We start from the raw sequence: 57051 nt of genomic DNA on the forward strand, positions 1-57051 counted from the left end.
GAAAAGTACCCCGGGAGGGGAGTGAAATAGTTCCTGAAACTGTGTGTCTACAAGCCGTCAGAGCCTTTGGGTGATGGCGTGCCTTTTGAAGAATGAGCCTGCGAGTCAGCGGCGCGTCGCGAGGTTAACCCGCCTGTGGGGTAGTCGTAGGGAAACCGAGTCTTTGTTGGGCGGTTGAGTGGCGTGTCCTGGACCCGAAGCGGGGTGATCTACCCATGGCCAGTGTGAAGCAGCTGTAAGAGGTTGTGGAGGCGCGAACCCACGTAGGTTGAAAACTGCGGGGATGAGTTGTGGGTAGGGGTGAAAGGCTAATCAAACTCCGTGATAGCTGGTTCTCCCCGAAATGCATTTAGGTGCAGCGTTGCATGTTGAGCGTGGTGGAGGTAGAGCGACTGGTTGGTTGAGCGGGATTATGCGTCTTAGTGATACCTGCCAAACTCCGAATTCCATTGACGTGTTGTGTGGCAGTGAGACTGTGGGGGATAAGCTCCATTGGTCGAGAGGGAAACAGCCCAGATCGCCGGCTAAGGCCCCTAAGGGTGTGCTAAGTGGGAAAGGATGTGGGGTCGCGAAGACAGCCAGGAGGTTGGCTTAGAAGCAGCCATCCTTGAAAGAGTGCGTAATAGCTCACTGGTCGAGTGGTTCTGCGCCGAGAATGTAGTGGGGCTTAAGTACACCGCCGAAGCCGCGGCGCCATGGTTTGCATGGTGGGTAGGGGAGCGTCGTGCGTGTGGTGAAGCTGCCTGGTGATGGGTGGTGGAGTGCGTGCGAGTGAGAATGCAGGCATGAGTAACGATGAATCAGGTGAGAATCCTGGTGGCCGTATGACTAAGGGTTCCTGGGTGAAGTTTGTCTGCTCAGGGTGAGTCGGGTCCTAAGGCGAGGCCGTCGGGCGTAGTCGATGGGAAACGGGTTGATATTCCCGTACCGGTGCTGCCGCGTTCTTATGGTGAAGCGTTGATACTAACTGTGCCGCATCCCGGATCGACAGCCTTTCGGGGTTGTTGGTTTTTGCGGGGTGTGGTGTGGGGCCTGATGCGTGGTAGCCAAGTGATGGGGTGACGCAGTGTGGTAGCCACGCCTCCGGTTGGTTGTGGGGGTGTAAGCGTGTGGCCCGTGTGGTTGGTAAATCCGCCGCACATTGTGGGTGAGGCGTGATGCGTAGCCACCTTGTGGTGGTGATGGTGGTGATCCTGTGCTGTCGAGAAAAGCCTCTAAGCGAGTGGTGGTGTTGCCCGTACCCGAAACCGACGCTGGTAGTTGGGTTGAGTATACTAAGGCTTGCGGGTGAACTGTGGTTAAGGAATTCGGCAAATTGTCCCCGTAACTTTGGGAGATGGGGAGCCACCTTGGGTCGCCAACACGAGCGGTTGGTGGGCGTGGGGTGGTCGCAGAGGCTAGGGGAAAGCGACTGTTTACTAAAAACACAGGTCCGTGCGAAAACTTATGTTGATGTATACGGACTGACGCCTGCCCGGTGCTGGAAGGTTACGAGGAGCTGTGGGCCCATCCTTGTGGTGGGTGTAGCGGTGAATTTAAGCCCCAGTAAACGGCGGTGGTAACTATAACCATCCTAAGGTAGCGAAATTCCTTGTCGGGTAAGTTCCGACCTGCACGAATGGCGTAACGACTTTCCTGCTGTCTCGACCACAGGCCCGGTGAAATTGCAGTACGAGTAAAGATGCTCGTTTCGCGCGGCAGGACGAAAAGACCCCGGGACCTTTACTATAGCTTGGTATTGGGGTGTGGTTCGGTTTGTGTAGGATAGGTGGGAGACTGTGAAGCTGCGCCGCTAGGTGTGGTGGAGTTGTTGGTGAAATACCACTCTGGTCGTTCCGCGCCTCTTGAACCTTGGCCCATGATCTGGGTTGGGGACAGTGCCTGGTGGGTAGTTTAACTGGGGCGGTTGCCTCCTAAATGGTAACGGAGGCGCCCAAAGGTTCCCTCAGTCTGGTTGGTAATCAGGTGTTGAGTGTAAGTGTATAAGGGAGCTTGACTGTGAGAGTGACTGCTCGAGCAGGAACGAAAGTTGGGACTAGTGATCCGGCATCTCCTTGCGGTTGGGGTGTCGCTCAACGGATAAAAGGTACCCCGGGGATAACAGGCTGATCTTCCCCAAGAGTTCATATCGACGGGATGGTTTGGCACCTCGATGTCGGCTCGTCGCATCCTGGGGCTGGAGTTGGTCCCAAGGGTTGGGCTGTTCGCCCATTAAAGCGGCACGCGAGCTGGGTTTAGAACGTCGTGAGACAGTTCGGTCTCTATCCGCCGCGCGCGTGGAAACTTGTGGAAGGCTGTCCCTAGTACGAGAGGACCGGGATGGACGTACCTCTGGTGTGCCAGTCATTCTGCCATGGGTGTTGCTGGTTGGCTATGTGCGGGAGGGATAACCGCTGAAAGCATCTAAGCGGGAAGCCTGTTCCGAGATGAGGTTTCTTTTGAGGTGTCCTAGAGATGATGGGGTTGATAGGCCGGGGCTGGAAGCTCTGTGAAGGGGTGTTGAGGTGACCGGTACTAATTCACCGACTCGAAAACACTAGTCTCGTGTGGCTGTGTGTGTGTTGCTGGTGGGTGTCTTGCCGCAATCAATATGTGGTCGTGGGTTGTGTCTGCTGTGTGGTGTCTGGCGCAGCACCTGGTGGTGTTGTGTTGTGGTTTGTGTTGGTGGTTGATGGTGGTGGGGGTCCGCCCGGTTCCGTTCCGATCCCGGTAGCTAAGCCCATTCACGCTGATGGTACTGCACCTGGTGGGGTGTGGGAGAGTAGGTTACCGCCAACACTTCAACTTTGAATATGTGGGGTGTGGGGTGTGCCGCCCTCGCCGGTCTCCTTAGTGGGGGTTGGTCGGCGCGGCACACCCCACACCCCTTTTGCGTAACTATCTCCGCCCGTGATGGTGGGGCTATGTTTTGCGTAACCCACATGTCCTTCCGTTTGGGGCTGCTGGTTGGCGGCGGAGCGATCGTCGGGCGGGGCTTCGCGCTCCGGTAGGCTTGTCGCAGTACGCGTCCGTCGATCGAAGTTGGGGGTAGGGCAAGGCGATGAGTAACGAGCGTGGGGATCGCGACTTCTCGGGCGTCGCCAGGCAGAAACGTTCCGGCCACAAGCCGAAGCCCTCGTCGCGTAACCGGAAGCCCGGTAGGCCTTCTCGTCACGCCGGCCGCGGTGGGCGAACGCGAGGGTCCGACTCGAACGTGCGCTACGCCCCGCAGTCTGAGGCGTTCCGTGATCGGCGGGTGGAGCAGCGCAAGGCCGAGCCCGAGGTTCCCTCCGAGGTGAGCCTGGCTGATCTTGACCCGCTCGTTCGGCAGGATCTTCGCGTCCTGTCGAAGAAGAACGCCGACGACGTCGGGCTGCATATTGCCGCCGTGTCTCACTTCATCGACGAGGACCCTGAGCGCGCCCTGGTCCACGGGCGGGCTGCGAAGAACCGGGCGGGTCGGGTGTCTGTCGCCCGCGAGGCCAACGGTGTGGCCGCCTACCGGGCGGGGCAGTGGAAGGAAGCCCTCGCGGAGCTCCGCGCGGCCCGCCGCATGAGCGGCGGCCCGGGTGCCATGGCGGCGATGGCCGACTGCGAGCGTGCTCTCGCCCGGCCCCGCAAGGCCATCGACCTTCTTAGCTCCCCGGAGGCGGGTCAGCTCGACCGCGAGGGTGCGATCGAGCTCCGGATCGTCGTGGCCGGGGCGCACCACGACGTCGGCGAGCACGACGCCGCCCTCGAGGTGCTTGCCGCGGCGCGACCCGCGAAGGACGCAGCAGACGTCACCGGCCTCCGGCTCGCCTACGCGTACGCGGACGCCCTGCTCGCCGCCGGCAACCCCGTTGAGGCTCGGGAGTGGTTCCTCGCGGTTTCCGCGCACGACGAGGAGGGCTTCTTCGACGCCGCCGAGCGCATTGACGAGATCGACGCCGCGGGGGCTGAGTAGATGTCGGCCTTCGAGGGCTACGACGGCCTGCTTGTCGATCTCGACGGCACGGTGTGGCGCGGCGACGAGCTCATCCCTGGTGCGGATGAGGCCCTGTCCGCCGGTCCGTCCGCGGTGTTCGCGACGAACAACGCCTCGCGTTCGGCCTCCGCGGTGGCGGAGAAGCTCCGCGCCCTGGGTGTGCCGGCCGAGGCTGGCGACGTCGTGACCTCCTCGGCGGCCGCCGCGCGGCTCGTCGCCGAGAGCGTGCCGGAAGGCGCCGCGGTGCTCGTCTTGGGGACCGACGCGCTCGTCGACCTCGTGGCGGCGGAGGGCCTGCGCCCGGTCTCTAGCGCCGAGGACGAGCCCACGGTCGTCATCCAGGGCCACAGCCCAGAAACGGGTTGGCCCCAGCTCAGCGAGGCTGCGCTCGCGCTGCGCGCGGGCGCGAGGTTCGTGGCGACCAACCTGGATAGCTCGCTGCCCTCGGCCAGGGGCCTGCTCGTCGGCAACGGCTCGATGGTGCGCGCCGTCGCCAACGCCACCGGGTGGGAGCCGGAGTGCGCCGGCAAGCCCGAGCCGCACATGTACGAGATGGCGGTGTCCTCCCGCGGCTGGCGGCGCCCGCTCGTCGTCGGCGACCGGCTGGACACGGACATCGCCGCCGCGGCGCGGGCCGGCTATGACTCGCTGCACGTGCTCACGGGCGTCTCCCGTGCGGGGGATCTTCTCGCCGCCCGGGAGGCCGAGCGGCCGACGTTCATCGCCCCTGACTTCGGCGCCGCTTCCCGCGCGCCGCTCGAGGAGTTCCGCCCCCGGCCGGTCGAGGGCGTCGAGGCCTCCGACGACGAGGATGGCGGTCTCGTCGTTTCGGCCCGGGTCGGTGGCCACGAGGGGCTTCTTGGGCTCGTGCACGCCGCGTGGTCGCTTCCCGAGCCGCCGCGCGCCGTGCGCGGCGCGGACGACGACAGCCGCCGGGTGCTCGAGGGGTGGGGCCTGTGAGCGCGCCCGTGCCCCACGACTCACGGGGCCCCTCGGCAGACGAGATCCGCCGCTCGGTGGGCGAGGTCCTCGCCGAGGAGGGCCACGAGCTCGCCCGCGAGGCCGAGATCCTCGAGCGGGCCCACGAGCTGCTGCGCGGGGCGCTCGACGAGCCGCGCGGCGAGCACTAGCCCGCCGCCGGCGGCTGATTGTTGACGGACACGACTACTTTAGGGCGGTTTTCAACCATGGTGGCACGCAGGAGACTCGACGCGGAGCTCGTCAAGCGGCACCTGGCGCGCTCGCGGGAGCAGGCCAGCGAGCTCATCAAGGCCGGCGCGGTCACCGTCGACGGCTTCGCCGCGAAGAAGCCCGCCACCCAGGTCACCGGCGGGGCGTCCATCCGCGTCGCCGAGGGCGCCGTCGACGACTGGGCGTCGCGCGGGGCGCACAAGCTCCTCGGCGCGCTCGAGGCGTTCGAGCCGAAGGGCCTCGACGTGGCCGGGCGCCGCGCGCTCGACGCGGGCGCCTCGACCGGGGGATTCACCGACGTGCTGCTGCGCCGCGGCGTCGAGGAGGTCGTCGCCGTGGACGTCGGCTACGGCCAGCTGCTGTGGCGCCTGCAGAACGACGCTCGGGTGCTGGTGCGCGACCGGACCAATATCCGCTCTCTCACCACCGCCGACACCGAGGGCCCGGTGGACCTCATGGTCGGGGACCTGTCGTTCATCTCCCTCGAGCTGGTGCTGCCCGCGATCCGCGACTGCCTCACCCCGGGCGCCGACCTGCTTCCCATGGTCAAGCCCCAGTTCGAGGTGGGCCGCGAGCGGCTGGGCAGCGGCGGGGTCGTGCGCGATCCGGCGCTGCGCCGCGAGGCCGTGATGGGCGTCGTGGCGGCCGCCCGGAAGCTGGGCCTGAGCCTGCGCGGGGCGGTGGCCTCCCCGTTGCCGGGGCCGAGCGGGAACGTAGAATTTTTCCTGTGGCTCGTCAACGACGCCGGGGAGAGCGCCCCGGCCGACGACGTCGCCGGCGAGCTAGTCGACGTTGCCATTAAGGAGGGTCCGCAATGACGTCGGGTTCCCCTGGTTCGCGGGAGATTCTTCTGGTGCCGCACATGGGGCGGCGCTCCAACGCGCTCGCCGCGTCGCGGGCCGCGGAGATTCTCCTCGCCGCCGGGATCGGGGTGCGGGTGGTCGAGCACCGCGACCCGAGCCAGTTCGACGACGACCCGGTGCTGGGCGGGCTGGAGCGCTTCCCGCACACCCCGGCCGCGGCGGAGGGCGTCGAGCTCATCCTCGTGCTCGGCGGGGACGGCACGTTCCTGCGGGCCGCGGACCTCGCGCACGACGCGGACCTGCCCGTGCTGGGCATCAACCTCGGCCACGTCGGGTTCCTCGCCGAGTGGGAGGCCGCCTCGCTCGAGGAGGCGATGCGCCGCGTCGTGGAGCGCGACTACCGCGTCGAGGACCGCATGACCCTGGATGTGTCGATCTCGAACTCGGAGCTCGACTTCCACGCCAGCGGTTGGGCACTCAACGAGGTCTCCATCGAGAACCTCAACCGGCGCGGCGTGCTCGACGCGACCCTCGAGGTCGACGGCCGGCCGGTGAGCTCGTTTGGCTGCGACGGGATCCTCGTGTCCTCGCCGACGGGCTCGACGGCGTACGCGTTCTCCGCGGGCGGGCCGGTGCTCTGGCCGGAGCTTGACGCGCTGCTCGTCGTCCCGAACAACGCGCACGCGCTGTTCACCAAGCCGCTCGTGGTGAGCCCCTCGTCGGTGGTAGCCATCGAGTCGACGACGACGACCGCGCCGACGCTCGCGGTCATGGACGGCTTCCGACCGGTGGCGATGCCGCCCGGCTCCCGGGTCGAGGTCGTGCGCGGCTCCCGCCCGGTGCGCTGGGTGCGGCTCGACGACAAGCCGTTCACCGACCGGCTCGTCACCAAGCTGCGCCTGCCGGTCTCCGGGTGGCGCGGCCCCGCCGGCGAGCAGGGCGAGGAGAAGGCCTAGCGCCGCCCCGCCTCGGCCCGCCCCACCGGGCATTCGAACGTCCATTCGAAAGACGTCCGGCTCCGCGCTAGGCTTGGGGCCATGCTCAGCGAGATCACGATCGAGAACCTCGGGGTCATCCCGCGCGCGACCGCCGAGTTCAGCCCCGGACTGACGGTGGTGACCGGCGAGACCGGCGCCGGCAAGACGATGGTGGTCACGAGCCTGCGCCTGCTCGCCGGGGCGCGCTCGGACTCGTCTCGGATCCGGCAGGGCGCGGCGAAGGCGATCGTCGAGGGGCTCGTCGACGTCGAGGCCGCGGAGGAGGGCGCCCGCGCCGCGGCGCTCGACGCGGTCGACGAGGCCGGCGGGACGGTCGACTCCGGCGAGGTCGTCGTCTCCAGGGAGGTCAGCGCCCAGGGCCGCTCCAAGGCCCGGCTCGGCGGGCGGCTCGTGCCCGCCGCGGCGCTGGCGCGGTTCACCGAGCCGCTCGTCGCGATCCACGGCCAGAACGACCAGCTCCGGCTGCTCTCCGCGGAGCAGCAGCTCGCCGCGCTCGACCGCTTCGGTGCGGACATCCCGCCGCTGGCGGAGTCCTACCGGGAGGCGTTCCGCGAGTACTCGGCCCTCGCCAGGGACCTGAAGCGCCGCACCGCGAAGCGGCGCGAGCTCGCCCAGGAGGTCGACCGGCTCGACTACGCCATCGCCGAGATCGACGAGGTCGACCCGCAGCCGGGCGAGCTCGAGTCGCTCAGCGAGACGATCAAGCGGCTGCAGAGCGTCGACGGGCTACGCGAGGCGGTGACCACCGCGGTCGCCGCGATCGACGGGGCGGGCGCGCTCGAGGAGTTCGCCGGCGCGGAGGACGCCGAGGGCGCCGCCGACCTGCTGGGCCGGGCGCAGTCCGCGCTGCAGGGCACCGAGGACTCCGAGATCGACGGGATCGCCGCGCGGCTCTCCGAGCTCACCGCCGCGCTCACGGGCATCTCCGGGGAGCTCGGCCAGGTCCTCTCGCAGCTGCCCACCGACCCCGAGGCCCTCGAGGGCGCGCTGCAGCGCCAGAGCCAGCTGAAGTCCCTCACCCGCAAGTACGCCCCCGACATCGACGGGGTGATCGAGTGGCGGCGCAAGGCCGAGCGGCGCCGCTCCCAGATCGACATCAGCCCCGAGGCGATCGAGGAGCTCGAGCGGCGCCTCGCCGAGGCGAAGGAGAGGGTCGAGTCACGCGGGGTGAGCCTCAGGGAGGCCCGCCGGGAAGCCGCCTCGCGCCTCGAAGCCGAGGTCACCGAGGAGCTCCACGGGCTCGCGATGCCCAAGGCCTCAATCGTCGTCGCGATGCGCGAGTCGAAGCCCACCATCGACGGGCTCGACGAGGTCGAACTCGAGCTCAAGGCCACCGGCGGGGCCAGGCCCGCGCCGCTCGCGCAGGCCGCTTCCGGCGGCGAGCTCTCCCGCGTCATGCTCGCCGTCGAGGTCGTCCTCGCGAAGACGAGCTCCGGGGCGACGCTCGTCTTCGACGAGATCGACGCGGGCGTGGGCGGCCGCGCCGCCGGCGAGATCGGCCGCCGGCTCGCCCAGCTCGCGGAGCACAACCAGGTCATCGTCGTCACCCACCTGCCGCAGGTCGCCGCGTTCGGCGACCGGCACCTCGTCGTCACCAAGGAGGTCACCGACGAGTCGGTCACCTCCGGGGTGCGCGCCCTGGACGGCGAGGAGCGCGTCTCCGAGCTCGCGCGCATGCTCGCCGGGCTCGACGACACCGAGACCGGCCGGGCGCACGCCCGCGAGCTCCTCGAGCGCGCCCGCGCAGATGCCGCCCCGCGCGCCTCAACCACCGCGGCCGCCGGGTAGGGGACAATGGCGCGCATGAGTCTGTTCTCCCGCAAAGAAGAGCTGCCCGGCCTCAGCGCACCCATCAGGGACTTAAGCCGGGCGACTCGCGCGAGCAAGGCGGTCCAGAAGGTCGCCGCGGGCGACATCGTCGTCATCGCTGAGCCGAATATCTCCCGCGGTACCGCCCAGCTGCTCGTCGACCTGGAGCCCGCCGCCGTGGTCAACACGGCGCAGTTCTCGACCGGGAGCGTGCCGCTCTTCGGGCCGCAGATGCTCCTCGACGCCGGCATCACCCTCGTCGAGGACGCCGGCGTCGACGTTCTCGAGCACCTCCGCGACGGCAAGACCGCGAGGCTCACCGACTCCGGGGAGCTCTTCCACGGGGAGACGCTGCTCGGCTCGGGCCGGGTGCTCACCCAGGCGGGCGTGGAGTTCGACTTCTCGGAGGCGGAGCGCAACCTCGTCGAGCGCGTCGAGGCCTACTTCGGCAACACCGTCGAGTTCCTCCGCTCCGAGGCGCCGCTGCTCATCGACGGGCTCGGCGTCCCGGAGACCGGGCTCGACGCCACCGGCGAGGCGGCGCTCGTCATCGCCCCGGGCCCCGAGCAGGGCCGGGTGCTTAAAGACCTGCGGGGCTTCATCAAGGCGCGCAGCCCGATGATCGTCGCCATCGACGAGGCCGCCGACCTCGTCGTCGAGCAGGGCTACACCCCAGATGTCGCGCTGGGCGACCCGACCCGCATCCAGGCCGCGACGCTGCGCGCGGCGCGCCGCGTGGTGCTGCCGGCCGCGCCCGACGGGCACGCCGCCGGCCTCGAGCGGATCCAGGACCTCGGGGTGGGGGCGATGACGTTCCCCGCCGCGACCGAGTCGACGACGGACCTGGGACTGTTGCTCGCGCACTTCCACGGAGCGGACCTCATCGTCAACGCCTCCGAGCCGCTCACGCTCGACGCGATCATCGGGGAGCGCGCCGGCCTCGGCGAGCCGCTGCAGTCGCCGGCGGCGCTTCTCACCCGGCTGCGCGTCGCCGATAAGCTCGTCGGGGTCGCCGCGGCCGCCGAGATCGGCACCCGCCGCGAGGGCGCGGGCGGCGCGTGGCTGCTCGCGATCCTGGGCGTGCTCGCCGCGATCGTCTCCGTCGTGCTCGTCGCCGGGTTCGGCGGCGGCGACGGCTTCGCGGAGAACCTCGAGCAGACCTTCGGCAACCTCGTCTAAACCGATTCCGCCTCGCAGAGGAGGCGGGGTCGGGTGACCCCAAGGAGGAACCAAGCACATGTCAGGACATGCGAAGGGCGGCATGCTCGTCGCCGGCCTCGGCTTCGGCGTGGCCGCCGGGGTGGCCGCGGGCGCGCTCGTCATCGCCCCGAACCTGCCCGACGGCTCGGCCCAGGAGATCAACCAGGTGCGCGCCGAGCGCGACGACGCCGAGGAGCGCGCCCAGTCCAACGAGGCGCAGGCGAAGGCCGCCGACGGGGTGGCCGCCGGGCTCGCGGAGGCGGCGCTCGGCGGGCAGCTCGACGACGTCGGCGTCGTCGTGTTCGCCGCCGCGAGCGCGAACCCGGAGGACCTCTCCGAGGTGGAGCGGCTCCTGGAGGCCGCCGGCGCCGGCCCGGTGAGCGTCATCGAGCTGACCGACCGGTTCTTCTCCTCGGAGGGCGCCGACGAGCTCAAGTCGCTGGTGAGCAACACGCTGCCCGCCGGCGCGCAGCTCAGCGAGGACAACCTCTCGCCGGGCACCCACGCAGGTGAGGCGCTCGCCGCCGCGCTCATCGACGGCGAGGACTCCGACGCGGTGAGCGACGAGGACCGCGAGCTGCTCCTCGACACGCTCGCGGACGCGGGCTTCTTAAGCTACGAGGGCGCCGAGCCCGCGGCGGCCGCGGTGTTCGTCGGCGGCGACTCCGACGGCGCGGGTAACGCCGCGTTCGGCGCGGGGCTCGCCGCGGAGTTCATGACCGCCGTCGCCGGGGAGGCCGACGGCGCGGTGCTCGCGGCCCGCCCGGGCAGCGCCGCCGACGCCGGGGCGATCGGCCGGGTGCGCTCCGCGGGCGTCGACGGGCTCTCCACGGTCGACTCGCTCGACCGGGGCTGGGGCCGCGTCGCGACCGTGCTGGCGCTCGCCGAGGCGCTCGACGGCACCACCGGCGACTACGGCGCCGCGAAGGGCGCGGACGCGCCCGTCCCGCGGGCCAACTAGCCCCGCCGCGGGAGGCCCCGGATCGCCGCCGCGGCGCGGCCCGGGGCGAGGTCGAGACGACGAAGGGAGCGCGACAAGCGTGAGCCACACGTTCGAGGTCACCAGCTCGAGGATCCTGCTCGAGGCGCCGATCATCGCGGTGCGCAGCGACGAGGTCACCATGCCCGGCGGCGGGAGCGCGACCCGCGAGGTCGTCGAGCACTTCGGCGCCACCGCCATCGCCGCGGTCGACGACGACGGGCGGGTCGCGATGGTGCGCCAGTACCGCCACACCGTCGGCCGGCGGCTCTGGGAGCTGCCCGCGGGCCTGCTCGACGTCGCGGGCGAGGACCCGCTCGACTGCGCGCGCCGCGAGCTCGTCGAGGAAGCCGGCCTTAAGGCGGAGAGCTGGGGGCTGTTGCTCGACCTCGTGCCCTCCCCGGGCTACGGCGCGGAGACGATCCGCGTGTTCCTCGCCAGGGGGCTGCGCCCCACCGAGCGGCCCGAGGCCGCCGAGGAGGAGGCTGACATGGAGCTCGAGTTCTGGGACCTCGACGAGGCGGTCAACGCCGCACTCGACGGCCGGGTGGTCAACTCGATTGCCGTGGCGGGCCTGTTCGCCGCCCGCGAGGTCCTTTCCGGCCGGCGCGAGCCGCGCAGCACCGACGAGCCCTTCGACCTGCGCCCCGAGGCGCTCGCCCGGCGGCGCCGGGCCGCCGGCGTCGAGCCGGACATGAAGCGGATCGACCACCCGTGACCTCCCCGGCGGAGGCCTCCAAGCGCTGGCTGACGATGCTCGCCGTGGAGCGGGGCTTAAGCCGCAACACGGTGAGCAACTACCGCCGCGAGGCGGAGCGCTACTCCGCGTGGCTGAAGGAGGCGGGCATAGGCTCGCTCGACGAGGTCACCGCCCGCCACGTCGAGCGCTACGTCCTCGACCTGCGCCGCGGCGACGGCGATCGCCCGGGCCTGTCGGCCGCGTCGGCGAACCGGGCGCTTTCCGCGGTGCGGGGCCTGCACCGATTCGCCGCCGCGGAGGGGCTCGCGGCGCGCGACCCCGCCGCCGACGTGCGGCCGAGCCAGCCCGCCCGCCGCCTGCCGGAGACGCTCAGCATCGACGAGGTCGAGCGGCTGCTCGCCGCGGCCGACCCCGACGAGGGCGCGGAGGGGCTGCGCGACCGCGCGCTTCTCGAGCTGCTCTACGCCACCGGCATGCGGGTGAGCGAGGCGGTGGGCTTGAGCGTCGACGACGTCGCGGAGCTCTCCGGGGAGCTGCCGTTTCTCCAGGTGACGGGCAAGGGCGACAAGCAGCGCCTCGTGCCCGTCGGCTCGCAGGCGCTCGCCGCGCTCGAGGCGTACCTCGTGCGCGGACGCCCGGCGCTAGCGAAGGGCCGCGGCCCGGCGCTGTTTCTCAACCTGCGCGGCGGGCCGCTGTCGCGGCAGAGCGCCTGGTCGGTGATCAAGCAGCGCGCGGCTAAGGCCGGCATCGAGCGGGAGGTCTCCCCGCACACGCTGCGCCACAGCTTCGCGACCCACCTTCTTGAGGGGGGAGCCGACGTGCGCGTCGTGCAGGAGCTCTTAGGCCACGCGTCGGTGGCGACGACGCAGCTCTACACGCACGTCACCGCGGAGAGCATGCGCGAGGCGTGGCGAATGGCGCACCCGCGCGCCTAGCGCGCGTCCGGGCCGCGGGCCGGGGCCTCGGCCCGCGGCGGAGGGCGGGCCGGTAGCCTGGCGGTGGCCGGCTGTTGGCTATTTTTTTACATCACGTGCACGCGAGCGAAGGGAAGTGGCCGTGAGCGAAGGGCAGTTGTTCGACTCCAGCGGTCTCGAGGTGGGGCTCACCGGCAGGCCCCGCCGGGAGATCCCCGAGCCCCGCCCGCTCGAGAAGCACGGTCCGGCGACGATTATCGCGATGTGCAACCAGAAGGGCGGGGTGGGCAAGACCACCTCGACGATCAACCTGGGGGCGTGCCTCGCGGACTACGGGCGGCGGGTGCTCATGGTCGACCTCGACCCGCAGGGCGCGCTCTCGGCTGGGCTGGGGATCCAGCACGACGAGCTCGACGTCACGGTCTACAACCTGCTGGTCGGCGACGACGTCGACGTCCGGGAAGTCCGCCACCGCACCGCGATCAAGGATTTGGACTTGATTCCGGCGAATATCGACCTGTCGGCCGCGGAGATCCAGATGGTCAACGAGGTGGGCCGCGAGCAGACCCTGGCCCGGGCGCTGCGCCCGGTGATGGGGGAGTACGACTACATCATCATCGACTGCCAGCCCTCGCTGGGGCTGCTCACGGTCAACGCGCTGGCCTGTGCGCAGGGGGTGCTCATCCCCATGGAGTGCGAGTTCTTCTCGCTGCGCGGCCTGGCGCTTCTCACCGACACGGTGGAGAAGGTCCGCGACCGGCTGAACTTCAACCTCGAGATCCTGGGCATCTTGGTGACGATGTTCGACCGGCGCACCTCGCACAGCCGGGAGGTGATGTCGCGGGTCATCGAGGTCTTCGGGGACACGGTCTTCGACTCGGTGATCACGCGCACGGTGCGCTTCCCGGAGACGTCCGTGGCGGGCGAGCCGATCACGACGTGGGCGCCGCGCTCGCAGGGCGCGGAGCAGTACCGGCAGTTCGCCCGCGAGGTCGTCGAGCGCGTCGAGGGGGACTAGCGCCGCCGTGGCGGAACCTACGAACGCCGCCGCGGGCGAGGGTGGTTTCCGCGTCGCGCTGGCGAACTTCACCGGCCCGTTCGACCTGCTTCTGCAGCTCATCGGGCAGCGCAAGATGGACATCACCGAGGTCGCGCTCGCCGAGGTGACCGACGAGTTCATCGCCTACACCAAGGAGCTCTCCCGGGAGGCTCGGCTCGAGGAGACCACCGAGTTCCTCCTCGTCGCCGCCACACTCGTGGACTTAAAGGCCGCCAGGCTCCTGCCGCGCGGGGAGGTCGACGACGAGGACGACCTCGAGCTGCTCTCCAGGCGGGACCTGCTTTTTGCGAGACTTCTGCAGTACCGCGCCTACCAGCAGGTCGCCGCGACATTCGCGCGCTGGCAGCGCGCCGCCCGGCGCGCCTACCCGCGCCAGGTGGCCTTAGAGGAGCGGTTCGTCGACCTCGTGCCGCCGGTGCGGCTTGGCCACGACAAGGACTCGTTCGCGCGGCTCGCGGCGGCGTCGCTGCGCCGCGACCCGCCCGACGAGGTCGAGACGGATCACGTGCACCGCCCTGCGGTCTCCGTGCCGGAGCAGGCCGGCCGGCTGCTTTCGGGGCTGAAGGCCGCGGGGCCGGGCTCGTGGCTGAGCTTCGGGGAGCTGTGCGCCGACTGCGCGGCGTCGATGGAGGTGGTGGGCCGGTTCCTCGCGCTGCTCGAGCTCTACAAGGCCCGCGCCGTGGAGGCCGAGCAGCCCGAGCCGCTCGGCGCGCTCGACGTGAGCTGGACCGGGCTGGATGTCGACCCCGCGGTCGTCGCGGCGGCGAACTGGGACTAGGCGAGGGGTTCCTATACTGGCCGGCATGGCTGCGATCATCGACGTCTCCCAGCTGCCCCGGCTGCGCCGGCGCGCGACGCTCCTGCACGCGACGATGGGCGGGCACGCCCCCACCGTCGGGATCCCCGGCGCGCTGCCCGCCGACTTGGAGGGCGACTTCTCCGACCCGGAGAGCCCCCTGCCGCACACGGTGCCCGCCGACCCGAAGGCCCCCTTCGAGGCGCGCGGCATCTCTAGCGACACGCCGGTGATCATCTACGACGAGCAGGGCGGCGTGCCCGCGGCGCGCGTGTGGTGGCTCGCGAAGGTCGCGGGCCTGACCAACGCCGCGGTCCTCGACGGGGGCCTTCGGGCGTGGCTCGACTCGGGCCGCGAGACCGGCGAGCTCGCCGATCTCTCGAGCGTGGGGAAGCCGGGCTCGATCGACGCGGCGCCCGAGTGGGAGCGCCTCGTCGACGCCCAGGGTGTGAAGTCCGCGCTGGGGGAGTACAACCACGTCGTCGTCGACGTGCGCCCGCCGGCGGTGTTCCGCGGCGACGGCCCGGCCCACCCGGCGCTGCGCTCCGGGCACATCCCCGGCTCGGTGAACCTGCCGCTCGGCGAGTTCTACTCGAAGCCCGGGTACTTCAAGGGCTTCGACGAGCTGCGCGACACGCTCGAGCCGGTCGCGGGCCCGGCCGGGGCGATCGTTTTCACGTGCGGCTCAGGCGTGTCGGCGTGCGTGGGCGCGCTCGCGGCGAACGTCGCGGGCTATGGCGACGTGCAGGTCTACGAGGGCTCGTGGAGCGAGTGGGGGCACCGCTCGCAGGACGAGGCGGAGTTCCCCGTCGAGACCGGGCCCGCGGCGTGACGGAGCCGGTCTCCAGGCTGCGCAGCGCGATCGAGTCGATCCTCCTCGTCGTCGACGAGCCCGCCCCCGTCGAGGCGATCGCCCGGGCGCTCGACGCGCCCGAGGGCGACGTGCGCGCGGAGCTCGACGCGATCGGGGAGGAGCTCCGCGCGCGCGGCAGCGGGGCGGTGTTGCGCGGCGGCGAGGAGGGCTACCGGCTCTACACGAGCCCCGACAACGCCGAGGCCGTCGAGGCGTTCCTCGTCTCCGGCTCGCGCTCGAGGCTCTCGCGCGCCGCGCTGGAGACCCTCGCGGTGGTCGCCTACCGGCAGCCCGCGACCCGCGCGCAGGTCGCCGCGGTGCGCGGCGTCAACGTCGACGGGGTGATGCGCACCCTCAACCAGCGCGGCCTCATCCGCGAGACCGAGGAGCCCGAGGGCCACGCCCGCCGCTACGAGACGACCGCGCTGTTCCTCGAGCAGCTGGGCATCTCCTCGCTCGAGGAGCTGCCCGACCTCGCGCCGCTTTTGCCCGACGTCGACCTCATCGACGAGGAGGACGAGTAGCGGCGCGTAGTTGGGGTAGGATCCCACACGGCCGCGCCCCGAGCCGACGCGGCCGCGCGCCCGGGCGGGGAAAAGGACCCGCCGGCGGGCGCGACGACGGGGCGCGATAATCGAACACGACACTTGGCAGAAACGGAGTATTCCCGTGACTGATTCCGCTCGCCGCGATGGCACACCGGGAGGCCCGCCGAGGCCCGACGACGTGCAGCCCAACCTCGCGGCCTCGAATCGCCAGCACCCCGACACCGCCGCCGCGGAGCCCGCGGAGCCGATCCGGCTGCAGAAGGCGCTCTCCCGCGCGGGCGTGGCCTCCAGGCGCCACGCCGAGGCCCTCATCGACGCCCGCCGCGTCGAGGTCAACGGCCGCACCGTCGAGCGCCAGGGCATGCGCGTCGACCCCAACCGCGACGTCATCCGCGTCGACGGGGTGCGCGTGAACACCAACGAGAACCACGAGTACTTCGTGCTCAACAAGCCGCGCGGCATGCTCTCCACCATGTCCGACGAAAAGGGCCGGCCCTGCATCGGCGACGTCGTCGGCGAGCGGGTCGCCGCCGGCCAGCGGCTCTTCCACGTCGGGCGGCTCGATGCCGACACCGAGGGCCTCATCCTGCTCACCAACGACGGGGAGCTCGCCCACCGTCTCACCCACCCGAAGTGGGAGGTGGAGAAGACCTACCTCGCCGAGGTCCTCGGCGAGGCGACCAAGCAGACGGTCAAGGCCCTTACCGCCGGCGTCGAGCTCGACGACGGGCCCGCCAAGGCCGACGAGGCGGCCGTCATCGACGTCAACGAGGGCCGCTCGATCATCCGGGTGACCCTCCACGAGGGCCGCAAGCACATCGTGCGCCGCCTGCTTAAAGAACTGGGCTTCCCCGTCCAGCGGCTGGTGCGCACGAAGATCCACACGGTGCAGCTCGGCGAGCAGAAGCCGGGCCGGATGCGCGCCCTCAACTCCGCGGAGCTGCGCAGCCTCTACAAGGCGGTGGGAATGTGACCGACAACGACAAGACCCTAAGCAACGCCCCCGGCGGCGGGCTGCTCGTCGCGATCGACGGGCCGTCCGGCACCGGCAAGTCGACGACCTCGCGCGCGCTCGCCGAGCGGCTCGGCGCGAAGTACCTCGACACCGGCGCGATGTACCGCGTCGCGACGCTCTTCACCCTGCGCTCCGCGATCGACCCGCAAGATGCGGACGCCGTCGTCGCGGCGACCCGCGACCTGCCCGTCGAGGTGAGCGACGACCCCGCCTCCCACGACGTGCTGCTTGCCGGGGAGAACGTCGCCGACGAGATCCGCGGCCCCGAGGTCACCGCCAACGTCTCCGCGGTCGCGGCGATCCCCGAGGTGAGAGACAACCTCGTCGCCCTGCAGCGCGAGCTCGCCCACAACACCGGGCGCATCGTCGTCGAGGGCCGCGACATCGGCACCGTGGTTCTGCCCGACGCGCCGGCGAAGGTGTTCCTCACCGCCTCGGCGCAGGTGCGCGCCAAGCGCCGCTTCGACCAGGACACCCGCGCCGGGCGCGACGTCGCCTACGAGGACGTCCTCGCCGACGTCAAGCGCCGCGACCGCGCGGACTCGACGAGGGAGTCCTCCCCGCTGCGCGCCGCGAACGACGCGACCGTGGTGGACACCTCGCACTTAAGCCCCGCGGAGGTGCTCGACCGGCTGGTCGGCATCGTCGCGGACTCGGCCAGCCCCGCGCCGCGGGACGGAAGGGAGGCGCCCCGTGACTAGGGACGCGGACAACGACCAGGAGACCGGCTTCGAGGAGCCGCGCGACGGCGGCGGCTGGGCCGCCCAGGACTTCGATGTCAGCGAGTTCGGCGGCTTCGACTTCCCCGAGGAGTCCGACGAGGACTCGTGGCGCGAGGTCGAGGAGTCCTTCGGCGTCGAGCACGCCCCGAAGGAGAAGCTCTTCACCGTCGCGATCGTCGGGCGCCCCAACGTCGGCAAGTCCTCGCTGGTCAACCGGGTGCTCGCCCGCCGCGAGGCCGTCGTCGAGGACACCCCCGGCGTGACGAGGGACCGCGTGTCCTACCTCGCGGAGTGGCAGACCACGCGCTTCTGGGTGCAGGACACCGGCGGCTGGGACCCCAACGCCAAGGGCATCTTCGGCGCCGTGGCCCGCCAGGCGGAGGCCGCGATGGCCACCGCCGACGCGCTCGTCTTCGTGCTTGATGCGAAGGTCGGCGTCACCGAGACCGACGCCGTCATGGCCGAGAAGCTCCGCCGCGCCGACCAGCCCGTCTTCGTCGTGGCGAACAAGTTCGACTCCGACCAGCAGTACGGCGACGTCGCGGAGCTCTACTCGCTGGGCCTGGGCGAGGTCTACCCGGTCTCGGCGCTGCACGGCCGGGGTGCTGCCGACCTGCTCGACGCGGTCGTCGCGTCGTTTAGCGGCACCCCGCGCGCCGGCGAGCTCGAGGAGGGCCCGCGGCGCGTCGCGCTCGTCGGCAAGCCGAACGTCGGCAAGTCCTCGCTGCTCAACAAGATCTCCGGCGGGGACCGCTCCGTCGTCGACGACGCCTCCGGCACGACCGTCGACCCGGTCGACGAGATCGTCCAGCTCGACCGGCGCGCCTGGCGCTTCGTCGACACGGCGGGCCTGCGCAAGAAGGTGAAGAACGCCTCGGGGCACGAGTACTACGCCTCGCTGCGCACCCGCGGCGTCATCGACGCCGCCGAGGTGTGCGTCGTGCTCATCGACGCCTCCGAGCCGGTCTCCGAGCAGGACCAGCGCGTCATCAACATGGTGCTCGACGCCGGCAAGGCCCTCGTCTTGGCGTTCAACAAGTGGGACACCGTCGACGAGGAGCGCCGCTTCGAGCTCGAGCGGGAGATCGACCTGCAGCTGCAGAGCCTGCCGTGGGTGACGCGGGTGAATATCTCCGCGCTCACCGGCCGCGCGCTCAACAAGATCGAGCCCGCGATGATCGAGGCCCTAGAGAACTGGGACGAGCGGGTGCCCACCGGGAAGCTCAACTCGTGGGTGCGCGACACCATCGCGAAGAACCCGCCGCCGATGCGCAACAACCGGCTGCCGCGGATCCTCTTCGCAACGCAGGCCTCGACCCGCCCGCCGACGATCGTGCTGTTTACCACCGGCTTCCTCGATGCCGGCTACCGCCGCTACCTCGAGCGGCAGTTCAGGGAGTCCTTCGGCTTCCACGGCACCCCGGTGCGCATCGCCGTGCGCGTCCGCGAGCGCCGCGGCAAGAAGAAGTAGCCTCCCGGCCCGGCCCGCCCTCGGCGGGAGCGAGAGCCCCGGCCCCTCGACCCGGCGCCCCTGAGCGGGCGCCCGGCGGGGGCCGGGGCCCTTTCTATTGCGCGGCGCGGCGCAGCACGAACGCGTCGGTGCGGTAGGGAAGCGCGACAGCCTCGTCCTCGCTGAGTCCCGTGTGCTCGAAGAAGTACCACTCGAGGTTCGACTCGACGCGGCTTCTTATCTCCTCGCCGGAGCGCAGCCAGTAGGAGCGGGTGCGGGTGAGCTCCACGAGGTCGGCGAAGGTCTTCTCCTGCGCCCAGCGCAGCCTCAGGGTCTCCGCGACGCGCCACGGCCCGGCGGTCTTCGGCACGAAGCCCTCGGCGAGCACGTCGCCGGAGTGCATGATCCGGGCGAGCCGAAGCACCCAGGGGTCCGCGACGTCGATGGTGTTCCACGCGAGCACGACGACCCCGCCGGGGCGCACCACCCGGTCGAGCTCCCGGCAGGCGGCGGCGTGCTCGAGCCAGTGCCACGTCTGCGCGCACGCCGCCGCGTCGACCGAGGCGTCGGCGAGCGGCAGCGCCTCGGCGCGGGCCCGCACCGCCGGAATACCCGCGCTGCCTCGAAGGAAGCCGGCCATCTCGGCGCTGGGGTCGAGGCCTAAGACCCGGTGGCCGCGCCTCGCGAGCGGCGCGGCGAGCTTGCCCGTGCCCGCGCCGACGTCGAGGACGACCTGTCGCCCTGAGAGCAGGTCGAGGACCTCGTCCGGGTAGCCGGGGCGCGCGTCGTCGTAGGCGCGGGGCGAGCCGACGAAGGCGCCGGCGGAGCGGGCGCGCTGCGCCGTGGAGCGGAAGCGCGGCTGCGCCTGCCGCGAGCGGCGGCCGGCCGGTTTAGCCATCGCTAACCACTCCCTGAGCTAGAGCTTTGGTTTCCTTGTGCATTCAAACAGAAGGATGATAAGTTGAGGTAACGCTTCAGAGGCCTAAGTTTATCTCAGTCGCCGCGGTGCTCACCGCCGGGGCGCTCGCGTTTTCCGGCTGCACGAACTCCGCGCAGCCCGCCGACGAGGGCTCGGGCGCGGCCGAGGGCCGCACCGTCGAGGGCCAGCTCGGCCCGGTGACCGTGCCTGAGAACGTCGAGTCCGTCGTCGTCCTCGAGGGGCGCCGCGACCTCGACATCGCGCTCTCCCTCGGGCTCCCGCTCGTGGGCTTCCCCTACCAGGAGGAGGGCACCCACGACCTCGACGCGCCGTTCGCCGAGGAGCTCGCCGAGGCGGAGGACAACGGCGCCGAGCCGCTCTTCCTGCGCGAGGAGCCCAACGTCGAGGCGATCGCCGCCGCCGACCCGGACCTCATCATCAGCCGCGTCGACGACGTCGAGCCGCTGCGCGACGAGCTCGAGGCCGTCGCGCCGGTGCTCGCCATCGGCGACCAGAACGTCTCCACCTGGCAGGAGGACCTCAAGCTCGTCGCGGAGGCCACCGGCCGCGAGGACGAGGCCGAGCAGATTATCGCCGACTACGAGGCGGAGGTCGCCTCGCTGCGCGAGGAGTTCGCCGAGGTCCTCGACCAGCACACCTTCGCGCCGATGGGCTACAACTCCGAGGAGATCAACGTCGCGCCCAACCGGCTGCTCTCCACCGTGCTGCGCGACCTCGAGGCCACCCCGTCCGAGGCGTTCGCCGACGCCATCGAGAAGGACGACGGCACCCAGTCCTACAGCCGCGAGCAGATCGTCGACGCGTTCGGCGACGCGGACGCGCTCATCGCGATCATCAACGACAAGGAGACCTGGGACGAGGCCAACGACAACGACCTCTTCAACCAGCTCCCCTCGGTCGAGGAGGGCCACGTCGTGCGCTCCGACCGGCAGACCCACGAGGGCGCGGCCCTGACCGCGAAGCACTGCCTCGAGCTCATCCGCGAGCTGCTCGAGACCTTCGAGGACGCCTAAGCCCGTGACCCGAACCGCCCACCCCGGCCCCAGGCTCGCGGCCGCCGGGCTCATCGGGGTTGGCGTCGTCGCGATCCTCGCGGCGGCGTCGGTCTTCGTCGGCGCCCGGGGCTTGAGCCCCGCCGAGGTCGTCGACGCGATCACCGGAGCCGGCACCCCGGAGGCCGCCGCGATCGTCGGGGGCCAGCGCGTGCCCCGCACGGTCGTCGGGCTCATCGGCGGCGCCGCGCTCGGCGTCGCCGGGGCGCTCATTCAGGGCCACACGCGAAACCCGCTCGCCGACCCGGGGCTCCTCGGCGTCACCTCCGGCGCGTCGGTCGCGGTGGTCGTCGGGTTGTCCTTCTTCGGGCTCACCGGCAGCGCCGGGATCCTCATCTCCTCGCTGGTCGGCGCGGCCGCCGCGACGGTGCTCGTCGGGGTGCTGGGCGCGGTCGCGGGCCGCAAGCGCGACGCCTCGCCGGCCGCGCTCGTGCTCGCCGGCGCGGCGCTCTCGGCGTTCCTCGGCTCCGCGACGGGGATCCTTCTGCTCATGGACTCCTCGGCGCTCGACATCTTCCGCTTCTGGACGGTCCGCTCGCTGGCCTCCGGCTCGCGCACCGTCGACCTGCTGCCGCTCGTCGGCCCGCTGCTCGTCGCCGGCTTCCTTCTGGCGCTGCCGCAGCTGCGGGTGCTCGACGCGCTCGCGCTGGGGGAGGACACCGCCCGCTCGCTGGGCCGCAACCTCAAGTGGAGCAGGATCGCGGGCCTGGCGTCGATCGCGTCGCTCGCCGGCGGGGCGACGGCGATCATCGGCGCGGTCAGCTTCGTCGGGCTCGCCGCCCCGCACATCGTGCGCGGGCTCGTGGGCCGCGACTACCGGCTCGTCGTGCCGCTCTCCGCGCCCGTGGGCGCGGCGCTCGTGCTCGCCGCCGACATCATCGGCCGCATCGTCGTGCAGCCCGCGGAGCTTGCCGTCGGCGTCGTGCTCGGCATCGTCGGCGGGCCGGGTTCCTCCTGCTCGTCTACCGGCTATATCGGAGGCGCAAGTGACCACTACCACCACGGCACCGGATAAGACGCCCGCGCCGCGGGTCGTGGCGCGCCGCCCGCAGCGCCTCACCCGCGGGCCGGTCGTGTGGGTCGCGGCGGCGGCCGCGCTCGTCCTCGCCGCGACGGTCGCGCTCGGGGCGGGGGACTACGGGCTTAGCCCCGACCGCATCCTCGCGACGCTCACCGGCCACGGCGAGCCGCTCGAGGAGCTCGTCGTCTACCAGCTGCGGCTGCCCAGGCTCGTGCTCGGGCTCGCGGTCGGCGCGATGCTGGGGATCTCCGGGGCGATCACGCAGACCACCGCGCGCAACGGCCTGGCCTCCCCGGACCTCCTCGGCGTCACCAACGGCGCGTCCGCGGGCGCGGTCGCCGTCATCGTGCTCGGCGGCGGCACCGGAAGCGAGCTCACCTCGGTGCTCGGCGGGCTCGGGGTGACCGCCGCGGCGCTTATCGGCGGGCTCGTCTCCGCCGCGCTCGTCGGCGCGCTGCTCTACCTCACCAGCGGCGGGGCGCTGCAGGTCGTGCTCGTCGGCGTGGGCGTCTCCGCGTTCTTCAGCGGATTGACGAGCTGGCTGCTCGTCGAGGCCTCCATCGACGACGCGGAGCGCGCCTCCGCGTGACTCATGGGCTCGCTCGGCGGCGGGCGCAGCATGACCGAGGCGACCCTCGCCCTCGGGGCGCTCGCCGTCGCGGTGGCGATCCTCGTCCCCACCGCGCGGAGCCTCGGGGCGCTGCAGCTGGGCCGCGACCAGGCCACCGCGCTCGGCTACGACGTCGCGAAGAGCAGCGCCGCGGTGCTGCTCGCGGCGGTGATTCTCGCCTCCGTCGCGGCGGCCGTCGCCGGGCCCATCGGGTTCATCGCGCTGGTCGCGCCGCACGTCTCCCGGCTGGCGTCCGGCGCGCCGCGCGCTCCGCTGCCGCTCGTCGCCATCGTCGGGGCCGCGCTCGTCGTCGGCAGCGACGTCGTCGCGCGGCTCGTCATCGCCCCGCTCACCCTGCCCACCGGATCGGTCACCGCGCTCGTCGGCGCGCCGTTTCTGGTGTGGCTGCTCGTCAGAGACCGAAAGGCAGGTTCCTAAGTCACCATGACCGCGACCACCACCACCGCGCTCGAGGCGAAGGGGCTGACCGTCCGCATCGACGGCAAGGAGATCCTCCACGGGATCTCCGCGGCCGTGCCGAGCGGCAAGATCACCGCGATCGTCGGGCCCAACGGCTCGGGCAAGTCGACGCTTCTGCGCTCCTGGTCGCGCCTGCAGCGCTACGCCGGGCACGCGACCGTCAACGGCGACGAGATCTCCCGGGTCAAGCCCAAGGACTTCGCGCGCCGCGTGGCGCTCTTGCCGCAGAGCCCGCTCGCCCCGGAGGGCCTGACCGTCGAGGGGCTTGTCTCCCGGGGCCGCGACCCGCACCGCCGCTGGTGGGAGCCGTGGCGCGAGTCCGACCGGGAGATCGTCGCCCACGCCCTGGAGCTCACCGACCTCTCCGAGCTTGCCGGCCGGGAGCTCGACTCGCTCTCCGGCGGGCAGCGGCAGCGCGCGTGGATCGCTCTCGCGCTCGCGCAGTCGACGGGCATCGTGCTCCTCGACGAGCCGACGAACTTCCTCGACATCACCTTCAAGCTCGAGGTGATGGACACCGTCAAGCGCCTCAACGAGGACACAGGGCTCACCGTCGCGATGGTGCTCCACGACCTCGACCTCGCGGCGCGCTACGCGGACAGGATCATCGTCGTCAACAACGGGGAGATCGCCGCCGAGGGCAGCCCCGCCGACGTCATCACCGAGCTCATCCTCGGCGAGGTCTTCGCCGTCGAGGCGAGCCTGCTCACCGACCCCAGGAGCGGCTCCCCGGTCATCGCGCCCTACCGGCCGCTGCGCTCCCGCCACTAGGGGCGCCGGCCCGCTCCCCGGGGCCGAGGCAGGGGAGAGGCGCTTCCTCTCGGCGGAGCGGGGCTGCTCATATCTCTTCGTGCCTGGCGATGTCCGCGTCCTCTAGCGCGGGTAGGGATCCTCTCGACAGAAGCCCGCGCTCCGCGGGCTTCTTTGTTTGTTCGGGGAACGACCCGGTTACGACTCGTCGGCGCGGGCTCGCGGCCTGCGTCGTGGATCGACGAGGCCGCCGCTCGGGCCGCCCCGGAAGAGGAGGGGAACGGCTCGAAAGCGCCGCTGTATCCGCAGGTTGTCGGACGCGTTGCGCTCGTGTGTTCGAACCCAAAAGAGTCGCGTCCAACCGGGCTGGAAATATCCGGTGTGTCCACAAACCAGACACCGGGCGCGAGCGGGGATGACCGCCGCGACGCACCCCGGTCTTCCAGCCGGGCGACCGGCGAGAAAGGATCTCCCATGACGATTCGACACCGTGCCCTCACCGCCGCGGCCGCGCTCGTGGCGCTGGCGTGCGCCGCCTGCGAGCCGGTCGACGACGCCTCCGAGCCGGCGGAGGATACCGCCGCCGAGGCCCAGGAGGTCGAGCAGGCCGACGCCGCCCCCGAGGCCGAGGATGTGCCCCGCGAGCACGCCGCGGCGCTGAAGCAGGCCGAGCGCTACATCGAGTTCTCGGCGTTCTCCGAGGCGGGCCTCTTCGAGCAGCTCACCAGCGAGTACGGCAGCGGCTTCCCGCCCGAGGCCGCGCAGTACGCGATCGACAACCTCGAGGTGGACTGGAACGAGCAGGCGCTGAAGCAGGCGAGGAGCTACCTCGAGACGTTCCCGATGAGCGACCAGGAGCTCCGGGAGCAGCTCATCAGCGAGTTCGGCGGCCAGTTCACCCCGGAGCAGGCCGACTACGCGCTCGCGAACCTCTAGCGGCCCGGCGCCGCGGAAAGCGCCGCGCGGGAGGTAGGGAAACGGAAATAAGAAAACAACGCGGGCCGCGACCCAGAAAGTGGGCGCGACCCGCGTCGTTGCAATAGAAAATGGTCGGACTGACAGGATTTGAACCTGCGACCCCTACACCCCCAGTGTAGTGCGCTACCAAGCTGCGCCACAGTCCGCCGCCGCCCTTTCAGCGACGGGAGAGACTGTAGCCCACCGTCCCCGGTTCTTAAAAAACCCGCAGGCCAACGGGGCCTAACCCGGCGCCGGGCCCGGCCTTCGATAGAGTTTGTCGATGGCGCACCCGCGCGGCCCGCCGGCCGCGCACCGGTGCAATTGTCAGCAACCTCGCACGTCGTCGGCAGGGAGGCGGATTCCAGGTGGCAAGGATGTCGTGGCTCTGGCGGGCGCTCGGCGCGTCGACGGGCAGCCACCGCCGGCGCAGCGGGCAGCTCGCCGACCGGGCGCTCGAGCGCGCGGGCGAGCTCGCCGGGGCGGGCGAGCGGGCCGTCGCCGAGGAGGCGCGCGCCGCCACGAAGGGCGGGAAGATCAACGACGAGGCGGCGCTGCTCGCCGCGCTCGCCGCGGGTTCGCGCCTGAGCCTCGGGATTGAGCCCTACCGGGTGCAGCTCCAGGCCGTCTCGCGGCTGCTCGCCGGCGACGTCATCCAGATGGCCACCGGCGAGGGCAAGACCCTTGTCGGCGCGCTCGCCGCCGCGGGCTTCGCCTTAAGCAGCTGCGACGTGCACGTGCTCACCGTCAACGACTACCTCGCCCGCCGCGACGCGGAGTGGATGGGCCCGCTCCTTGAGCTCTTCGGGCTGTCGGTCGCCTCGCTGGGGCAGGACTCCACCAGCGCCGAGCGACAGGAGGCCTACCGGGCGAGCGTGCTCTACTCGCCGATCAACGAGGTCGCCTTCGACGTGCTGCGCGACGCGCAGGCCGCGGACCTTAACGAGACGGTCCACCGCGACGCGCCCGTCGCGCTCGTCGACGAGGCCGACTCCGTGCTCGTCGACGAGGCGCTCGTGCCGCTCGTGCTCGCCGGCGCCGAGCACGCCGCCGCGCCCTCGGGCGAGATCACCGCGGCCGTCTCCCGGCTCGAGGCCGACCGCGACTTCGAGGTCGACAGCGCCGGGCGCGCGGTCTACCTCACCGACGACGGCGCCGAGGAGGTCGAGCGGGCGCTGGGGATCGAGTCGCTCTACTCCGACGAGCACGTCGCCACCACGCTGGTGCAGGTCAACCTCGCGCTCCACGCCCGAGCGCTGCTCGCCCGCGACGTCGACTACATCGTCGCCGACGGGAAGGTGAAGCTCGTCGACGCGTCCCGCGGGCGCGTCGCCGCGCTGCAGCGCTGGCCCGACGGCCTCCAGGCCGCCGTCGAGGCCAAGGAGGGCCTCGAGATCACCGAGGGCGGCCGCATCCTCGACTCGACGACCGTGCAGGCCCACATGGCCCGCTACGAGACGGTCTGCGGCATGACCGGCACCGCCGTCGACGCCGTCGACCAGTTGCGCCAGTTCTACGACCTGCGCGTCTCCGAGATCGAGCGCAACCAGCCGACGAAGCGGGTCGACGAGCCCGACCGGATCTACGCCACCGCCGAGGACAAGCTCGCCGCCGTGACCGAGCGCATCGCCGCCGAGCACGCCGCCGGGCGTCCCGTGCTCGTCGGCACCGACGACGTCGCCGAGTCCGAGCGCGTCGCGGGGCTCGCGAGGGAGCGCGGCATCGACGCCGCCGTCCTCAACGCGAAGAACGACGAGGAGGAGGCCGGCATCATCGCCGAGGCCGGGCGCCCCGGGGCGGTGACGATCTCCACGCAGATGGCCGGCCGCGGCGTCGACATCAAGCTCGGCGGCGCCGACGAGGCGGAGCGCGACCGCGTCGTCGACGCCGGCGGGCTGTGCGTCATCGGCACCTCCAGGCACCGCACGAGGCGCCTCGACGACCAGCTGCGCGGCCGCGCGGGCCGGCAGGGGGACCCGGGCTGCTCGGTGTTCTTCGCCTCCCTCGAGGACGACGTCGTGCGCGTCGGCGGCGCCGGCGAGAAGGTCGTCGCCACCCCCGGGCCCGACGGGCGGCTCGACGAGAAGGAACTCTCCGGCTTCGTCGCGCACTGCCAGCGCGTCACCGAGGGCCAGCTGCTCGAGATCCACGCGCAGACGTGGCGCTACAACAAGCTGCTCGCCGACCAGCGCGAGATCATCGACCGGCGCCGCGCGCGCCTGCTGGAGACGGACGCCGCGCTCGACGAGCTCGCCGAGCGCGCCCCTAGCCGCGTCGAGGAGCTCTCCCCGCTGCCCAAGGAGGCGCTACTGCGCGCCGCGCGGCAGGTCATGCTCTTCCACCTGGGCGACGAGTGGAGCCGCCACCTGGAGACCATGGACGACGTGCGCGAGTCGATCCACCTGCGCGCCATCGCCCGGGAGACCCCCATCGACGAGTTCCACAAGATCTCCATCGAGGAGTTCCGCGACCTCGCGCGCCGCGCCGTCGACCGCGCCGTCGAGACCTTCGAGTCCGTGCCCGTCGACGAGGACGGCGCGCACCTGGACGAGGCGGGGCTGGCCCGCCCGTCGGCGACGTGGACGTACATGGTCTCCGACAACCCGCTCGATCAGCACGGCTCCGCGGCCTCGGGCATCCGGTCGATCTTCACCTAGCGCGACCCGCCTCGCCGGGGTTGGTGACGAGCGCGCCGCCCGGGCCGGGCGGTGGCGTGCACTATGATCGAGGGTGACGTGACAAGTTTCGCCGTTGGAAGCGGAGGTTCCACACATGGCTGACAGCAACGACTACCGCGAGCCCCAGGCGGAGACCACCTCGGTCTTCCGCGCCGACCTGCTCAAGGAGATGGAGAACGGCTCGGAGGCCCCCGAGCAGGACCTCGGGCAGGACCTCCCCGCGGGCGCCGGCCTCGTGGTCGTCAAGCGCGGCCCCAACGCCGGGGCGCGCTTCCTCCTCGACCGCGACGTCACGCTCGCCGGCCGCAACCCCGAGGCGGACATCTTCTTGGACGACGTCACCGTATCGCGGCGCCACGTCGAGTTCCGCCGCACCGGCTCCGGCGGCTTCGAGGTCGTCGACCTGGGCTCGCTCAACGGCACCTACGTCAACCGGGAGCCGCGCAACGCGAGCGCCCTGAGCTCCGGCGACGAGATCCAGATCGGCAAGTTCCGCCTCGTGTTCGTCGCGGGCCCCGGCGAGAAGTAGGCCCGCCCGGCTAGACTGGAGCGCCGTGACTTCCCCGCAACCGAGCTTCCAGCCGCGCCGCACCATGTCGATTGGTGCGGTGCTCGACCAACTGCGCCGGGAGTTCCCCGATGTCACGCTCTCCAAGCTGCGCTTCCTCGAGTCCGAGGGGCTCGTCTCCCCGTCGCGCACGCCGGCGGGCTACCGCCGCTACGACGATTCCGACGTCGAGCGGCTGCGCTACGTGCTGCTCGCGCAGCGCGACCAGTACCTCCCCTTAAAGGTCATCCGCAGCCAGCTCGAGTCGCTCGACTCCGGGGAGGTCACCGCGCTGACCGGCGCGCGCTCGGCGCGCCAGGTCGTCACCGCGGACAGCTTCCGCCGGCCGCGCCGGGTGCGGCTCACCGACGAGGAGGCCGCGGAGCGCGCGGGCGTGAGCGAGGACTTCCTCGCCGAGCTCGTGCGCGCGGGCCTCATCACGCCGGACGGCTCGGGCTACTTCGCCGCCGAGGACGTCGACATCGCCTCCTCGGCGAAGGCCCTGGAGTCCTTCGGGCTGGACATGCGCCACCTGCGCGCGGTGCGTCAGGCCGCCCAGCGGGAGGCGGACCTCATCACCCAGGCGGCGGGGCCGATCGCCAGGCGCGACGAGCCGGACGCGCAGGCCCGCGCCGAGGAGTTCGCCCGCGAGATGAGCGCGACGCTCGTCTCGCTGCACGCGAGCGTGCTGAAGTCCCGGCTGCGCTAGCCGGCACCCGCCCCGCGCCAAGTACGCGGCGCCGGGGCCGCCGCCTTACCCTCGCCGCGGGCGCATCGGCGAGGTCAACGAGAGAGGGATGGAAGGGATTCACATGGGAGAGAACGCTGTGGCGGCCGAGCTCATCGCCGTCGAGGCGATCGGCCCGGAGTCCTTCCCGCTGGCGCTGTTGCGCGCCACCGACGAGAGCCGGGTGCTGCCGATCTGGCTCACCCCGGTCGCGGCCGCGCGGCTGCGGATGCGCGGCGCGGGCCAGGGCTTCCAGCGCCCCGACGCGCTCGACCTCGTCGTCGACCTCGCGGAGGCGACCGGCCAGGAGATCGCCGAGGTGCGCATCGCGAGCGCGTACCGCGGGGTGTTCCACGCGGTGATCACCTTCGACAGCGGCGTGGAGCTCGACGCGCGGGCCTCGGACGCGATGGCGCTGGCGGTCGCCGCGGAGCTGCCCATCCTCGTCGAGCGCGACGTGTTCGCCGAGTGCGGGGTGTTCGCGACCGCCGCGACGATCGCCGACGCGCTCGGCGTCGACGTCCCGGAGGGCGCCGCCGAGGGCGAGGAGCCCGACTCGGCCTCAGGCGACGCGGCCGCGGACCGCGAGTTCGAGGAGCTCATGCGCTCGCTGGGGGTCTCCGAGTCGGACCTCGACGGCGACGACGGGGAGGGCCCCGGCGACTAAAACACCCGAAACGGATGTGACTGGTGTGGGTAAAGTTTCTTCTGTTGCGGCGTGTTGCCGGGCCGGCGGCCGGGCGGGCGCTACGATGGGGGTCGTCTTGGCCGCGGGGCGCATAATAGAGGCGTTCCCCGCGCGCAACGCTTATTCGAGGACCCAGCGAACCACCAGGAGTGTGCCAGCGTGACGAGTGCCCACGGCGAAGCCGTCCAGGAGGCCCTATTCGACCTCGGCCCCGACGAGTCGGTCGGCTACCGGGTGCCCATCGCCTGCCAGGTCGCGGGCATCACCTACCGCCAGCTCGACTACTGGGCGCGCACCGACCTGGTGAAGCCCTCGATCCGTAACGCGCGCGGCTCGGGCTCGCAGCGGCTCTACTCCTTCCGCGACATCCTCGTCCTCAAGATCGTCAAGCGGCTCCTCGACACGGGTATCTCCCTGCAGAACATCCGACTCGCGGTCGGGAAGCTGCGCGACCGCGGCGTCGACGACATCGCCGAGATCACGCTCGTCTCCGATGGGACGACCGTCTACGAGTGCCGCTCGGCCGACGAGGTCATCGACCTGCTCGGCGGGGGACAGGGCGTCTTCGGCATCGCGGTCCCGGGCCTCATGAAGGAGCTCTCCGGGGAGATCGCGAACTTCCCCGCGGAGCGCGTCGCCGGCGGCGGCGCGGAGGTCATCGGCGTCGACGAGCTCGCCGCGCGGCGCCGCCGCAAGTCCTCCTAGGAAAACAGAGAAAAGAAAAGCCGCCCGGCCCTCGCTACTGCGGGGCCGGGCGGCTTTGGCGTGGGCGTCGGTCCGGGCGGTAGGCGCGCCGCCTGGCACACCCCGCGCGGGAGGGGAGGGGCGGCCGCGGCGGCACTCCGGCACCGGAGGGGCCGGCCGGGCTACTCCTCGGGCGGACCCTCGGCCGGCGGCTCGTCGGCGGGCGGCTCCGGCGGGGCCTCGGGCTCGGGGGCCGGCGGCTCCTCGGCCGGGGGATCGGGCGCGAAGTTCTCGATGACCGGCTCCTCGTGCTCCGGCGGCTCCTCGCCCTCGCCCTCCTCCTCGGGCGGCTGCTCGCCTAAGAGCTGGTCGTAGAGCGGCTGGCGCTCGCGCGGCTCGTCCTCGGGGCCCTCGTAGCGCCCGCCCGCGAACTGCGCGAGGTCCTCGGCGGTGCGGGCACGCTGCTCGCCCTCCTCGGAGGAGGCCGTGGGCTGAAGCACGATGACGCGGTAGACCTTGTCGGCGCCCTCGATGGGGTGGAACGGGCGGCGGTAGTCCTCGGCGGTCTCGGTGGTGACGACGGCCTCGGCGTCGTCGATGAGCGCGTCCTCGACGGTGACGTCCCGGTCGCGCTCGAGGAGCTCGCCGGCCTGCTCGCCCTCGGCGAGCGCGGCGAGCGCCGCGATCCCGGCGTCCCCGTCGGAGCCGAGCGCGAAGGACACGGCCGCCGGCTCGAGGCCCGCGGGGTCGTCCGCGGTGGAAAGGAGGCCGACGCCCTCGGCGAAGGCGGGCTGCGGCTCGCCCTCGGCGCGCTCCCGGTTGGCGGCGGCGAGCAGGTCGTCGGCGACGGGGGAGTCCACGGCGATAAGCGCGGCCGCCTCGGAGACGTTGGTGGTGAGCGTGGGGCGCACGCAGCGGTCGTCCTGCCGGGGCCCATCGGCGAGGTAGTCGTCGAGGAGCGCCTCGGTGAGGGCGGTGTTCTGCGTGGCGATGGGGACCTCGAGCTCGCCGGCGGGGCAGTCGCCGGCCGCGTTCGCGTCCTCGTCGTCGCGGCCCACGAGCCACGTCACGAGCGCCGCGACGAGCAGCGCGGTGGTGATCACGGCGACCACGATCCACCCCGAGACCTGCGCGTTGCCCTTTCCGGAGCGGTGTCTGGCCACAGGCGTCGTCCTTTCGTTGAACGTTTCACGAGGCGGGCGGCCGGTCGTCGCCCCGCGGGATCACCGCTCGGGGTCCGGGGACCGCCCTAAGCGACCTAGTCTATAGGCATTCCCGCGCGGGCGAGGACGCCGAGCAGGCGGGCGCGCAGCCGCCGGCCGCGCGCCGCGAGCCGCTTCTGGCGGGCGACGTAGGTGCGCTTGCCCTCGGGTGTCTCGATGGGCACGACGCCGTAGCCCAGGCCGCGCACGTCGTAGGGGGATGCCTCCATGTCGAGGACGCGGGTGTCGCGCGCGAGCTCGAAGCAGTCGAGCAACAGCTCGCCCGGCACGAGCGGCCCGAGCTTTCCCGCCCACTTGTAGAGGTCCATCGTCGCGTGCAGGCAGCCCTCCTGCTCGCAGGCGGGCTGGGTGTCGCGGCTCAGCCGCGTGGCGTTCCTGGGCCTGGCCTCGGGCGTGAAGAAGCGGTAGGCGTCGAAGTGGGTGCAGCGCAGCTCGTGGGACTCGACGACCTCGTCGCTGCCGGCGCTCCCGAGGCGCAGCGGCAGGTCGTGGCGGGTGTTCTCGGCGCGGTAGACCATCGCCCACTCGTGCAGCCCGAAGCAGTCGAAGTGCGCGGGGCGCTGCGCCGTGCGGCGCAGGAGCTCGGCGATCTCGCGGGCCTTGGCGCCGTGGCGCTGGAGGAACTCGTCGGCGTCGACCGCGAGCGTCCCGTCGGGGCGGGGCGAATAGAACGCCCGCCCGGCGAGCTCGCCAGCGTCCTCGAGCGCGACACCGACGCCGGGGTGCCAGGTTTTGAGCTTGCCGGGGCTGAGCCAGTAGTAGTCGAAGAGGAAGTCCTGCACCGGCTCCTTCTCGTGGCGCCGCCGGCGCTTGAGGTGCGCGTCGGTGAGGCGCTCGGCGCGGCGGCGGTGCCGGGCGGCGCGCTCGCGCCAGCGGGCCGGGTTTAGGGTCAGGGGAGCGGCGAGCGTTGTGGGCGTTATCCTTCCGCCTCCTCGTGGGTCCAGTCGGAGACCGTGCCGACGTATTCCTCGATCAGGTCCTCGAGCGTGACGATACCGCGCAGCCGGCCCGCGGTGCGCACCTGGGCCATGTGCGCGGAGCGCCGGTGCATCGCGTGGAGCGCATCGTCGAGCGGGGAGTCCCCGTCGAGGGTGATGAGGGGGCGCAGCAGCCCGCGGGGGATCGGCTCGCCGGTGCGGCCCAGCCGGTCGAGCACGTCCTTGACGTGTACGTAGCCCAGGTAGGCGCCGCCGGGGTCGGTGACGGGGAAGCGGGAAAACCCCGTCTCGCGGACCGCCTCCTCGAGCTCCCCGATGGTGGGCCCGCCGGGCCTGAACGGCAGGGTGCGGACCTTCTCGACGGGGATGAGCACGTCGCTTAGGGGCCTCCCCTCGGAGCGCAGCGCCTTGGTGAGGCGGGCGTGCTCGTCGGCGTCGAGGAAGCCCTCCTCGCGGGACTCGGCGATCATGTCGGCGAGCTGCTCCTGGTCGACGGTGGAGTCGAGCTCGTCCTTCTGCTCGATGCCGAGCGCCTTGAGCACCATCCGCGACAGGAAGTTCAAGAACAGGATGAAGGGGCGGGTGAGCCGCACCCAGCCGAGGATGAACGGCGCGACCCACATGCCGATGGTCTCCGGGTTGGCGATGGAGAAGTTCTTCGGGATCATCTCGCCGATGATGATGTGCAGGTAGGTGATGATCGCCAGCGCGATGAGGAACGCCGCGGGGTGGAGGAGCTGCTCGGGCACGCCCAGCCAGGTGAACGGCTGCTCGATGTAGTGGGCGATCGCTGGCTCGGCGACCTTGCCGAGCACGAGCGAGCACAGCGTGATGCCGAACTGGCTGCCCGCGAGCATGACGGAGAGGTTCTCCGTCGCGGTGAGCAGCCGCTTGGCGGCCTTGCTGCCCTGGTCGATGAGCGCGGTGATGCGGTCCTTGCGCGAGGAGATGAGCGCGAACTCGCTGGCGACGAACACGCCGTTGCCGGCGAGCAGCGCGGCGATGAGCACTACGGACCAGACGATTTCCATCAGAGATACTCCTGCGCTTCCGCGGTCGTGACCGGGGTGAGGATGAGCGAGTCGACGCGGCGCTCGTCCATGACGTCGACGCGGGCGAGCCAGCGGCCCTCGTCGGCGGGCTCCCCGCCGCTAAAGCCACCGGACTCGGCGGGCGGGAGGACGGCGACGTCGCCGACGGCGGGGATCCGCCCGAGCGCGGCCATGACGAGCCCGCCGGCGGTCTCGTACGGCCCGTCGGGAGCGCGATAGCCGGTCTCCTCGGCCAGGTCGTCGAGCCGCGCGAGGCCCGTGACCCGCCAGCTCTTGCCGAAGCGCTCGAAGTCCTGCTCGGCGGCGCGGTCGTCGTGCTCGTCGTAGACCTCGCCTAAGATCTCCTCGACGACGTCCTCGATGGTGACGATGCCGGCGGTGCCGCCGTACTCGTCGGCGACGAGGATGAGCTGGGAGCCCGCCGAGCGCACCGCCGTTAACACCGCGTCGCCGTCGAGCGAGGCCGGCACCGTGGGGATCGCGCGCGCCAGCGGCGCGAGCGTCGTCGTGGCGCGGTCTTTTTCGGCGACGCCGAGCGCGTCCTTGATGTGCACCACGCCGAGCGTGTTGTCGAGGTCCCCGTCGACGACGGGGAAGCGCGAGTGCCCGGTCTCCCGGGCGAGCGCCACGAGGTCCGCGACCGTCTGGTCGCCCTCGAGCACGTCGGTCGTGGCGCGCGGGGTCATGATCGCCTCGGCGGTGACGTCGCCGAACTCGAGCGAGGCCTCGAGCATCTCGGCGAGGTCGGGCTCGATGGAGCCCTCTCCCGCGGAGTTGCGCACCAGCGAGCCGAGCTCCTGGGGGCTGCGCGCCGAGGCGAGCTCGTCGGCCGGCTCGATCCCGAAGCGGCGCACCGCCCAGTTCGACGTGCGGTTCATCGACCGGATGAACCACGCGCACGCCTTCGTGAACGCCTGCATCGGCATGACGACGAAGCGGGCGGTGGCCAGCGGCATGGTGATCGCGATGTTCTTCGGCACGAGCTCGCCGAAGATCATCGACAGCACCGTCGCGACGATCAGAGCGAGGATGAGCGCCACCGGCTGCGAGGCCGAGGCCGAAAGGCCCACGAGGTCGAGGAGCGGCTCGAAGTAGCCGGCGAGCACCGGCTCGGCGAGGTAGCCGGTCGCCAGCGTCGTGACGGTGATGCCGAGCTGCGAGCCGGACAGCAGAAACGACAGGTGGGTCACGCCCTCGCGCACGGCCTTCGCGCGCCGGTCGCCGACCCGCTCGACGTGGTTGTTCACCGTCGAGCGCTCCAGCCCCGTCAGCGAGAACTCCACCGCGACAAACAGGCCCGTCAGCGCGGTGAGCAGGACGAACCCGACGAGCGAGGCGATGCTGATGACGATGTCCATGGCTGATAGTGGAGTCTAGCGCCTAGGCCGCCCGCCGCGGCGGCGCGGGCCGCGGCGCCGACCGCGCGAACCCGACCCCGGGCCGGGGGCGGGAGCGCCCTTCTTCTGCCCGGGCTGGCCCTTCGGCCCCCGGGCGGGACCCTTCCCGCCGGGCTGGGGCGCGCCGAACGGCGCGAGCGCCTCCCCGGAGGGCTTCCGGGCGCCGGTGAGCTCGCTCAGGCGCTCGTCGCCCGGCTCGACGCGCTCCGCCGGCGCGTCGACCCCGGCCTTCTTCAAGAGCTTTGCCACCTCGTCCTCGCGGTCCTCGGTGACCAGCGTGACGACCCGGCCGGCGCTGCCGGCGCGGGCGGTGCGCCCCGCGCGGTGCAGGTAGGTCTTGTGCTCGACGGGCGGGTCGACGTGGCAGACGAGGTCCACCCCGGAGACGTCGATGCCGCGCGCCGCGATGTCGGTGGCCACGAGCACCGGCACCGAGCCGTCGGCGAACCCGTCGAGCGCGCGCTGCCTCGCGCCCTGCGCCTTGTCGCCGTGCAGGCCCGCGGCGTTGATGCCCGCGCGGCGCAGCTTTTTCACCAGCCGGTCGACGCCGCGCTTGGTGCGCACGAACATGATCGTCGTGCCCCGACGCGCGGCGATCCACGTCGCCACCGCGTTGCGGTTCTTCCCGTCGCCGACGAGCAGCCGGAAGTGCTCCATCGTCTCCACGCTCGCCGCGACCGGCGCGGTGGAGTGCTCCGCGGGCTCATCAAGGAACTCGTCGACGAGCCTGGAGACCTCCCCGTCGAGCGTCGCGGAGAACAGCAGCCGCTGCCCGCCCTTCGGGGTGGCGCGCAGCAGGCGGCGCACCTGCGGCAGGAAGCCCATGTCGGCCATCTGGTCGGCCTCGTCCAGCGCGGAGATCGCCACGCCCGCGAGGTCGAGCGCCCCGCGGTCGACGAGGTCCTGCGCGCGCCCCGGCGTCGCGACGAGCAGCCCCAGGGGCTTGGTGAGCAGCCTCTCGTGGCGCGCGACGGGCACCCCGCCGACGACCGCCGCGACGCCCACGCCGACGGCGCGGCCGTGCGGCTCGAGGCGCTCGGCGATCTGCACGGCGAGCTCCCTGGTGGGGGCGAGCACGAGGCCGCCCGGCCGGTACGCCGCGGGCTTGACCCCGGCGAGCCGCTGGAGGATGGGAAGCCCGAAGGCGAGCGTCTTGCCCGAGCCGGTCGGGCCGCGGCCCAGCACGTCCCGGCCGGCGAGCGCGTCGGGGATCGCGGCGGCCTGGATGGGGAAGGGCTCCGTGAGCCCCTGCGCCTCGAGCGAGTCGACGAGCGCGGGGTCAAGCCCCAGGGTGGCGAAGGTGGTCATTCGGTCAACCCTAGCGCCGCGGCCTAAAGGTTTAGGAGACGGGCTTCTCCGCGCGGTCGCCGGACCAGTCGGTGTGGAAGCTGCCCTCGGCGTCGACGCGGCGGTAGGTGTGCGCGCCGAAGAAGTCGCGCTGCCCCTGGATGAGCGCGGCGGGCAGCCGGTCGGCGCGCAGCGCGTCGTAGTACGCCAGCGAGGACGCGAACACCGGCGCCGGCAGCCCGAGGCGCGCCGCGGCGGCGACGACGCGGCGCCACGGGTCGATGAGGTCGGTGAGCTGCCCGGAGAAGTACGGCGCCGCGAGCAGCGAGCCGAGGCCGGGATCCTCGTCGTAGGCCTCGACGATGCGGTTGAGGAACGTCGCGCGGATGATGCAGCCGCCGCGCCAGATGCGCGCCAGGTCCCGCGGGTCGACGTCCCAGCCGTGCTCGCTCGAGCCGGCGGCGATCTCGTCGAAGCCCTGCGCGTAGGCCACGAGCTTCGAGGCGTAGAGCGCGCGGCGCACGTCCTCGACGAACTCCTCGCGGCTTAGGCCCAGGTCCTCGAAACGCGCGGTCGTGCCGCCCGGCAGGTCGCCGGCGGCGTCGCGCTGCCCGGCCGCGGAGGACAGCGCGCGGGCGAAGACCGCCTCGCCGATCGCGCTCACCGGCGCGCCCAGGTCGAGCGCCGCCTGCACCGTCCAGCGCCCGGTGCCCTTCTGCCCGGCGGCGTCGACGATGACGTCGACGAGCGGCTTGCCCGTCTTCTCGTCGACCTGCGCGAGCACCTCGGCGGTGATCTCGATGAGGTAGGAGTCCAGGTCGCCCTTGTTCCACTCGCGGAACACCTCGGCGATCTCCCTCGGCTCGAGCCCCGCCCCGTAGCGCAGCAGGTGGTAGGCCTCGCCGATGACCTGCATGTCGGCGTACTCGATGCCGTTGTGCACCATCTTCACAAAATGGCCCGCGCCGTCGGGGCCGATGTGCGTGCAGCACGGCTCCCCGTCGACCTTCGCGGAGATGTCCTCGAGCAGCGGGCCGAGCGACTCGTAGGACTCCTTCGGCCCGCCGGGCATGATCGAGGGCCCGTTGAGCGCGCCCTCCTCCCCGCCGGAGATGCCCGCGCCCACGAAGTGCAGGCCCCGCTCGGCGAGCTCCCGCTCGCGGCGGATCGTGTCCGTGTAGAGCGCGTTGCCGCCGTCGACGATGACGTCGCCCGGCTCCATCTCCGCGGCGAGCTCCCCGATGACCGCGTCCGTCGCCGCGCCCGCCTGCACCATGACGATCGCGCGCCGCGGCCGCTCGAGCGAGGCGACGAACTCCTTCACCGACGCGGCCGGGCGGAACTCGCCCTCCTCGCCGAAGGAGTCGATAAACGCGTCCGTCTTGGCGGCGGTGCGGTTGTACACCGCGACAGCGTGGCCGTGCCGGGCGAAGTTGCGCGCGAGGTTCGAGCCCATCACCGCGAGCCCGACGACCCCGACCTGGGCTAAGGGAGAAGAGTGAGTCATGGCACCCAAGGCTACCCGAGCGGCCCCGCCCGGGCGCCGGGCGATCCCCGGGCCGCCGCCGCGCGGAACCCGATCGGCGAACCGCGCCCGAACGCCGCGGCGCTGGCTTAGGCTGAGGGGCCATGGAGATCATCAACTGGTATCGCAAGGCCTCGGAGCGGGACTTGAGCGCCGACGAGCTCGACGTCCTCAACGGGCAAAAGGTCGGCCTCGCCGGGCACCTGGGCATCGAGTTTTCCGCCCTCGGGCCGGAGTCGGCGGCGGCGCGCCTCGAGGTGGGCCGCGAGCACCTTCAGCCCGCGGGCCTCGTCAACGGCGGCGTGTTCGCCTCGATCGGGGAGACGGTCGCCTCCGTCGCGGGCATCGTGCGCGCCGGCGGCGTCGCCGTCGTGGGCGTCAACAACGACACGAACTTCATCCGCTCGGTGCGCTCCGGGGTCATCGAGGCGACCGCCGAGCCCATCCAGCTGGGCCGGCGCACCCAGCTGTGGCGCGTCGACATGCGTAACGAGGACCGCCTCGCCGCGCAGACCATCCTGCGCACCATGGTGGTCGGCTAACGACAAACGGGGCGCCCGAACCGCGGCGGTTCCTCGCTCCGGAGCCCCGCGACCTTATTCCTCCGACGACCGCTCGTAAGCCAGCGCGCCGTCGACGACGAGGCCCACGGGCTCGCCCTCGACCGGGCGGCGGGTCCCGGCGTCGGCCCGAAAGGTCTCGCCGCCGGCGAGCACCGTGGCGCTGTAGCCGCGCCCCGTAAAGAGGGCAGAGGAAATAATCCCCCGCAGCGCGCCGGGCTCCTCCGGCGAGACCAGCCGGGTGTGCGTCGCGGTGAGCGCGAGCGTCATCGCCGCCGCCCGCGGCGCGCCGTCGAGCCGAGCCACGGGCAGGCGCAGCGCCCCGCCCAACGCCACCGCCTCATCGCCCTCGCGGGCGGCGGGAACGAGGGTGGCGTCCGCGATGAACTGCGCCACCGCGGAGCTCGCCGGGCGCTCCAGCAGTTCGGCCGGGGTCGCGAGCTGGCGGAGACGCCCCTCAGAGAGCACCGCCACCCGGTCACCCAGCGCCAACGCCTCCGAGCGGTCGTGCGTGACGTGGATGGCGGTGAGCCCCTCGCGCTTGGTCAAACCCACGAGCTCACGCCGCAGCGCGTCGCGCAGCGGCTCGTCGAGGGCCGACAGCGCCTCGTCGAAGAGCAGCACCAAGGGCTGGGCGACCACCGCACGCGCCAGCGCCACCCGCTGCCGCTGTCCACCGGAAAGCTGCTCCGGGCGGCGCCGCCCTAGGCCGGGCAGCCCCACGAGCCGAAGTACCCGCTCCACGCGCTCGGCGACCTCGCCGCGCGGCAGTCTACGGCGCTCCAAGGGATACGCGATGTTCTTCGCCACGCTCAGGTGCGGCCAGACGGCGTGCGACTGGAAGACCATGCCGATCTCTCGGCGCTCGGGAGGAAGCCCGGTCACGTCGCGCCCGGCGATCGAGACCGATCCTGCGCTGGGCTGCGCGAAGCCCGCGACGGCCCGCAGCAGCGTCGTCTTGCCCGAGCCCGAGGGCCCCACCAGCGTGAGAAACTCGTGCGGCTCGACGGCCATCGAGACCCCGTCGACGCCCAGGGTGCCGTCGGGGAACTCGACCTGAAGACCCGCGATGTCGATGGCGGGAGTCATGCTCTGCTCGCTCCTTTCTTCGTCCCTCGGCCCGGCGACCGGACCACGAGAGCCAGCGCGGCGACCCCCACCACAGCGAAAAGCAGCGCGAGGGCGGCGGCCTGGTTATAGTTGCCCGCCTGCTGCAGGTTAAATAGCTGCACCCCCAGCGTGGTCGAACCCGGAGCGATGAGCAGCACCGACACCGTGAGCTCCCGCACCGCGGTGACGGCCACGAGCGCGGCGCCCGCGACCGCGGCGGGCAGCGCCAGCGCCCCGGTGGTGCTCAGCAGCGCGCGCAGCTCCCCGGCGCCGGCGACGCGGGCGGCCTCCTCGAAGGCCGCGGGGCTCGAGGAGAGCGGGCCGCGCACCGCCTGCACCACCAGGGCGGTGAACGCACAGACGTAAGCGCCGAGAATCACCCAGTGGGTGTTATAGATCCCGGTGTAGCGCCCGAGGATCAGCCAGCCCACGCCGATGATGAGGCCCGGCAGCGCGGTAGGCAGCAGGACGGTGAGGGTGAGGGCGACGTTGCTGCGCGCCGGCACGCGCGTGGTTACCAGCGCGATGAGCCAGCCCAGTGCTCCGCAGATGAGTGCCGCCGAGAGCGCCAGGGTCACCGAGGTGGCGATGGCCTGGCTGGTGCGCGGGTTGGTGAGCGCGGCCGTGAAATTGCCCAGGGAGATGGTCTCCAAAGTGAACGGCACGCCGGGCGCGGGCAGCAGGGCTCGATAGACGAGCGCGAGGATCGGGGCGAGCGTCGCGGTCAGCCCGAGCACCCAGCCGACGACCGTGGCCGGCAGCCGCAGGGCCCCGAGCCTGGTGATCGCCGCGGCACCGCCGTCGGAGCGAGACCGGCCGGCGCGCCGGGACACCACGAAGTCCGCGATGACCGCCACCACGCCCAGGACCAGCAGCACCACGCCGATGGTGGAGACCGTCTGCAGCGGGTTGGACACGGTGCCGGACTCCATGAAGCGGTACATCATCGTGGCGAGGGTCTCGACGCCCGCGGGAGAACCGATAATCGCCGGGATCCCGAAGTCCGCGAGGTTGGCGACCGCTGTGAGGGTGAAGGCGCTCAGCAGCGCGGGGCGCAGCAGCGGGAGCGTCACGGTGCGCAGCACGGTAAATGGCCCGGCCCCGGAGAGCGCGGCGGCCTGCTCGAGGTCGGCGGGGATGGCTCGCAGGCCCGCGGAGACCACGACGTAGACGATGGGGTAGGAGTGCAGCGTGAGCAGGACAATCACGCCGTCGAGGCCGTAGATATTCCACAGCTCGCCCTCGACCAGCCGGTTGATGCCCTGGTTGGGCCCGGCGAGCTGCAGCCAGGCGATCGCCCCGACGAACGGCGGCATGACGAGCGGGGAGAGGAGCAGCAGGCGCAGGGGCCCGGAGCCGTAGGCGTCGGAGTGGTCGAGCAGGAGCGCCACGGCCGTTCCGATGACGACCGCGAGGACGGCCGAGACCGTCGTCGAGATCAGCGAGTTGAGCGCCGCCTCGCCCAGGCCCCTCGACAGCAGCTCGGGCAGTTGATTGCCGCCAAGCGCGAGGCTGATGACTAGGCCCAAGGGCGTGAGGATCACGCCCGCGACGACCAGCCACAGGGCGAGGCGCAGCAGGCTAACCCTTGACGGCATCCTGGAACGCCTCGACGGCGGCCTCCTGGTCGCGGGTGACGGCCTCCAGATCCGGGGTGAGGAGCTCGATCTCGCTGAGCGCGGCGGCTCCCTCCGGGGTGCCGGCGTCCTCGCGCACGGGAAGGTAGTTCTGTTCCACGGCGAGCCCCTGGCCCTCGAGGGAGATGAGGAACTCGAGGTACTTCTTCGCGGCGTCCTGGTTCTTCGAGTCGGCGAAGATGCCCGCGGGCTCGGTGACGAAGGGGGCGCCCTCCTCGGGGTAGATCACCTCGACGGGGGAGCCCTGCTCCTTGAGGTCGCGCGCCAGGTAGTCGACGAAGACGCCGTAGGGGTGCCCGCCGGAGGCGACCTCCTGCGAGGTGGGGCCGTTCGACTCCGCGATCATCGGGGAGTTTTCGCCCAGCGCCTCGAACCAGTCGTCCCCGAGGGAGGGCTCGTTCCGCCACACACTCGCGTTGAAGGCCGCGGCCCCGGACACCGCCGGGTCCGGCATGACGATCTGGTCCTGGTACTTCGGGTCGGCGAGGTCCTGCCAGGAGCTCGGGCGGTCGGCCTCCTCCGTCTCGTTCTCGTTGTAGGCGATGACGGTCGGGATAATCCGGGTGCCGACGTAGTTCTCGGTGCCGCGGGCCTCCTCGATGACCTCGGAGGTGTCGAGATCGCTGATATCGGCGAGCACCCCGTCCTCGGCGTAGGTATCGAAGGTCGCGGAGTCGGCGGCCCAGAGGATATCCGCGCCGATCTCCCCGGCCTGCTGCTCGGCGGCGATGCGGGCCTTGAGGTCCCCGGTGCCGGCCCGGTAGACCTCGACGTCGATGTCCGGGTTCTGCTCGGTGAAGGCGGCGTTGATCTCGTCGACCTTGTCCTCGGGCTCGGACGTGTAGACGGTGAGGGTGACGGTCTCGTCGCCCGAGGCGGTGTCGGTGGGTTCGGGGTCGGCTGCGGGCTCGGAGCAGGCGGCGAGGGTGAGGGCACCGCACGCCGCGACGGCGGCGGTGAGGGGACGAAGGCTCATGGTGGCTCCTCAGGAAACTGGATAGCGATTGTCTCTCGTATTGTGACACGCACTATGCCGGTCTGCAGGACGAGGAATTCGCCGGTGGCTATCCGCTAAACGGCGCACTGGTGGAGCTGCACTGGCCGCCCTCGCCGTCGTGTCCTCTCTACGCTCGTGCCCCGACCGTCGCGGAGAGGAAAAGGGCGAGGCCCCCAGAGAGACAAGAAAACCCCCGGCCCACCGCGAATAGCGGCGGGGCGGGGGTTTCTTTCCGCGGCTACGGCCGCGGTTGAGAGCCCTACTTGTTCTTGCGGCTGTAGATCGCCTCGAACTCCTCAGGCTTCTCCTCGGCGAGCTTGTCGAGGCCGGTGCGGCCGACGACCTGCTGCCGGGTGGTGGTGAGCTCTCCGCGGCGGCGGGAGAAGATGTTGCTCACCCAGGAGACGAGGGCGTTGAAGCGGCTGCGGCGGCCGGACATGTACCACAGGTGCACGCCGAGCCACATGAACCACGGGACGAGGCCGGCGAGCTCCGAGTCGCCGATCTTCGCGACCGCCTTGAAGCGGGAGATGATCGCCATGGAGCCCTTGTCGTAGTAGGAGAAGGGCTCGCGGTCCTTGGGGTCCTCGCCCTCGGCGCGCTTGGCGATCTGCTGCGCGGCGTAGACGCCGGACTGGATCGCGACCTGCGCGACGCCGGGGAGCTTGTCGCGGGACATGACGTCGCCGACGATGAAGACGTTGTCCTTGTCGCCGACGGTGAGGTCCTCATTCACCGGGATCTTGCCGCCGCGGTCGGGGTCGATGCCGACCTGCTCGGCGATGCGCGCGCCGAGCGAGGAGGCGGACACGCCGGCGGACCAGACCTTGGCGTAGCTCTCGAGGGTGACCTCGTCGCCGTCCTTGGTCTTGTAGCTCACCGAGGTGGCGTCCACGTTGGAGACCATCGCGTTGAGGCGGACCTCGATGCCGAGCTTCTCGAGCATGCGCTGCGCCTTGCGGCCGAGCTTCTTCCCGAACGGGGGAAGGACCTGCGGCGCGCCGTCGAGGAGGTAGATCTTGACGTTGTCGGGGTTAATGTTGCGGAACTCGCCGGAGAGGGTGCGGTGGGCCATCTCCGAGAGCTGGCCGGCGAGCTCCACGCCGGTGGGGCCGGCGCCGATGATGACGAAGTTGAGGAGCTTCTGGCGCTCCTCGGGGTCGTCGGTGAGCTCGGCGCGCTCGAAGGCGTCGATGAAGCGGCCGCGGATCTCGAGCGCGTCGTCGAGGGTCTTCAGGCCGGGGGCGTACTGCGCGAAGTGGTCGTTGCCGAAGTACGACTGGTTGCCGCCCGAGGCGAGGATAAGGTCGTCGTACTCGAAGTCGCGGCGGCTCGGCCCGATATCGGCGGTCACCGTCTGCTCGTCGACGTTGATGTCCTTGACCTCGCCCTTGACGATGTAGAGGTTGTCGAGGTCGTCGAGGATCTGCCGGTTCGCCGGGGCGATATCGCCGGGGCTAAGGAGCCCGGTGGCCACCTGGTAGAGCAGCGGCGAGAACAGGTGGTGGTTCTCGCGGTCGATGAGGGTGACATCGACGTCGGCGTTCTTAAGCTCGCGGGCAGCGAACACGCCGGCGAAGCCGGCGCCGACGATAATGACGTGACGGCGCCCGGTATCGGGACGGAAAGCCATAATCGTCCTCCTTTTCACGCGTAAGTGTGTGCCGTTTGTCCACCGTAGCGGGAGGCCCGGGCAGCCGCCTGGGCCTTTTCGGACCCTCGGCGCGGCCCGTGTTGCATAAAACACCCGCGGGCCTCCGTTACGGGCGCCCATTGTAGTACGTGTGTCCTATTCCGCGAGCACACCGCCGCCACCGGCCTTCGTCGGGCCGGTATGTCGCGCCTCCTCGCTGGCGAAACGCCCGCTAGGATTGCGCATCGGGCGCCGCCTGCCTTAGGCCGCGCCGCGCGGGCATCCCCGGGCGGCGGGGCGGGGGCCGGCGGCCTGAGACCGGAAGCGTTGGCGTGGCGAAGGGGGCGTGGGCGAGGACGTGTCGGGGGATCATCTGTCGCACATCGACGCCGCCTCGTGGCCCGGGGTGGCCGCGGTGCCCGCGCCGCCGCTCATCAGGCTCAAGGCGCGCGCCGCGGAGGCCGGCTTCGCGCGCGCCTGCCAGGCCGCCGGCGTGGAGCTCGACCCGGACGAGGGAGCGGACCTCACCGTCGACCACGAGGAGCTCTTCGCCCGGCTCGCCGCCGGCGGCTGGGTGGGGCTCTTGGAGTCCTACCTCGCCGGCGAGTGGCGCGCCGAGGACCTCGCGGGCGTGCTCGAGGCGCTGCTTCGCGCCGGCTACCAGCCCTCGAGGCGCCGCCTCAAGGCGGGGGAGGCGACCGGCGGGGCGCTGCCGCCCCGGCTCGTCGCGCTGTGCTCCACCGACGGGGCGAGCCACTTCTTCGGGCGCTTCGCCTCCTCGGTGGGGACCAGCGTGCGCGAGACGCTCCCGGCCGCGGGCCGCGAGGAGCCGCGCCGCTTCGTCGAGCGCACCCGCTACTCGCGCCCCGTCGACGTCGCCCGCGCGGACCTGAGGGAGGCGCAGCGCCGCGCCGCGGAATCGCTGCTCGACCTCGCGCGGGTCCGCCCGGGCAGCCACCTGCTCGAGCTGCCCGCCTCGGGCGGGGTGCTCGCCGGCCTCGCAGCGCGCCGCCAGGCGACCGTCGACGTGCTCAGCGCCGACGAGGCGAGCCTCGAGGCGCTGCGCGAGCGGCTCGTGCTCGACGGGGTGGGCGACCAGGTCCACGCCGAGCACGTCGACGCCGCGGTGCCCAGGGGCGTGCCGGGCCGCTTCGACGCGGTCGTCTCCATCGAGTACCTCGAGACGCTCTCGCCGAAGCAGCGGCGCCGCTTCTTCCGCTTCCTCGACCACGTCGTCGGGCCCCGCGGGGAGGTCGCCCTGCAGTCGGTGGTGCGCGGCGCGGCGCTCGGGCCGGCGGGCGAGGCCGCGCTCGACGGGCTTCGGGCCTATATCTGGCCCGGGCTGTCCTACCCCTCGGACGGGGAGGTCTACCGGCTCGTCGACCAGGACACGGGGCTCCGGCTCGTCGAGGAGCACCGGCTCGACGTCCACGCGGAGGAGACGCTGCGCCTCCAGGCGGAGCTGTTCCGCGCGCGCCGCCGGGAGGCCGCGGCCGCCGGCTTCGACGTCGTCTTCCGCCGGCTGTGGGACTTCCAGTACGCGCTGCGCCTCGCGCTGGTGCGCATCGGCGCGCTCGAGGCGAGGCAGTGGCGCCTCGTGCGCCGCCGTCCCCGCTAGACCCGGGCAGAGAACACCGCCGGCCCGCGGGCCCCGACGATGCGGGGCGCGGGCCGGCGGCGCAGTAGCGCGGCTTGTGCTCGGCTACTCGATGTCCTCGAGCGCGGTGGAGCGGGTCTCGCGCATCATGAAGATCGCGACGAGCGAGGCGCCCGCGGCGATCGCGAGGTAGAGGCCCACCGCGCCGACGCCGAAGCTGTAGACCAGCTGCGTGGCGATGAGCGGGGCGACCGCGGCGCCGAGGATCGCGGAGAGGTTATAGGCGATCCCGGAGCCGGTGTAGCGGATCGCGGTGGGGAAGAGCTCGGGCAAAACGATGGCCATCGGCCCGAAGATCAGCCCCATGAGGAACATCCCGATCCCCAGGAACACGCCCACCGAGGCGAGGCTGGCGTTCTCCGGGGCGAGGAACAGCTCGAAGGTGAAGGAGAACGCGAGAATCCCCAGCGTCGTGACGAGCAGGGTGGGCTTGCGGCCGAACCGGTCGGCGCACCACCCGGCCAGCGGGATGCCCACCATGAACGCGACGACGGTGACGAGCTGCACCTTGAGGAAGTCCTCGTAGGCGAAGCCCAGCCCCGCGCCCGACTCGGGATCCTCGATGCCGAAGGAGAGGATCCACGTCGTCACGAGGTAGAAGAGCGTGTAGCAGCCCACCATGATGAACGTGCCGGCGATAACCGGGCGCCACGCCTTGGTGAACACGTCGCGCAGCGGGGCGCTCGCGCGCTTCCCCTGCGCCACCGAGTGCGTGTAGACGGGCGTCTCGTCGAGCTTGAAGCGCACCCACAGCCCGATGGCGACCATGATCGCCGAGGCGAGGAACGGCACGCGCCAGCCCCACTGGAGGAACGCCCCGCCCGGGTCCGTCGGGGCCTCGTCGAAGGCGGTCACGAGGATGAGGAAGAGCCCGTTGGCGAGGAAGAAGCCGAACGGCGCGCCGAGCTGCGGCCACATCGCCGCCTGCGCGCGCTTGCCCGAGGCGGCGTTCTCCCCGGCGAGCAGCGCGGCGCCCGACCACTCGCCGCCGAGCCCGATGCCCTGCCCGAAGCGCATGAGCGCGAGCAACAGCGGCGCGAGGAAGCCGATCTGCTCGTAGGTGGGCAAAAGCCCGATGATGAACGTCGCAATACCCATGGTGAGCAGCGCGAAGACGAGCGAGTGCTTGCGGCCCACCTTGTCGCCGAAGTGCCCGAAGATCACCGAGCCCAGCGGGCGGGCCACGAACGCGAGCCCGAACGTTGCGAACGACGCCATGAGGTTGACGAAGCTGCTGCCCACGTCGGGGAAGAAGAGCACGGGGAACACGGCCACCGCGGCGGTCGCGTAGACGTAAAAGTCGTAGAACTCGATGGTGGTGCCCACCGTCGAGGCGGTGATCACCCGGGCGCGCTCGCGCCGGCTCGTCGCCGGCGGGCGCTTCAGTGTCGTCGTCACCGGAGAGACGCCTCCTTTATTTCTCTGTGCGGTTGTCGGCGTTGCGGCCGGCAACGCCGTCGGCTAAATGCCAGACACCCTACACCGCCATCCCGCAAAATGATACATCCGTACCGCAAAATGGGACACCCGCCGACCGCGGGCCCGAGCCGCCGGGCCGCGCCCTAGCGCCGGCTAGGATGAGGCCACGCCCGCCCGAGCCGGCACCGGCCAACACCGCCGGCCCTGGCCCCGCAACGCTCATTCAGGGAGGAGCTTCATGCCGACACGCCTCACGGACCTCGCGAAGTGGAAGAAGGAGGGCCGCCGCTGGGCGATGCTCACCGCCTACGACTTCTCCACCGCCCGGGAGCTCACCGCCGCCGGCATCGAGGTCCTGCTCGTCGGCGACTCCGCCGCCAACGTCGTCTACGGCTACCGCGACACCCAGCAAGTCTCCCTCGACGAGATCACCTACCTCACCGCCGCCGTCGTCCGCGGCGCCGGCGACGCCCTCGTCGTCGCCGACCTCCCGTTCGGCACCTACGAGGCCTCCGACGAGCAGGCCGTGAAAAGCGCCACCGAGCTCATGGGCCGCACCGGCGCCCACGCCGTGAAGATCGAGGGCGGCGAGCGCATCGCCCCGCGCATCGCAGCCCTCGCCGCCGCCGGCGTGCCAGTCTTCGGCCACATCGGCTTCACCCCGCAGTCCGTCCACCAACTCGGCGGCTTCAAGGTCCAGGGCCGCGGCAACAAGGCCGACGACCAGCTCCGACGCGACGCCCGCGCCGTCGCCCGCGCCGGCGCCAGCGCCATGGTGCTCGAGATGGTGCCCGCCCCCGCCGCCCGCGACATCACCCGCGAGGTCGACGTGCCCACCATCGGCATCGGCGCCGGGCCCGACACCGACGCCCAGGTCCTCGTCTGGGCCGACGCCGCCGGATTCCCCTCCGACCGCAAGGCCGCCCGCTTCGTCCACCGCTTCGCCGAGGCCGGCCAGGAGATCCGCGCCGCCGCCAGCCGCTTCAAGGAGGCCGTCGAGGCGGGAACCTTCCCCGACGCCACCCACTCCTTCCGCGACTAAAACCACCCAAACCCGCGCCCGCAGCGCCGCCGCTAACCGAAGGAGCACCACTAAAGCCGTGACCACGCCCCGCGTCATCACCACCACCGAGGGGCTCGCCGCGTTCCGCGCCGAGTCCCAGACACCCATCGCGCTCGTGCCCACGATGGGCGCCCTCCACGACGGACACCTCTCGCTCGTCCGCGCCGCCGCCGCGCCGGGCGACGCGCGGGTGGTAGTCTCCATCTTCGTTAACCCGCTCCAGTTCGCGCCGGGCGAGGACCTCGACGCCTACCCGCGCACCCTGGATAGGGACCTCGAGCGCCTCGAGGGCGAGGGCGTCGACGCCGTCTTCGCGCCCACCGAGGACGAGATGTATCCCGCCGGCAAGCGCACGACGATCCACCCCGGGCCGACGGGCCAGGTCCTCGAGGGGGAGAGCCGCCCCACCCACTTCGCCGGGGTGCTCACCGTCGTCTACCGGCTCTTTCGCGTCACCGGGGCGCGACGCGCGTACTTCGGGCAGAAGGACTACCAGCAGCTCGTGCTCGTGCGGCAGATGGTCGAGGACCTAGGCCTCGGCGTCGAGGTCCACGGCGAGCCCATCGTCAGGGAGGGCGACGGGCTGGCGCTCTCCTCGAGGAACGTCTACCTCGACCCCTCGCAGCGCCGCGCCGCCGCCGCGATCCCCGCGGCGATCGACGCCGCGACCACGGCCGCGCCCCGCGGCAGGCAGGCCGCCCTCGACGCCGCGGCCGAGGCTCTCGTCGCCGAGCCCACCGTCGAGGTCGACTACATCTCCGTGCGCGGCGCGGACCTCGGCGAGCCGCCGAGTAGCGGCGAGGCCCGCGTCCTTATCGCCGCGCGGGTGGGCACCACCCGGCTCATCGACAACTCGCCGATCGACCTCGGGTAGCGGCGACGGCCGGGCGGGGAAGGGGAGAGGTCCCGCCCGCCCGGCCGCGGCTTAGCTTCTAGAGGATCACCTCGCCGAGCAGGAAGCCCAGCCCCACGGCGACGGCCAGGCCGACGATGCCGGGCAGGAGGAACGGGTGGTTGAACACCCAGCGCCCGATCCGGGTGGAGCCGGTGTCGTCCATCTCCACGGCCGCGACGAGCGTGGGGTAGGTGGGCAGGACGAACAGTCCCGAGGTCGCCGCGAAGCTCGCGACGGCGGTCACCGGCCCGACGCCGAGCGCAAGCGCTGCGGGCATCATCGTCTGCGTCGTCGCGGCCTGCGAGTAGAGCAGCGTCGAGGCGAGGAACAGCACGACGGCGAGCAGCCACGGGAAGTCGGCGAGCAGATCGCCCGCGAGGTCGGTGAGCTGATCGAGGTAGTGGTTGATGAACGTCGCGCCGAGCCACGCGACGCCGAGCACGCACACGCACGCCGACATGCCTGAGCGGAACACCGGAGCGCCGAGCAGGTCCTTCGGGCTGGTCTTGCACGTCGCGACGATGACGAGCGCGGCGGTGAGCATGACCGTCATGATCGCCTCGTTGCGCCCCAGCGTCGGCTCCTCGATGAGCCCCAGCTGCTCGGAAATCAGCGTCGCGTACGCCATCACGGCGACGACGGCGACGAGGAAGATGAGCACCGAGCGCTTCGCCGCCGGGCCCGACTCGTGGCCGCCCGGCCGCGGCGGCTCGACCTCGCCGCGCTCGAGGCGCTCCCGGTAGACGGGGTCCTGGTCGAGCGGCTTGCCCAGCCGGTTCGCGACAAACGCCATCGGCAGGATCGCGAGCGCCGTGGCCGGCACCGCGACCGCCAGCAGCTGCAGGTAGCCCACGCCGAGCGGCTCGACAAGGCTGGCCATGAGCACGACCGCAGCCGAGATGGGGGAGGCGGTGATACCCATCTGGGAGCCGACCACCGCGGCCGACAGCGGCCTAGAGGGCCGCACGCCGCCCTCCTTGGCGACCTCGGCGATGACCGGCAGCGTCGAGAACGACGTGTGCCCCGTGCCGGCAAATAGCGTCATCGAGTAGGTGACGTAGGGGGCGAGGTAGGTGACCTTCGAGGGGTTCTTGCGAAGAAGTCGCTCCGCGAGGCCGACGAGGTAGCTCATGCCGCCGGCCGACTGCATCGCGGCAATCGCGGCGATGACCGACATGATGATGCCGATGACGTCCCAGGGGATGTCCTCCCGGTCGACCGGAATGCCGGTCGCGCCGAGCAGCATCACCCCGAGCCCGCCGGCGAGCCCGATTCCGATGGATCCCTTCCGGGCGCCGATGATGATCGCGCCGAAGAGGATGATCAGGTGGACTATGACCATGCCGGCCTCGCTTTCGCTCGCACACCAGGGGCGACCGCGGGCAGATCGCCCGGGGTCTCTGCACTCCACTATGCGCCAAGCAGCTTGACAAAAGGGTGATGTGAGCGCATTATCACCCGGCTATATGAGCGGCCCCACAAGGGGTAGATCGAAGGGTCGGGGAGCGGTGCGCGGTACCGCCTCTTTGGCGGGGAGAAACCCGACGGCCAGGCCCCGCGGACCGGTAGCAAGCTTCACGAGATTGCGCAGCGTGCGAGGCAAAGGGAAGGACTCGCGCCTTGGGGCGAGCCAACGCCATCAAGAGCGACGAACCGGCCGAATACCGGCGTGAGGACAGGTCGGCGAACGCGCGCCGCGGGCAAGACCGGCGACCGTGCGATGCGGCGACACGTACGGCCGCCGGGCCGGTTCGCGGCGCGTGGGGCCGGCGGCCTTGCGGAGGATGGGGGCAGGCCACGGGGCGCGCGGAGAGGCAGCCTGGCCGGCGAGAGCCGCCAACGGTGGGGAGCGGGAGCCGCCGCTGATCTGACATAATATATATTATCGGCGTTTAAGGGGTGGTGGCCGGTAGCGGTCGTATGCACGGCTCATCGGCATCGACACTCCAGGTCGTCGCGCTCGCCGCCCGCTGTCGTGCCACCAGTTCCGCCCTGAGCCCACCTGGCCAACACTGCGAGGCGTGTCCTCAACCGATCTGAAGCACGGTGCGCAAATCGGCGAAGGCCTCCGGGCGGACCTGATGGATCACGCTGCGCCTCTCGCGGCGACGCTCCAGAAGCCCCGCCTCGGTCATCTTCTTCAAATGGTGCGAGATCGTCGGCTGGCTCAGACCCATCATGTCGGCGATGTCGCCGACGCTCGCCGGTTCGCACCCCGCGGCGGCCAGCTCGGACAGGATCCGTAGCCGCACCGGCTCCGCCAGGACCTTAAACACTTCGGCGTAGCGAACCGATTCGTCCTCGGTTAGCGGCCCGGTGCCCAGCGAACAACACCGCGAGTTGTTTAGGACGTCGGCGTCGGATACGGGACGGGTCGGGCTCATGCACACCACGCTACATTGACGCACATCGATTTCGGAACTATTTTCATATATAGATCCACGTCGATATGAAAGAGGTAGGATCCCATGACTCCGCCTTCGGCTCCGGGCGTAGCGCCGCCCCGCATGTCGTTTCTCGACCGCTTCTTGCCCGTCTGGATCATCCTGGCCATGGCCGCGGGCCTGGCGATCAGCCGCCTGGCCCCTGGCATCGGTGACGCCCTGGGCGCCGTCGAGGTCGGCGGGATCTCCATTCCCATCGCCCTTGGTCTGCTGGTGATGATGTACCCGCCGCTGGCCAAGGTTCGCTACGACAAGGCCGGCAAGATCGCCACAGACGCGCGGCTGATGGGCGTGTCTCTCGTCCTCAACTGGGTCGTCGGCCCACTGTTCATGTTCACCCTCGCCTGGATCTTCCTGCCGGACCAGCCAGAACTTCGCACCGGTTTGATCATGGTCGGCCTCGCCCGCTGCATCGCGATGGTGCTCGTCTGGTCGGACCTCTCGTGCGCCGACCGGGAGGCCACCGCGGTGCTGGTGGCAATCAACTCGGTGTTCCAGGTGATCATGTACGCCGTTCTCGGCTGGTTCTACCTGCAGATCCTGCCGTCCTGGCTGGGTTTGGAGACGACCTCGGCGGAGTTCTCCTTCTGGACAATCGCCGCCGCGGTGCTGGTGTTCCTGGGGATCCCGCTGCTGGCCGGGGCGGCCTCCCGGCTGCTCGGCGAGAAGATCAAGAGCCGCGACTGGTACGAGAACACCTTCCTTCCGCGGGTCTCGCCGCTGGCGCTCATCGGCCTGCTGTACACGATCGTGCTGCTCTTCTCGCTGCAAGGCGATAAGGTAGCGGCCAATCCGTGGGCAGTGGCGCGGTTGGCGCTTCCGCTGGTGCTCTACTTCCTGGGCATGTTCGCCCTCGCGCTGATCACGGCGAAGCTCGCCAACCTCAACTACGCCCAGTCGGCATCGGTGTCGTTCACCGCGGCGGGCAACAACTTCGAGCTGGCCATCGCGGTGTCCATCGGCACCTTCGGCGCCGCCTCGGGCGAGGCGCTGGCGGGGACGATCGGCCCGATGATCGAGGTGCCGATCCTCGTCGCGCTGGTCTACGTCATGCGCTGGCTGGGGCCGAAACTGTTCGCGGGCGACCCGACCCTGCCGCACGCCCAATTCGCCAGGACGGCCGCCTGACCCATCCCGCATGCGACCGACGCCCCGTCGTCGACGACGCATGGCCGTTTTCCGCCGCCGCGAGAGCCCGGCCACTTCCCCGTCACGCCGCCCCGCCGTCTGCGCCCCGCAATGCTCCTGCGCAACGCGGACGGCGTCGGTGTGTCCGGACGCAGGCGGGCGCAAACACCACATCCGGGGGTGGGCTGTATCACAAACCGATGTGATAGTTGTTTTTCTGGTTACGGTTACCCCATGACACGCACAGTATTCATCTCGGGCGCGGCTCAGGGCATCGGGCGCGCCACCGCGCAGCGCCTGGCCGGCCGCGGCTGGAGCGTCGGGGCCTACGACATCAGCGACAACTTCGACTGGGCGACCGGGCCCAACCTCCACACCGGGCACCTCGACGTCACGGACCCCGAGGGCTGGGAGAACGCCCTCTCGGAGTTCGCCCAGGCCGTGGGCGGGCACATTGACGTCGTCGTCAACAACGCCGGCATCCTCTACGGCGGCCCGTTCGTCACCGAGGGCTCGTACAAGAAAGACGCCGCCCTCGTCGACGTCAACGTCAAGGGCGTGCTCTTCGGCGCCCGCGCCGCCTACCCCTGGCTCCAGAAGAGCCCGGACGCCCGGCTCGTCAACATCGCCAGCGCGGCGGCGATCTACGGCACCCCGGACATGGCCGTCTACTCCACCACGAAGTTCGCGGTCCGCGGCATCACCGAGGCCCTCGACCAGGAGTGGGACCAGGACGACATCACCGTCACCTCGCTCTGGCCGCTCTACGCCAAGACCGGGATGCTCGACGGCGTAGAGACTAGCGGCACCAAGCCCATGGGCGTGAGCCTTTCGGCCGAGGACATCGCGGAGGCCATCACCAAGGTCGTGGAGGCCCCGCGTTCCAAGCCCACCAAGGTCCACCACCCCGTGGGGCGTCAGGCCAAGATCATGTACCTGGCCTCGCACTTCTCGCCCAACTGGCTGCTCCGCTTCATCAACGCGAAGCTCACCACCGACCGCAAGGTCCGGTTCTAGTCAGCCGGCTGAGGCTCTCGGGACGGCACGTGTAACACCGAGGCGTCTGCGCCTCGGCCTCACACGTGCCTTCGTATCGGCGTCATTCCTCGAAGGCCGCGCGATTTCGCCCCGATGACCCGCTGATCTGCTAGTTTGGCGCGCATGAGCGGAATCGACGACCTGTGTCGGCTGCCGATCGTGCTCGCCCCGATGGCGGGCGGCCCCTCGACCCCGGAGCTCACCGCCGCGGTCAGCGAGGCCGGCGGCCTTGGGGTGCTCGCCGGGGGATATCTCTCACCCGAGGAGCTGGGCCGTCGCATCGCCGCCGTCGAGCGGCTCACCGACCGGCCCTTCGGGGCGAACCTCTTCTCCCCGCCCGCGCGCGCCGAGACCTCTCCTGAGCAGGCCGCCGAGCTGCGCCGCTACCGCGAGCTGCTCGTTGAGCTCGGCTACCCACCCGAGCTGCTGCCCGAGACGCCGGTGTTCGACGACGACGGCTACCGCGCGAAACTCGAGGTCGTCGCAGATTCGCGCGCGGCGGTGGTGTCGACGGCCTTCGGCTACCCGGACGAGGCCGCCACGAGGCTGCTGCGCTCCCGGGGCAAGGCAATCGCGCTCAAGGCGACGACCCCGGAGGAGATCGAGTACCTCGACAAGGCGGACTGCGACGCGATCGTCGTGCAGGGCCGGGAGGCCGGCGGCCACCGGGCGACGGTGCTCTCCCCGCCCGAGGCCGGCTCGTCGTTCACGCTTAGTGAGCTCCTCGACCACGCCCGCGGCGCGACGTCGAAGCCGGTCGTCGCCGCCGGCGGGATCGCCACGGCCTCAGACGTCGAGGGCGCGCTGCGCCGCGGCGCGGCGGCCGCGCAGGCGGGCACGGCGTTCCTCCTCGCCGAGGAGGCCGGGACCAAAGAGACTCACCGCCGCGCCTTGCAGGAGCTGCGCGGCCGGTCGACGACGCTGACGCGGGCGTTCAGCGGTCGGCTGGCCCGCGGGATCGGCAACGCGTTCATCGAGTGGGTCGGCGAGCGCGCCCCGGGCCTCTACCCGGAGCTCCACCACCTCACCTCCGGGCTGCGCGCCGAGGCCAACGGCGCCGGCGACGCCGAGGCCCTCAACCTGTGGGCCGGTGTCGGCTTCCCCAGCGCAGAGGCCGCGCCCGCCGCCCGGATCGTCGAGGCCCTGGCGGCGGGCGCGGCGGCGCAGACCAAGTAGCTGCCGCTTCCCTACTTCACGTCGCGGCGCTGGTTGACGACCAGCGCGCCCGCGACGGCGACGACGAGCCAGGCGACGACGACCGCCCCATTGAGCACGAAGGAGCTCCCGAGGAGGGGCTCGGGCGTGGTCTCGAAGAGGCTGGTTAGGCTCTGGGCGTTGAAGAACGGCATCAACGCCTGCAGGAAGGGCATCCGGCCGAGGAGTCCGCCGAGGATCCCCTCGACCACGGCCATCCAGATGAGCGGCAGCGCCACGGAAAGCCCCTGGCTCCCGATGATCGCCGACAGGCCCATGACGATGATGAGCACGGAGGTCTGCATGAGCGGCTGCCCGACGAGGACGACGGGGAGCCCCTCGTTGACGAAGCCGTCGAAGAAGACGAGCCCCAGCACGGCGTCGACGAGCAGCGCGACGAGGAACACGAGGATGAGCCCCACCGCGGTGACGAGCATCTTCGCCACGAGCCAGTGCCAGCGGCTCTTCTGGGTGAGGAAGGCCTGGGCGTACATCGAGGTCTTGATGTCGGTCGTCGTGCTCACCGCGCCGAACGCGACGGCGACGAACGTGGCGGTCATCGAGGCGATCATGACCATGCCCCAGCCGAAGATGACCTCCTGGTGATTGATCGACTTGACGATGATCGCCACGGCGATCGGCAGAATGGTGATAATCGCGTAGATCGCGGCGAAGACGGCGGTGCTTTTTCTGGTGAGGAGCTTGGTGAGCTCCGAACGGAGGGCGGCGGCGAAGGCCATCGGTTTCCGGAACCTTTCTTTATCCTGGTGCGAATTAAACGGAGTACGAATACCTCGGGCAGGAGAGGTAAAACCGGCCGGTTAGGAGGCTCGGCCCTCTCGCGACTCGGCAGCTTGAAACTCCTCGGCGCCCTCCGTGGCGCTGAGGTAGGTCTCCTCGAGGCTGCTCTGCTTGGTGTAGAGCTCGGTGATCGCGACCCCGGCCTCGAGGGCGGTCTCCCCGACGAGCGCGCGCACCCGCTCGGGAGCCCAGCCCTCCGGCACGGCGACCGAGCGCGCGTCCTCGCCCTCGCCCTGGGGCGCGCCCGAGACGGTCAGCCCCTTGCCCTCGAGGTGCTCGACGAGCGCGGCGATGCTCGGGGAGCTCACGACGACGCTCGCGCCCGCGGAGAGGAACTCCGCCATCTCGTGCTCGCCGAGCAGCCGGCCCCGGCCGAGCAGCACGACCCGGTCGGCGGTCTGCTGCATCTCGCTGAGCAGGTGGGAGGAGACGAGCACCGCCTTGCCCTCGGCGGCGAGGTGCTTCAGCGTGCGGCGCACCCACGCCACGCCCTCCGGGTCGAGGCCGTTGACCGGCTCGTCGAAAACAAGGTTCTGCGGGTCGCCGAGCAGCGCCGTCGCCACCCCGAGGCGCTGCTTCATGCCAAGGGAGAAGGCCCCGACCTTCTTGTTAGCCACCGAGGCGAGCCCCACGAGCTCGAGGAGCTCGTCGACCCGCGTATCCGGGATGCCCGCGCCGCGGGCGATGACCCGCAGGTGCGAGCGCGCGCTGCGCGAGGGCACGAACCAGCCCGCGTCGAGGAGCGCGCCCGCGGCCGCCGGCTTGTTCGCGATCGCCGCGAAGGGCTCGCCGTCGACCGTCGCGCCCCCGCCGCTCGGCCTATCGAGGCCAAGCACGCACCGCATCAGCGTCGATTTTCCCGCCCCGTTCGGCCCCAGTAGCCCCGTCACGGCGCCATCGGGGACGCTAAACGACACGTCGTGGAGAACCGCATTCTTTCCGTAGGATTTCGATAAACTCTCGACCGAGATCATGGGGTCGATTCCTACCCGATTACCGGCGAGAACACAAGATTGAATGTACATTCTTTTGCCTACGCATCGTGATGGATTTCGCCGCGACCACGGAGGACGTTTTGGTGGACATCACCGCGCCCGACCGAGTCCTCGACGCGGGACCGTAGGCTTGGGCGTCATGGCTCGCTCCCCGTCCGGCTCCCCGAGCGCGGCTCAGACGGCGGTAGGATTCCTCGACCGCTTCCAGGTGCCGCTCTACTTCGCGGCCGCGGCGCTGGGCGCCGCGCTCGGCCTCTCGTTCGAGGCCCCCGCCGCGATTGCCGGGCGCCTCGTCGAGCCCGCGCTCGTGGCGCTACTCTTCGCGACGTTCCTCGGGGTGCCGTCTACCAGGCTCGGCCGGGCGGCGCGCGACTGGCGGTTTCTTAGCGTCGTCGCGCTGGTGAACTTCGTGCTCGCCCCGGCGGTCGCCTGGCTGGTGACCCGCCCCATCGCCGGCGACGAGGCGCTGGTGACCGGGGCGCTCATCGTGCTTTTGTCCCCGTGCGTCGACTACGTCATCGTCTTCTCAGGCCTGGCCGGCGGCGACCGGGAGCGGCTGCTCGCCGTGACGCCGGCGGTGATGCTCTTGCAGATCGTTCTCGTCCCCGCCTACCTGTGGCTGCTCGCCGGCGGGGACGTCGCCGCCGCGATCGAGCCCGAGCCATTCGTGCGGGCGTTCCTGCTCTTCATCGCCGCGCCGCTCGCCGCGGCGGCCGGGGTGCAGGCGCTCGAGGGGCGCCACCGCGCGGCGCGGGCGATCCACCGCGGCTTCGAGGCGGCGATGGTGCCGCTCATGATGCTCGTGCTCGGCTCGGTGGTCTGCTGGCAGGCCGCCGACGTCGCGGGCCAGGCCGGGCGGCTCGCGCCGGCGGCCGGCGGCTACGCGGCCTTCGCGGTGCTCATGGCTCCTATCGGCTGGCTCGTCGGCCGGGCGCTGGGG

The 57051-nt window shown here is 71.3% G+C and carries 50 protein-coding genes, 1 tRNA gene, 2 rRNA genes and 1 pseudogene (1 of these 54 only partly in view); 37 read left to right on the forward strand and 17 right to left on the reverse strand.

Translation table 11 applies throughout. From position 1 onward, the window contains the following. The 19 genes from HMPREF9719_RS02925 to der form a co-directional block, all read left to right on the forward strand. Window positions 1-2539 (forward strand): 23S ribosomal RNA (locus HMPREF9719_RS02925); the annotation flags it as partial. A gap of 121 nt (window positions 2540-2660) precedes the next feature. Continuing rightward, window positions 2661-2778, forward strand: a 5S ribosomal RNA gene (gene rrf / locus HMPREF9719_RS02930). Between the two features lie 415 nt (window positions 2779-3193). Beyond that, on the forward strand, window positions 3194-3925 hold the full coding sequence (locus HMPREF9719_RS02935) for a hypothetical protein (RefSeq protein ID WP_004600472.1): 732 nt from the start codon (window positions 3194-3196) through the stop codon (window positions 3923-3925). After that, window positions 3926-4906 carry an HAD-IIA family hydrolase gene (locus HMPREF9719_RS02940; protein ID WP_004600473.1) on the forward strand — a complete coding sequence of 327 codons (981 nt, stop codon included), beginning with the start codon at window positions 3926-3928 and terminating at the stop codon, window positions 4904-4906. Continuing rightward, window positions 4903-5076: a hypothetical protein gene (locus HMPREF9719_RS09595; protein ID WP_004600474.1), complete on the forward strand. Its 174-nt coding sequence runs from the start codon at window positions 4903-4905 to the stop codon at window positions 5074-5076. Before HMPREF9719_RS02940 ends, HMPREF9719_RS09595 begins: the two co-directional genes overlap by 4 nt. 57 nt (window positions 5077-5133) lie before the next feature. Beyond that, window positions 5134-5955 (forward strand): TlyA family RNA methyltransferase, encoded by an 822-nt coding sequence (locus HMPREF9719_RS02950; protein ID WP_004600475.1) that lies wholly within the window; start codon window positions 5134-5136, stop codon window positions 5953-5955. Continuing rightward, complete coding sequence (locus HMPREF9719_RS02955) at window positions 5952-6896, forward strand: NAD kinase (protein ID WP_004600476.1); 945 nt, start codon at window positions 5952-5954, stop codon at window positions 6894-6896. The genes HMPREF9719_RS02950 and HMPREF9719_RS02955 overlap by 4 nt, the downstream gene beginning before the upstream one ends. An 81-nt stretch (window positions 6897-6977) precedes the next feature. After that, on the forward strand, window positions 6978-8726 hold the full coding sequence (recN, locus tag HMPREF9719_RS02960; protein WP_004600477.1) for a DNA repair protein RecN: 1749 nt from the start codon (window positions 6978-6980) through the stop codon (window positions 8724-8726). A gap of 6 nt (window positions 8727-8732) precedes the next feature. After that, window positions 8733-9926: a putative cytokinetic ring protein SteA gene (gene steA, locus HMPREF9719_RS02965; protein ID WP_004600478.1), complete on the forward strand. Its 1194-nt coding sequence runs from the start codon at window positions 8733-8735 to the stop codon at window positions 9924-9926. 58 nt (window positions 9927-9984) lie between these two features. After that, window positions 9985-10908, forward strand: a complete 924-nt coding sequence (locus HMPREF9719_RS02970) for a copper transporter (RefSeq protein ID WP_004600479.1) — start codon at window positions 9985-9987, stop codon at window positions 10906-10908. 79 nt (window positions 10909-10987) lie between these two features. After that, window positions 10988-11644 carry an NUDIX domain-containing protein gene (locus HMPREF9719_RS02975; RefSeq protein WP_004600480.1) on the forward strand — a complete coding sequence of 219 codons (657 nt, stop codon included), beginning with the start codon at window positions 10988-10990 and terminating at the stop codon, window positions 11642-11644. After that, entirely contained in the window at window positions 11641-12561 is a 921-nt protein-coding gene (gene xerD, locus HMPREF9719_RS02980; RefSeq protein WP_004600481.1) for a site-specific tyrosine recombinase XerD, read from the forward strand. The genes HMPREF9719_RS02975 and xerD overlap by 4 nt, the downstream gene beginning before the upstream one ends. Window positions 12562-12682: 121 nt before the next feature. Next, window positions 12683-13558, forward strand: coding sequence for a ParA family protein (locus tag HMPREF9719_RS02985; protein ID WP_004601914.1), 876 nt, complete (start codon window positions 12683-12685; stop codon window positions 13556-13558). A gap of 7 nt (window positions 13559-13565) precedes the next feature. After that, complete coding sequence (locus HMPREF9719_RS02990; RefSeq protein WP_004600483.1) at window positions 13566-14378, forward strand: segregation and condensation protein A; 813 nt, start codon at window positions 13566-13568, stop codon at window positions 14376-14378. 25 nt (window positions 14379-14403) lie between these two features. Beyond that, window positions 14404-15228, forward strand: a complete 825-nt coding sequence (locus tag HMPREF9719_RS02995) for a sulfurtransferase (protein ID WP_004600484.1) — start codon at window positions 14404-14406, stop codon at window positions 15226-15228. Further along, on the forward strand, window positions 15225-15773 hold the full coding sequence (gene scpB, locus HMPREF9719_RS03000) for an SMC-Scp complex subunit ScpB (protein ID WP_004600485.1): 549 nt from the start codon (window positions 15225-15227) through the stop codon (window positions 15771-15773). Before HMPREF9719_RS02995 ends, scpB begins: the two co-directional genes overlap by 4 nt. 202 nt (window positions 15774-15975) lie before the next feature. Then, window positions 15976-16770 carry a pseudouridine synthase gene (locus HMPREF9719_RS03005; RefSeq protein WP_004600486.1) on the forward strand — a complete coding sequence of 265 codons (795 nt, stop codon included), beginning with the start codon at window positions 15976-15978 and terminating at the stop codon, window positions 16768-16770. Then, window positions 16767-17513: a (d)CMP kinase gene (gene cmk, locus HMPREF9719_RS03010; protein WP_004600487.1), complete on the forward strand. Its 747-nt coding sequence runs from the start codon at window positions 16767-16769 to the stop codon at window positions 17511-17513. Before HMPREF9719_RS03005 ends, cmk begins: the two co-directional genes overlap by 4 nt. After that, window positions 17506-19005, forward strand: coding sequence for a ribosome biogenesis GTPase Der (gene der / locus HMPREF9719_RS03015; protein WP_004600488.1), 1500 nt, complete (start codon window positions 17506-17508; stop codon window positions 19003-19005). Before cmk ends, der begins: the two co-directional genes overlap by 8 nt. Before the next feature lie 94 nt (window positions 19006-19099). Here der and HMPREF9719_RS03020 read toward each other — a convergent pair whose 3' ends face one another. Beyond that, complete coding sequence (locus tag HMPREF9719_RS03020; RefSeq protein ID WP_004600489.1) at window positions 19100-19882, reverse strand: class I SAM-dependent methyltransferase; 783 nt, start codon at window positions 19880-19882, stop codon at window positions 19100-19102. A 107-nt stretch (window positions 19883-19989) separates the two neighbouring features. Here HMPREF9719_RS03020 and HMPREF9719_RS03025 point away from each other — a divergent pair, with 107 nt between their 5' ends. The 5 genes and pseudogenes from HMPREF9719_RS03025 to HMPREF9719_RS03050 all read left to right on the forward strand — a co-directional run bounded on the left by HMPREF9719_RS03025 (window position 19990) and on the right by HMPREF9719_RS03050 (window position 24773). After that, complete coding sequence (locus HMPREF9719_RS03025) at window positions 19990-20937, forward strand: ABC transporter substrate-binding protein (RefSeq protein WP_004600490.1); 948 nt, start codon at window positions 19990-19992, stop codon at window positions 20935-20937. A 4-nt stretch (window positions 20938-20941) separates the two neighbouring features. Further along, window positions 20942-21991, forward strand: coding sequence for a FecCD family ABC transporter permease (locus HMPREF9719_RS03030; protein WP_004600491.1), 1050 nt, complete (start codon window positions 20942-20944; stop codon window positions 21989-21991). 58 nt (window positions 21992-22049) lie between these two features. Further along, a pseudogene (locus tag HMPREF9719_RS09795) lies at window positions 22050-23045 on the forward strand (FecCD family ABC transporter permease). 6 nt (window positions 23046-23051) lie between these two features. Beyond that, window positions 23052-23858, forward strand: coding sequence for an ABC transporter ATP-binding protein (locus HMPREF9719_RS03045; protein ID WP_004600494.1), 807 nt, complete (start codon window positions 23052-23054; stop codon window positions 23856-23858). Window positions 23859-24311: 453 nt separating this feature from the next. Beyond that, the gene (locus HMPREF9719_RS03050; RefSeq protein WP_004600495.1) at window positions 24312-24773 is read left to right on the forward strand and encodes an Ltp family lipoprotein; all 462 of its coding nucleotides are present in this window, start codon (window positions 24312-24314) and stop codon (window positions 24771-24773) included. 111 nt (window positions 24774-24884) lie between these two features. Here the strand turns inward: HMPREF9719_RS03050 and HMPREF9719_RS03055 are convergent. Beyond that, window positions 24885-24961 (reverse strand) — tRNA-Pro (locus HMPREF9719_RS03055). Window positions 24962-25171: 210 nt separating this feature from the next. Between HMPREF9719_RS03055 and secA2 the strand changes: the two genes are divergently transcribed. The 5 genes from secA2 (at window position 25172) to HMPREF9719_RS03080 (ending at window position 30139) form a co-directional block, all read left to right on the forward strand. Then, complete coding sequence (gene secA2, locus HMPREF9719_RS03060; RefSeq protein WP_004600496.1) at window positions 25172-27451, forward strand: accessory Sec system translocase SecA2; 2280 nt, start codon at window positions 25172-25174, stop codon at window positions 27449-27451. A gap of 115 nt (window positions 27452-27566) precedes the next feature. Beyond that, window positions 27567-28001 (forward strand): oxoglutarate dehydrogenase inhibitor Odhl, encoded by a 435-nt coding sequence (gene odhI / locus HMPREF9719_RS03065; RefSeq protein ID WP_004600497.1) that lies wholly within the window; start codon window positions 27567-27569, stop codon window positions 27999-28001. 64 nt (window positions 28002-28065) lie between these two features. Beyond that, window positions 28066-28728, forward strand: a complete 663-nt coding sequence (ftsR, locus tag HMPREF9719_RS03070) for a transcriptional regulator FtsR (protein ID WP_004600498.1) — start codon at window positions 28066-28068, stop codon at window positions 28726-28728. A 103-nt stretch (window positions 28729-28831) separates the two neighbouring features. Beyond that, complete coding sequence (locus tag HMPREF9719_RS03075; RefSeq protein WP_004600499.1) at window positions 28832-29413, forward strand: bifunctional nuclease family protein; 582 nt, start codon at window positions 28832-28834, stop codon at window positions 29411-29413. A gap of 180 nt (window positions 29414-29593) precedes the next feature. Next, window positions 29594-30139 (forward strand): MerR family transcriptional regulator, encoded by a 546-nt coding sequence (locus HMPREF9719_RS03080; protein ID WP_004600500.1) that lies wholly within the window; start codon window positions 29594-29596, stop codon window positions 30137-30139. Window positions 30140-30300: 161 nt separating this feature from the next. Here the strand turns inward: HMPREF9719_RS03080 and HMPREF9719_RS03085 are convergent, their stop codons facing one another. The 6 genes from HMPREF9719_RS03085 to gndA form a co-directional block, all read right to left on the reverse strand. Then, window positions 30301-31281: a hypothetical protein gene (locus HMPREF9719_RS03085; protein WP_004600501.1), complete on the reverse strand. Its 981-nt coding sequence runs from the start codon at window positions 31279-31281 to the stop codon at window positions 30301-30303. Between the two features lie 95 nt (window positions 31282-31376). Next, window positions 31377-32123, reverse strand: coding sequence for a hypothetical protein (locus HMPREF9719_RS03090; protein ID WP_004600502.1), 747 nt, complete (start codon window positions 32121-32123; stop codon window positions 31377-31379). A 134-nt stretch (window positions 32124-32257) separates the two neighbouring features. Next, window positions 32258-33310: a hemolysin family protein gene (locus HMPREF9719_RS03095; RefSeq protein ID WP_004600503.1), complete on the reverse strand. Its 1053-nt coding sequence runs from the start codon at window positions 33308-33310 to the stop codon at window positions 32258-32260. Next, window positions 33310-34689 (reverse strand): hemolysin family protein, encoded by a 1380-nt coding sequence (locus HMPREF9719_RS03100; protein ID WP_004600504.1) that lies wholly within the window; start codon window positions 34687-34689, stop codon window positions 33310-33312. The genes HMPREF9719_RS03095 and HMPREF9719_RS03100 overlap by 1 nt, the downstream gene beginning before the upstream one ends. A 15-nt stretch (window positions 34690-34704) precedes the next feature. Continuing rightward, window positions 34705-36036 (reverse strand): DEAD/DEAH box helicase, encoded by a 1332-nt coding sequence (locus HMPREF9719_RS03105; protein WP_004600505.1) that lies wholly within the window; start codon window positions 36034-36036, stop codon window positions 34705-34707. 31 nt (window positions 36037-36067) lie between these two features. After that, window positions 36068-37522, reverse strand: a complete 1455-nt coding sequence (gene gndA, locus HMPREF9719_RS03110; RefSeq protein ID WP_004600506.1) for an NADP-dependent phosphogluconate dehydrogenase — start codon at window positions 37520-37522, stop codon at window positions 36068-36070. 122 nt (window positions 37523-37644) lie between these two features. Between gndA and HMPREF9719_RS03115 the strand changes: the two genes are divergently transcribed. Beyond that, on the forward strand, window positions 37645-38082 hold the full coding sequence (locus HMPREF9719_RS03115; protein WP_004600507.1) for a PaaI family thioesterase: 438 nt from the start codon (window positions 37645-37647) through the stop codon (window positions 38080-38082). 54 nt (window positions 38083-38136) lie between these two features. On the opposite strand, the gene HMPREF9719_RS03120 is transcribed toward HMPREF9719_RS03115, so the two are convergent. From HMPREF9719_RS03120 to HMPREF9719_RS03135, 4 genes are all read right to left on the reverse strand, one after another. Then, the gene (locus tag HMPREF9719_RS03120) at window positions 38137-39189 is read right to left on the reverse strand and encodes an ABC transporter ATP-binding protein (RefSeq protein ID WP_004600508.1); all 1053 of its coding nucleotides are present in this window, start codon (window positions 39187-39189) and stop codon (window positions 38137-38139) included. Continuing rightward, the gene (locus tag HMPREF9719_RS03125; RefSeq protein WP_004600509.1) at window positions 39186-40808 is read right to left on the reverse strand and encodes an ABC transporter permease; all 1623 of its coding nucleotides are present in this window, start codon (window positions 40806-40808) and stop codon (window positions 39186-39188) included. Before HMPREF9719_RS03125 ends, HMPREF9719_RS03120 begins: the two co-directional genes overlap by 4 nt. Next, window positions 40792-41823, reverse strand: a complete 1032-nt coding sequence (locus HMPREF9719_RS03130) for an ABC transporter substrate-binding protein (protein ID WP_004600510.1) — start codon at window positions 41821-41823, stop codon at window positions 40792-40794. The genes HMPREF9719_RS03125 and HMPREF9719_RS03130 overlap by 17 nt, the downstream gene beginning before the upstream one ends. A 280-nt stretch (window positions 41824-42103) precedes the next feature. After that, window positions 42104-43477 (reverse strand): NAD(P)/FAD-dependent oxidoreductase, encoded by a 1374-nt coding sequence (locus HMPREF9719_RS03135; RefSeq protein ID WP_004600511.1) that lies wholly within the window; start codon window positions 43475-43477, stop codon window positions 42104-42106. A gap of 346 nt (window positions 43478-43823) precedes the next feature. On the opposite strand from HMPREF9719_RS03135, the gene HMPREF9719_RS03140 reads away from it, so the two are divergent. Further along, on the forward strand, window positions 43824-45095 hold the full coding sequence (locus HMPREF9719_RS03140; protein WP_244848185.1) for an SAM-dependent methyltransferase: 1272 nt from the start codon (window positions 43824-43826) through the stop codon (window positions 45093-45095). 84 nt (window positions 45096-45179) lie between these two features. On the opposite strand, the gene HMPREF9719_RS03145 is transcribed toward HMPREF9719_RS03140, so the two are convergent. Next, window positions 45180-46532 (reverse strand): MFS transporter, encoded by a 1353-nt coding sequence (locus HMPREF9719_RS03145; RefSeq protein WP_004600513.1) that lies wholly within the window; start codon window positions 46530-46532, stop codon window positions 45180-45182. Between the two features lie 259 nt (window positions 46533-46791). Between HMPREF9719_RS03145 and panB the strand changes: the two genes are divergently transcribed. Beyond that, on the forward strand, window positions 46792-47595 hold the full coding sequence (panB, locus tag HMPREF9719_RS03150; protein ID WP_004600514.1) for a 3-methyl-2-oxobutanoate hydroxymethyltransferase: 804 nt from the start codon (window positions 46792-46794) through the stop codon (window positions 47593-47595). 58 nt (window positions 47596-47653) lie between these two features. Continuing rightward, complete coding sequence (gene panC / locus HMPREF9719_RS03155) at window positions 47654-48490, forward strand: pantoate--beta-alanine ligase (protein ID WP_004600515.1); 837 nt, start codon at window positions 47654-47656, stop codon at window positions 48488-48490. A gap of 58 nt (window positions 48491-48548) precedes the next feature. On the opposite strand, the gene HMPREF9719_RS03160 is transcribed toward panC, so the two are convergent. Next, complete coding sequence (locus tag HMPREF9719_RS03160; protein ID WP_004600516.1) at window positions 48549-49853, reverse strand: anaerobic C4-dicarboxylate transporter; 1305 nt, start codon at window positions 49851-49853, stop codon at window positions 48549-48551. Window positions 49854-50538: 685 nt separating this feature from the next. Next, on the reverse strand, window positions 50539-50895 hold the full coding sequence (locus HMPREF9719_RS03165; RefSeq protein ID WP_004600517.1) for an ArsR/SmtB family transcription factor: 357 nt from the start codon (window positions 50893-50895) through the stop codon (window positions 50539-50541). 84 nt (window positions 50896-50979) lie between these two features. Here HMPREF9719_RS03165 and arsB point away from each other — a divergent pair, with 84 nt between their 5' ends. The 3 genes from arsB to HMPREF9719_RS03180 all read left to right on the forward strand — a co-directional run bounded on the left by arsB (window position 50980) and on the right by HMPREF9719_RS03180 (window position 54297). Further along, a complete protein-coding gene (gene arsB, locus HMPREF9719_RS03170) occupies window positions 50980-52083 on the forward strand; it encodes an ACR3 family arsenite efflux transporter (RefSeq protein WP_004600518.1) in 1104 nt (367 codons plus the stop codon). Between the two features lie 234 nt (window positions 52084-52317). After that, window positions 52318-53100: an SDR family oxidoreductase gene (locus HMPREF9719_RS03175; RefSeq protein WP_004600519.1), complete on the forward strand. Its 783-nt coding sequence runs from the start codon at window positions 52318-52320 to the stop codon at window positions 53098-53100. Between the two features lie 144 nt (window positions 53101-53244). Next, window positions 53245-54297 carry a nitronate monooxygenase gene (locus tag HMPREF9719_RS03180; protein WP_004600520.1) on the forward strand — a complete coding sequence of 351 codons (1053 nt, stop codon included), beginning with the start codon at window positions 53245-53247 and terminating at the stop codon, window positions 54295-54297. Window positions 54298-54308: 11 nt separating this feature from the next. Here HMPREF9719_RS03180 and HMPREF9719_RS03185 read toward each other — a convergent pair whose 3' ends face one another. Both HMPREF9719_RS03185 and HMPREF9719_RS03190 read right to left on the reverse strand, forming a co-directional pair. Next, the gene (locus HMPREF9719_RS03185) at window positions 54309-55055 is read right to left on the reverse strand and encodes an ABC transporter permease (protein ID WP_004600521.1); all 747 of its coding nucleotides are present in this window, start codon (window positions 55053-55055) and stop codon (window positions 54309-54311) included. An 81-nt stretch (window positions 55056-55136) separates the two neighbouring features. Next, window positions 55137-56090 carry an ATP-binding cassette domain-containing protein gene (locus tag HMPREF9719_RS03190; protein ID WP_004600522.1) on the reverse strand — a complete coding sequence of 318 codons (954 nt, stop codon included), beginning with the start codon at window positions 56088-56090 and terminating at the stop codon, window positions 55137-55139. Between the two features lie 160 nt (window positions 56091-56250). Here HMPREF9719_RS03190 and HMPREF9719_RS03195 point away from each other — a divergent pair, with 160 nt between their 5' ends. Then, a protein-coding gene (locus tag HMPREF9719_RS03195; RefSeq protein ID WP_004600523.1) for an arsenic resistance protein crosses the window boundary here: on the forward strand, window positions 56251-57051 show its 5' portion. 228 nt of this gene lie beyond the right edge of the window; only the first 801 of its 1029 coding nucleotides appear in the window; it begins with the start codon at window positions 56251-56253; its stop codon lies beyond the right edge, outside the window.

Source organism: Corynebacterium otitidis ATCC 51513 (assembly GCF_000296405.1).
Taxonomy (GTDB): Bacteria; Actinomycetota; Actinomycetes; order Mycobacteriales; family Mycobacteriaceae; genus Corynebacterium; species Corynebacterium otitidis.

Excerpts from the sequence above, each read along its gene's own strand:
- HMPREF9719_RS03095 (WP_004600503.1), bottom strand. The coding sequence starts at position 33,310 with ATGGAAATCGTCTGGTCCGTAGTGCTCATCGCCGCGCTGCTCGCCGGC.
- HMPREF9719_RS03165 (WP_004600517.1), bottom strand. The coding sequence starts at position 50,895 with ATGAGCCCGACCCGTCCCGTATCCGACGCCGACGTCCTAAACAACTCG.
- HMPREF9719_RS03190 (WP_004600522.1), bottom strand. The coding sequence starts at position 56,090 with ATGATCTCGGTCGAGAGTTTATCGAAATCCTACGGAAAGAATGCGGTT.
- HMPREF9719_RS02950 (WP_004600475.1), top strand. The coding sequence starts at position 5,134 with ATGGTGGCACGCAGGAGACTCGACGCGGAGCTCGTCAAGCGGCACCTG.
- HMPREF9719_RS03115 (WP_004600507.1), top strand. The coding sequence starts at position 37,645 with ATGGAGATCATCAACTGGTATCGCAAGGCCTCGGAGCGGGACTTGAGC.
- HMPREF9719_RS03105 (WP_004600505.1), bottom strand. The coding sequence starts at position 36,036 with ATGACCACCTTCGCCACCCTGGGGCTTGACCCCGCGCTCGTCGACTCG.
- HMPREF9719_RS03075 (WP_004600499.1), top strand. The coding sequence starts at position 28,832 with ATGGGAGAGAACGCTGTGGCGGCCGAGCTCATCGCCGTCGAGGCGATC.
- HMPREF9719_RS03045 (WP_004600494.1), top strand. The coding sequence starts at position 23,052 with ATGACCGCGACCACCACCACCGCGCTCGAGGCGAAGGGGCTGACCGTC.
- arsB (WP_004600518.1), top strand. The coding sequence starts at position 50,980 with ATGACTCCGCCTTCGGCTCCGGGCGTAGCGCCGCCCCGCATGTCGTTT.
- HMPREF9719_RS03050 (WP_004600495.1), top strand. The coding sequence starts at position 24,312 with ATGACGATTCGACACCGTGCCCTCACCGCCGCGGCCGCGCTCGTGGCG.
- HMPREF9719_RS02955 (WP_004600476.1), top strand. The coding sequence starts at position 5,952 with ATGACGTCGGGTTCCCCTGGTTCGCGGGAGATTCTTCTGGTGCCGCAC.
- HMPREF9719_RS03125 (WP_004600509.1), bottom strand. The coding sequence starts at position 40,808 with ATGCCGTCAAGGGTTAGCCTGCTGCGCCTCGCCCTGTGGCTGGTCGTC.
- gndA (WP_004600506.1), bottom strand. The coding sequence starts at position 37,522 with ATGACTCACTCTTCTCCCTTAGCCCAGGTCGGGGTCGTCGGGCTCGCG.
- HMPREF9719_RS03120 (WP_004600508.1), bottom strand. The coding sequence starts at position 39,189 with ATGACTCCCGCCATCGACATCGCGGGTCTTCAGGTCGAGTTCCCCGAC.
- secA2 (WP_004600496.1), top strand. The coding sequence starts at position 25,172 with ATGTCGTGGCTCTGGCGGGCGCTCGGCGCGTCGACGGGCAGCCACCGC.
- recN (WP_004600477.1), top strand. The coding sequence starts at position 6,978 with ATGCTCAGCGAGATCACGATCGAGAACCTCGGGGTCATCCCGCGCGCG.
- steA (WP_004600478.1), top strand. The coding sequence starts at position 8,733 with ATGGCGCGCATGAGTCTGTTCTCCCGCAAAGAAGAGCTGCCCGGCCTC.
- HMPREF9719_RS03020 (WP_004600489.1), bottom strand. The coding sequence starts at position 19,882 with ATGGCTAAACCGGCCGGCCGCCGCTCGCGGCAGGCGCAGCCGCGCTTC.
- HMPREF9719_RS03135 (WP_004600511.1), bottom strand. The coding sequence starts at position 43,477 with ATGGCTTTCCGTCCCGATACCGGGCGCCGTCACGTCATTATCGTCGGC.
- HMPREF9719_RS03185 (WP_004600521.1), bottom strand. The coding sequence starts at position 55,055 with ATGGCCTTCGCCGCCGCCCTCCGTTCGGAGCTCACCAAGCTCCTCACC.
- ftsR (WP_004600498.1), top strand. The coding sequence starts at position 28,066 with ATGTCGATTGGTGCGGTGCTCGACCAACTGCGCCGGGAGTTCCCCGAT.
- HMPREF9719_RS03160 (WP_004600516.1), bottom strand. The coding sequence starts at position 49,853 with ATGGTCATAGTCCACCTGATCATCCTCTTCGGCGCGATCATCATCGGC.
- panB (WP_004600514.1), top strand. The coding sequence starts at position 46,792 with ATGCCGACACGCCTCACGGACCTCGCGAAGTGGAAGAAGGAGGGCCGC.
- HMPREF9719_RS03100 (WP_004600504.1), bottom strand. The coding sequence starts at position 34,689 with ATGGACATCGTCATCAGCATCGCCTCGCTCGTCGGGTTCGTCCTGCTC.
- HMPREF9719_RS02995 (WP_004600484.1), top strand. The coding sequence starts at position 14,404 with ATGGCTGCGATCATCGACGTCTCCCAGCTGCCCCGGCTGCGCCGGCGC.
- HMPREF9719_RS02970 (WP_004600479.1), top strand. The coding sequence starts at position 9,985 with ATGTCAGGACATGCGAAGGGCGGCATGCTCGTCGCCGGCCTCGGCTTC.
- HMPREF9719_RS02940 (WP_004600473.1), top strand. The coding sequence starts at position 3,926 with ATGTCGGCCTTCGAGGGCTACGACGGCCTGCTTGTCGATCTCGACGGC.
- HMPREF9719_RS03130 (WP_004600510.1), bottom strand. The coding sequence starts at position 41,823 with ATGAGCCTTCGTCCCCTCACCGCCGCCGTCGCGGCGTGCGGTGCCCTC.
- HMPREF9719_RS03180 (WP_004600520.1), top strand. The coding sequence starts at position 53,245 with ATGAGCGGAATCGACGACCTGTGTCGGCTGCCGATCGTGCTCGCCCCG.
- HMPREF9719_RS03175 (WP_004600519.1), top strand. The coding sequence starts at position 52,318 with ATGACACGCACAGTATTCATCTCGGGCGCGGCTCAGGGCATCGGGCGC.
- odhI (WP_004600497.1), top strand. The coding sequence starts at position 27,567 with ATGGCTGACAGCAACGACTACCGCGAGCCCCAGGCGGAGACCACCTCG.